The organism is Klebsiella sp. 64, assembly GCF_018223915.1.
In the GTDB taxonomy this organism is placed as follows: domain Bacteria; phylum Pseudomonadota; class Gammaproteobacteria; order Enterobacterales; family Enterobacteriaceae; genus Klebsiella; species Klebsiella pneumoniae.
On sequence record NZ_JAGRQZ010000014.1, the window covers coordinates 111,763 to 168,393 of the forward strand.

The window sequence follows — 56,631 nt, forward strand, 5'->3', positions numbered from 1 at the left end:
GTTCTTCCAGTTCGAGAATTTTCGCCGCTTCTTCCACCTGGCTGTCGATTTGCGCCTTCGGCAGCTTGCTCAGCTTCAGGCCAAAGGCGAGGTTTTCGCGCACCGTCATATGCGGATAGAGGGCGTAGTTCTGGAACACCATCGCGATGCCACGGGATTTAGGCGCCAGGTTGTTGACGATTTTGTCCCCAATCCGCACCTCGCCGCCGCTGATGGTCTCCAGACCCGCCAGCATGCGCAGGGTGGTCGATTTGGCGCAGCCGGAGGGGCCGACGATCACCATAAATTCGCCATCGGCAATCTTCAGGTCGATACCATGCACCGCTTTAAACCCGTTGGAGTAGACTTTTTCCAGTTTGTTGAAAATCACTTCAGCCATGATATTTCCCTCTTAACCTTTGATTCCGCTGCTGGTCACGCCCTGCACGAAGTAGCGTTGAGCCAGGAAGAAGACAATGATGGACGGCAGAATGGAGATGCTCGCCATTGCCAGAATTTCGTTCCACGGCGCGCCTTCCGTAACGTCGATAGACATTTTTAGCGCCAGCGCGATGGGATACTTATCGACGCTGTAGACGTAGATCAGCGGACCGATAAAGTCGTTCATCGACCACATAAACTGGAACAGCGCCACCGAGATAATGGCCGGCTTGAGGATCGGCACCACCACATACCACAGCACCTGGATGGAGTTGCAGCCGTCGATCTGCGCCGCCTCTTCCATATCGCGCGGCACGCCGCGCAGAAACTGGATCAGCATGAAGACGAAGAATCCCTGGGTGGCGAAGGCCAGCGGCAGGTACAGCGGCAGATAGCTGTTCAGCATCCCCATTTCGCGGAACATCAGGTACTGCGGGATCAGCAGGACGGTGCTCGGCAGCAACATGGTGGTGATAAGCGTTGCGAACCAGAACTTCTTCCACGGGATCTCAAAGCGTGCGAAGCCGTACGCCACGATGGTGGAGGAAATGATCGTTAACACCACTTTCGGGATCACATACTTAAAGGTGTTCAGCATATAGTGGCCGAAATGGTATTCGGTGCCGGTCTTCCAGCCGTTGATAAACCCGTCCCAGGTGGCGTGGGCAGGCCACAGCCCGAGGGTGGTGAAGATCTCATGGTTCGGCTTGAACGAGGCGGAGAACATCCACGCCAGCGGGTAGAGCATCAGCAGGCCGACGAATATCAGCACGACGTAGCGCACCACCCGGCTCACCTTTTCCCGGCGCAGCGTACGGGCGACCTCACGATCGGCGTCGCTCATCACCGGCGCCATCTGTTGAATATCAGCCATTTTTGCCTCCCTTATCGGCGGAGTAGAAGACCCAGTATTTCGATGACTTAAAGGCGATCGACGCAAAGACCGCCACGACGAGGAACAGCACCCACGCCAGCGCGGCGCCATAGCCCATGTCGAAGTACTTAAAGGCGGTATCGTAGATATAGAGTGAGAAGAGGTAGGTGTAATAGGTCGGACCGCCGCCGGTTATCACGTACGGGCCGGTAAACTCCTGGAACGCCTGGGTGGTCTGCATAATAAAGTTGAAGAAAATCACCGGGGTGATCAGCGGCACGGTGACCTTCATGAACATCTGCCACTTTGAGGCGCCGTCAATCATTGCCGCCTCATACTGCGACTGCGGAACGTTCTGCAGCGCGGCGAGGAAGATGACCATCGCGGAGCCAAACTGCCAGACGCGCAGCAGGGTGACCGACATCAGCGCCAGGGAGGGTTCCCCCAGCCAGTTGATGGCATCAATGCCAAAGACGGCGAGAAAACTGTTCAGCAGGCCGTCAATGGCGAACAGGGCGCGCCACAGCACGGCAATCGCCACCGAGCTGCCAAGGATCGACGGAATGTAGTAGGCGGTGCGGAAAAAGCCGATGCCGCGCAGTTTGAAATTGAGCACAAAAGCAATGCCGAGGGCGAAAGCCAGTTTTAAGGGGATGGTTAAAAAGACGTAGGCAAAGGTCACCCCCATCGATTTCCAGAACAGGCTATCCTCGGTCAACATATAGCGATAGTTTTCGATGCCGTTAAATACCGGCGGGCTCATCAAGTCGTACTCGGTAAAACTGAGAAAGAAAGATGAAACAAAGGGAAAAGCGGTAAAGACGATCAGCCCGATGATATAGGGCGATATCCATGCCAATCCCAGCAGCTTGTTTTCATTCATACATACCTACCTGGCTTACGAGTTGTAATACGGATCCGGTGACGCCGCGCTGTCGGCCTTTTACGCCTGACAACGCAAAAATGTCTGAACGCTTCCTCTGCTTAACATGTCCTTGTTAATTAATGGGTTATTCTTTAACTGGTCTAGCAGGTAAGGGCTGACAGCCCTTTTTTTATGCTGAACTGTTTTTTATAAAACACCGTTTTAATTTCATTTTATTGCGATTTGTTTCTGCGTCATGCAGATCAGGATGGAAATGTGATCAAAGTCGAAACGATGTTTCAAAAAGGTGAGGTGGTAAGCATTTTGGCCGTAAAGGGCGCCTGAAAGAAATGAAAAATTAGGCTTAACTGAGCGGGAAATATAATTACCAGGATAATGATTGTGGCCGCATCTTTTTATTGAAGGGCGCCGGGCAGTAACCGGGGACGGCGAACGCCCCCGTTATGGATTAGCCTTCAAGAAAATCTTCGCGAATGGGAGTAAAGGTATCGAGCAGCGTGCCGGGCTGCAGGCAGACGCAGCCGTGCATAATCCCCGGCCGCTTATACAACGTATCGCCGGCGCTGACGACGCGCGTCTCCTCGCCGATGGTGAACTCGAACTCGCCGGAAAGCACATAGGTGAGCTGTTCGTGAGGATGGTTATGCATCGGGCCGACGGCGCGGGCGGCAAAATTCACCTCCACGGCCATCATTTTGCCGTCGTGGGCCAGAATGCGGCGGGTTACGCCATTGCCGAGGTCTTCAAGGGTGGTGTCTTTATGAAAAATAAACATCGGGCGATCCTGTTGTTAAAGTGAAACATTGTTTCATTTAACTTATCCCACTCTTCATGAAAAAGAAATACGCGGCCAGAGAAGTGGAAAGTTGATCACAAGTTTGCTTCACTGGCAGAAACGACATAAGGAGCAGAAGATGAAAACCATTGGCCTGTTAGGCGGCATGAGCTGGGAGTCCACGATCCCCTATTATCGGTTGATCAATGAGGGCGTTAAGGCGCGACTGGGCGGCCTGCACTCTGCCAGCCTGGTGCTGCACAGCGTCGATTTTCACGACATCGAAGCCTGCCAGTCCGCCGGCGACTGGGATCGCGCCGGAGAGATCCTTGCTGAGGCCGCGGTCGGGCTGCAGCAGGCGGGGGCCGAAGGCATTGTCCTGTGCACCAACACCATGCATAAAGTCGCAGATGCCATCGCCGCCCGCTGCCAGGTTCCCTTCCTGCATATTGCCGATGCCACCGGACGGGCGATTGCCGCCAAAGGTCAGCGCCGGGTCGCGCTGCTGGGCACCCGCTATACCATGGAGCAGACCTTTTACCGCGGTCGTCTGCAGGAGCAGTTTGCCATCGAGACGCTGATCCCTGAGGCTGACGATCGGGCGCAGATCAATCAGATCATCTTCGACGAACTTTGTCTCGGCACCTTCAGCGAGGCGTCGCGGGATTATTATCTGCAGACGATCGCCGCCCTGGCGGAGCAGGGGGCGGAAGGGGTTATTTTCGGCTGTACGGAGATTGGCCTGCTGGTGCCTGCCGAGCTCAGCCCGCTGCCGGTCTTTGACACCGCGGCGATCCACGCGGAAGACGCGGTCAACTTTATGCTCTCTGCAGGACCGACGCCAGCGGCGTGAGGATCTGCGGCAGACTCTGCTGCAGGTGGGCAACAAAGGCGTCGACCAGCGCCGAGCGCGGGCGGTGGAGGGGGCGGATCAGGCTGACGGTAAACGGCACCTCGACGCTGAAGCGGCGCACCACTACGCCGCTATCGGCATAGTCCAGGGCGGTTAACGGATTCACCACCGAGATCCCGGCGCCGGCGCGCACCATGGCGCAGATCGAGGCCGCGCTGTGGGTTTCGACCACCATCCGCCGTTTAACCTGATGCTCAAGGAACAGGGCGTCGAGCAGCTGGCGATAGCTGTCGGTGCGCGACAGGCTGATATAGTTTTCGCCCTGAAAATCGGCGGGGGTCAGTGTCGCCTGCGCCGCCAGCGGATGGCCGGCGGGCAGCACGCAGACTTCATTCAGCGTCAGCAGCGGGGTGCGTTCGGTGCCCGCGGGGGTATGCAGGGTCTCCGTCAGGCCAAGGTCATGGCGCTGGGCGGAGAGCCACTCCTCCAGCAGCGGCGACTCCTGGGGGACGATCTGCAGGCTGACCTCCGGGTAGCGAGCGAGAAACGGCGGCAACAGCAGCGGCAGAAAGGACTGGGAAAACACCGGCAGACAGGCGATCGACAGCTCGCCCTGGCGGAACTCGCGCAGGCTCTCGGCGGCGCTGACGATACGGTCCAGGCCATACCAGGAGCGCTGAACCTCCTCAAACAAACGCAGGCCCTGCACCGTCGGCTGCAGGCGACCGCGGGTCCGCTCAAACAGCTGCAGGCCGAGCACCTTCTCAAAGCGCGCCAGCTCGCGGCTGACCGTGGGTTGCGAGGTGTGCAGCATCCTCGCCGCTTCGGTCAGGTTGCCGGTGGTCATCACCGCGTGAAAGATTTCGATATGACGCAAATTGACGGCTGGCATGCGGTCTCCGTGAGGCTCGGCTGGAACCATATCATTTTTGCATAGAGTCGCGATAAAACGATATTTTTTATTCGTCTGTCACTGTGGCGTAATCAGAAAAAACAGCGACCAACACACGCACTGCACCGGAGTTCTTATGCCACACTCGCTTTACGCCACCGATACTGACCTGACCGCGGACAACCTGCTGCGCCTGCCGGCGGAATTTGGCTGCCCGGTCTGGGTCTATGATGCGCAGATTATTCGCCGCCAGATAGCCCAGCTCAGCCAGTTCGACGTTGTGCGTTTTGCGCAAAAAGCCTGCTCAAACATTCATATTCTGCGTCTGATGCGTGAGCAGGGGGTGAAGGTGGACTCGGTGTCGCTGGGGGAGATCGAGCGGGCGCTGGCGGCAGGCTACGATCCGCAGCAGAATCCCGAGGATATCGTCTTCACCGCCGATCTGATCGACGATGCCACCCTCGATCGGGTGAAGGCGTTACAGATCCCGGTGAACGCCGGCTCGATCGACATGCTGAGCCAGCTGGGCGAGGTGTCGCCGGGCCATCGCGTCTGGCTGCGCGTCAACCCGGGCTTTGGCCACGGCCACAGCCAGAAAACCAATACCGGCGGTGAGAATAGCAAGCATGGCATCTGGTACAGCCACCTGCCGGCGGCGCTGGAAGTGATGCGTCGCTATCAGCTGCAGCTGGTCGGGATCCATATGCATATCGGCTCTGGCGTTGACTATGGTCACCTGGAGCAGGTGTGCGGCGCGATGGTGCGCCAGGTCGTCGACTTTGGCCAGGATCTGCAGGCCATCTCCGCCGGCGGCGGTCTGTCGATTCCTTACCGCGAAGGTGAAGAGGCCATCGACACCGCCCACTATTATGGCCTGTGGAACCGCGCCCGGGAGCAGATCGCGGCCCATCTGGGGCACCCGGTGAAACTGGAGATTGAGCCAGGACGCTTCCTGGTGGCCGAGTCCGGCGTGCTGGTGTCGCAGGTGCGCAGCGTGAAAGAGATGGGCAGCCGTCACTTCGTGCTGATTGACGCCGGCTTTAACGACCTGATGCGCCCGGCAATGTACGGTAGCTATCACCATATCACCGCTCTGGCGGGGGATGGCCGGGATCTCAGCGCCGCGCCGCAGGTCGAAACCGTGGTGGCCGGGCCGCTGTGCGAATCCGGGGATGTCTTTACCCAGCAGGAGGGGGGCAAAGTCGAGACCCGCCTGCTGCCGGCGGTGGCGCCTGGGGATTATCTGGTGCTCCATGACACCGGCGCCTACGGGGCTTCGATGTCGTCCAACTATAACAGCCGTCCGCTGCTGCCGGAGGTGCTGTTTGATGGCGGTAAGGCGCGGCTGATCCGCCGTCGCCAGACCATCCAGGAGCTGCTGGCCTTAGAGCTTATTTAAAAAAAGGTCCCGTCGTCACCGACTCGCGAAGCACCAGCGTGCCGGTAAACGGCGGGATCGTTTCTATCGGCTGCTGATTGGCAAGCTTGATCGCCTGGTCGATAGCCGTAGTGATCATGTTGTCGATCGGCAGATAAACCGTCGACAGCCCCGGCTCCAGCCATTTCGCGCTTGGCGCATCGTCGAAGCCAAACAGCGACACATCCTGTGGAATACGCAGCCCCGCCTGATGCAGCGCCTTTGACGCCCCCAGCGCCATATCATCGTTACAGGAAAACAGCGCGCTGAAGCGGGCTTTCTCGTCCAGCAGTTCCCGGCACAGTTCGTAGCCGCGAGTCATCGTCGAGTCCCCATACTTCACCCGGCTCGGATCCCACTCAATACCATGTTTTATCAGCGCGTTGCGGTAGCCCTGCAGGCGAGCCTGGCCGGTAGGGGTATGCATCGGGACGGTGATGCAGGCGATATCGCGGTGGCCCTGGGTAATCAGATACTCCACGGCCTGGAAGGCGGCTTCCTGCTGTTCGAAGAACACGCAGCGTTCGCGGGCCTGCGCCACATCGCGGTTAATCACCACCAGCGGCATGGCGATCGAGTTAATCAGCGACATGATCGCCTTCTCGCTCATGTGCCGGGTATAGAGGATGATCGCATCGCACTGCCGGTCGGCGAGCATCTGCACCGCTTCCTCTTCGCGCTCCGGCGTATCATGGCCGTCGGTGACGATAAGCTGCTTTCCCCAGGCTTCGGTCTGGCGTGACGCCTGCTGCAGCAGACGGCCAAAGTAAAAGCCGTCAAAGGTGGAGACGACCAGCCCGATACTATTGCTGGTCTGATTGGCCAGCGAGCGGGCAAGGAAATTGGGCCGGTAGCCCAGCTCTTCCATCGCTTTAAAGACCTGTTGGCGGGTGCTCTCTTTCACCTGACCTGTGCCGTTCAACACGCGGGAAACCGTCGCTTTCGAGACGCCTGCGCGAATTGAGACATCCAGCATTGTAGCCATTCATCGATTCCTGATTTCACGTGGTAAAGCGCAGTTTATCACAGACCGAAAAGGGACATATCGACGGGGCGGGGCGGAAAAACCATCGCGATCACGCTTTTGGCAGGAACTGACGAGCCGACAGACTCTGGTATGCCAATGTCGATTTTATCGGATATTTGGGATACCACTGTGCGCGTTGCGAGCGCTGTCACAGAACTATTTTTGCCTGGCGACTATGTTTTGGTATGCCAAAAGTCTCTGGCTGTTCACCTGGCCACAATAAGCCCTTTACTCTGAGGTACTCTTTTATGGCATTACAGGACAAACTGATCGACGCGCTGGGGCGTTTCGCGACGACATTCAACAGCTATCGCTACATTATGGCGATCAAATCGGCGTTTATTACCCTGATGCCGGTGATCATCGTCGGGGCCTTTTCGGTGCTGATCTCCAATATGGTGCTGGATCCGAAGAATGGGCTCGCCAGCTTTTCCTCGCTCTCCTTTCTTGCGGCGCTGAAGCCGATCACCAGCGCGCTTAACTACGCTACGCTCAACTTCCTCAATATCGGCGCCGTGTTTCTGATCGGTATTGAGCTGGGGCGGATCAACGGCATCAAAAGCCTGTTTCCCGGCCTGTTGGCGGTGATCTGCTTTATCTGCGTCACGCCGACCACGGTGGAGATGATGGTCGATGGCCAGATGCACGTGGTGAAAGATGTCCTGCTGCGCCAGTTTTCCGATACCCGCAGTCTGTTCCTTGGGATGTTCATCGCCATTCTGTCAGTGGAGATTTACTGCTGGCTGGAGGGGCGCAAGGGACTGAAGATCAAAATGCCGGATACTGTGCCGCCGAACGTCTCTGCCTCTTTTTCCGCGCTGATCCCGGCGATCATCACCACCACCGCGATCGCCACCTTTGGTTTTCTCTTTCACCAGCTGACGGGAATGTATCTCTACGATGCGGTCTACCAGGTGGTGCAGCAGCCGCTGGAGCGGGTGGTGCAGAGCCTGCCGGGGATCCTGCTGCTGATGTTCGTCGCCCAGCTGTTCTGGGTGATCGGCATTCACGGCAACCAGATGATCAAGCCGATCCGCGAGCCGCTGCTGCTGGGAGCGATCACTGTCAATATGAGCGCTTTTGAGCAGGGGAAAGAGGTACCGAACATCATCACGATGCCCTTCTGGGATGTCTACATGAGCATCGGCGGCTCGGGGCTGACCATCGGCCTGCTGATTGCGGTGATGATCGCCACCAGGCGCAAAGAGATGAAAGAGATCGCCAAGCTGTCGATAGGCCCGGGGCTGTTCAATATTAACGAGCCGGTGATCTTCGGGATGCCGATCATGCTCAACCCGATCCTCGCCATCCCGTTTATCATCACCCCGCTGGTGACCGGCAGCATCGGCTATTTCGCCACCCTGACCGGCTTCGCCGGCAAGGCGGTGGTGATGGTGCCCTGGACCACACCGCCGCTGATCAACGCCTGGCTCTCCACCGCCGGCTCGATGGGGGCGGTGGTGACCCAGCTTATCTGCATCGTCGTCGCAGTGCTTATCTATCTGCCTTTCGTCAAAATCGCCTCCCGCCGTGCCGATGCCGCGCAGCGTCAGGTAGACAATCAACAAACCGCCAACCCTGTCTGAGGAGCCTATGACTACCGTACGGATGACCATTCCCGATGATTTTATCCTTGGCGCGGCGGCTTCCGCCTGGCAGACCGAAGGCTGGAGCGGGAAAAAACCAGGGCAGGACTCCTGGCCCGATCTCTGGTACAAAAACGATCGCCACGTCTGGCATAACGGCTATGGCCCGGCGGTGGCCACCGATTTTATCAACCGCTTTCAGGAAGATGTGCAGCTGATGAAGCTGGCCGGGCTGACCCACTACCGCACCTCAATCAACTGGTCGCGCTTTCTGACCGACTATGAAAACGTCACGGTGGATGAGGAGTATGCGGCCTATTATGACCAGCTGTTCGATGCGCTGCTGGCCAACGGCATCACGCCGATGATCTGCCTTGAGCATTATGAATTGCCCGGCTATCTGCTGGAAAAGTATGGCGGCTGGGGGTCGAAAACGGTGGTTGAGCTGTTTGTGCGCTACGCGGAGAAGGTGTTTGCCCGCTACCACCCGAAGGTAACGCGCTGGTTTACCTTTAATGAGCCAATTGTGGTGCAGACCCGGGTCTATCTGGATGCTCTGCGCTGGCCCTATGAGCAGAACACCAGCACCTGGATGCAGTGGAACTATCATAAGGTGCTGGCGACCGCCAGCGTCGTGAAGCGGTTTCGCGAGCTCGGCTATCCCGGGACCGTCGGCTGCATCCTCAATCCGGAGGTGACCTACCCACGCTCACGCGCCCCCCATGACCTGCGCGCGGCGGAGATCTACGATCTGTTCTACAACCGCATGTTCCTCGACCCGCTGGTGCACGGCGTCTGGCCGCCGGAGCTTCTCGCGCTGCTTGAGCAGCATCAGGTGACGTGGGAGACCAGCGAAGAGGATCTGGCGGTTATCCGCGAGCACACCGTCGATGAGCTGGGGATTAATCTTTACTACCCGCACCGGGTCAAAGCCCCGTCGCGGGCCTGGCATCCGCACACCCCGTTCCATCCGGCCTGGTATTATGAGCCGTTTGAGCTGCCCGGCCGGCGGATGAACGCCTCCCGCGGCTGGGAAATCTACCCGCAAATCATCTTTGATATGGCGATGCGGATAAAAAATGACTATCGCAACATCCCGTGGTTCGTGGCGGAGAGCGGGATGGGGGTGGAAAACGAAGGCCAGTTCCGTAACCGCGAAGGCGTCATCGATGACAGCTACCGCATTCGTTTTATCAGCGAACATCTGTGGCACACCCTGCGCGCCCGCGAGGCAGGGGCCAACTGCCAGGGCTATATGCTGTGGGCGTTTACCGACAACGTATCGCCGATGAACGCCTTTAAAAACCGCTACGGGCTTATCGAAATCGATCTGCAAAACCATCGCGCCCGGCGACCCAAAGCCTCGGCGCACTGGTTTCGTCAACTGGGCGAACGGCGTGAACTGGTGCTGGATATCGATGATGAATACCGCTAGCCGGGGGCAATATTTGCTAAGATAGCGGCGTATTTGACTCGCAGGCATGTAACGCACAGGTGATTTTGTGGAAAAAGCGATAGTTCCGCCGGAAAAGAAGCCCTATCAGGAGATTGGTGATGACCTGCGCGCCCAGATCGCGCAGGGGCGCTACCCGGTTGGGTCGCGTTTGCCGCCGGAACGCCATATTGCCGAAACCTATGGCGTCAGCCGGACCATCGTGCGCGAAGCGCTGCTGATGCTGGAGCTGCAGGGGACGGTGGATATTCGTCAGGGATCCGGGGTGTATGTCATGCGCATTCCCCACGAGAACGACAGCGAAGAGGAGCAGCTGCTCAGCAGCGACGTCGGCCCGTTTGAAATTCTCCAGGCGCGCCAGCTGCTGGAGAGCAACATCGCCGCCTTTGCCGCGAAAATGGCCACCCGCGCCGATATCGACAATCTGAAGCGGATTATTGAACAGGAGCAGCGGGCAATCGCTCTCAACGACACCGCGCAGGATAACGCTCGTCTGTTCCATCTGGTGCTCGCCGGGGCGACGCAGAACCAGATGCTGTTGGCGACGGTAGAGCGGATCTGGCTGCAGATGGACAGCAGCCCGCTGTGGCAGCAGTTCAATGTGCATATTGCCAGCCGCGCCTGGCGGCTGAAATGGCTCGGCGACCGGCAGACCCTGCTCGCCGCGCTGCGGCGTCGCGATGTGATGGGCGCCTGGCAGGCGATGTGGCAGCATCTGGAAAACGTCAAAAACAGCCTGCTGGAGCTGTCCGATGAGGACGCCCCCGACTTTGACGGCTATCTGTTCGACTCAGTGCCGATTTTTCAGGGGAAGCTGGTATGACGATCCTGCCGCTGTACGCTGCGCCGCAGTTCGCCCCGCAGGTGACCGACTGGCTGTGGCAGGCCTTTGGCGGCGAGACGCTGCCGCGGCAATTCTTCGCCAGCATCGTGCAGCATAGCCAGACGGCGGAGGCGCTGCCGTTGACCTTTATTGCCGTGGAAGGCGAGCAGTTGCTCGGCACGATTGGCCTCTGGCGCTGCGATTTGATCAGCCGCCAGGATCTGTTTCCCTGGCTGGCGGCGCTGTTCGTCGCGCCCGCCGCCCGCGGTCAGGGGCTGGCCGGAAAACTGCAGCGGCATGTGATCGATTATGCCCGCCTCGCGGGCTTTCGGGAGCTCTATCTCTACTCCGCCTGCCGGGATTTCTATGAACGCTTCGGCTGGCGCTACATCGGCGAGGGGCTGGATTACCCGGCCACCGCCGTGCACCTCTATCGCTATGACTTATCGCCTTCCTGCGGGGCGACCACCGAGTGACGACGGACCAGCGTCGGGCTGAACAGATGGGTGATCTCCGGCGCCGGCCGCTGCTCCGCCAGGGCTAAAGCCAGCTCGGCCGCCTGGGTCGCCATCGTGACGATCGGATAGCGGACGGTAGTCAACCGCGGGCGGACATAGCGCGAAATCAGGACATCGTCGAAGCCAATCAGCGAAATCTCCCGCGGAACGTCGATGCCGTTGTCATTCAGCACCCCCATCGCGCCGGCGGCCATCGAGTCGTTATAGCAGGCGACGGCGCTAAAGTGGCGGCCGCGGCCAAGCAGTTCGGTCATCGCCTGTTCGCCGCCGCTTTCATCCGGCTCGGCAAACGTGACCAGCCGGTCGTTGCACGGCAGGCCGCTCTCCTCCAGCGCCGCGTAGTACCCCTGCAGCCGATCTTCCGCATCGGAGATATCATGGTTTGAGCACAGATAGCCGATACGCGTGTGCCCCTGCTGGATCAAATGGCGGGTCGCCAGCCAGGCGCCGTAGCGGTCGTCCAGCGCGACGCAGCGGGTTTCATATCCGGGCAGGATGCGGTTGATCAGCACCATGCCGGGGATCTGCTTCATTAACCCCGCCAGTTCCTCATCGGGGATCATTTTGGCGTGCACCACCAGCGCCGCGCAGCGATGGCGGATCAGCTGCTCTATCGCCTGGCGCTCCTTCTGCACGTTGTGGTAGCCATTGCCAATCAGCAAAAAATTGCCGGTGCGGTAGGCCACCTGTTCGACGGCTTTGACCATCGCGCCGAAGAAGGGGTCGGAGACATCGCCCACCACCAGGCCGACGGTTTCCGTTGACTGCTGGGCCAGCGCCCGGGCGTTCGCGTTGGGGTGATAGTTCAGGGTTTCCATCGCCGCGCCCACGGACTGACGCGAAGCTTCGCTGGCTTTGGGAGAGTTGTTGATGACGCGGGAGACGGTAGCGACGGAGACTCCTGCGAGTCGGGCTACATCCTTAATAGTCGCCATACCATGCCTTTTCTAGGGTAAGCGTTTACATACTGCTATGTTACGGGAAAGAGCGGCAGATTCAAGGCGCGGCGGCGAAGGAATGGCGCAAATGTGATTCAGCGCGGGCTTATCGGTGACCTGTTTACATTGACGCGATCGGTAATTGAAACCGGCGCAGGGAAATACAAACCTTTGCTTACACTTTGCGATGCGCTGTTGCGAATGTTCGCTGGTTTGTTCGCGGATCCGGTTGATATTCTGGCTATCCCAGAGGTATTGATAGGTGGAGTCAACGTCACGTTGACCACTTTACTTACACCAGCCTGCGCAGATGCGCAGGTTTTTTTTTGCCCGCTATCGGCGTTGTTACAGATAGCGAAAATCGTAATACCTCGTTGCACTTAGGCTCACTCCCTTGCGTTTTCCCGCTGGCCCGTTACGGCCAAAAAACGTGACAATCGAGATCCCAGAGGTATTGATAGGTGAGTTTCTCAGGTACGCTCTTCGTACTGAACGTCTTACACCGACCTGCGCGGATGCGCAGGTTTTTTTTATTCCGAAAATCCCCCGCTGCACTGCTTTCCCATGCCTTCTCGTGTAACCTGCTTTGACTCATCAACCGGTCACATGGAGTTGTTATGCTTTTGGGATTTTTCAGACTGCTGTTCAAGGGGTTATACCGGGTCAGACTGACCGGCGACACGCAGGCTTTATACCAGCAAAAGGTCTTAATCACCCCGAACCACGTCTCTTTCCTCGACGGCATTCTGCTGGCGCTGTTTTTGCCGGTCCGACCGGTTTTTGCGGTCTATACCTCAATCAGCCAGCGCTGGTTTATGCGCGCGCTGACGCCGATTATCGATTTTGTGCCGCTGGACCCGACCAAGCCGATGTCGATCAAACATCTGGTGCGCCTGATTGAGCAGGGGCGGCCGGTGGTTATTTTCCCGGAAGGGCGAATTTCGGTCAGCGGCTCGCTGATGAAAATTTATGACGGCGCCGCCTTTGTCGCCGCCAAATCGCAGGCGACCATTGTGCCGCTGCGTATTGAAGGCGCCGAACTGACGCCCTTCAGCCGGCTGAAGGGGCTGGTGAAACGTCGCCTGTTCCCGCGTATTCAGCTGCATCTCCTGCCGCCCACCCATCTGCCGATGCCCGAGGCGCCGCGCGCCCGCGACCGGCGGAAGATCGCCGGGGAGATGCTGCACCAGATCATGATGGAAGCCCGGATGGCGGTGCGCCCGCGGGAAACCCTGTATGAGTCGCTGCTGGCGGCGCAGGACCGCTTCGGCGCGCGCAAACCCTGCGTGGAGGATATCAACTTCCAGCCGGATACCTATCGCAAGCTGCTGACCAAAACCCTGTTTGTCGCCCGCATTCTGGAAAAATACAGCCAGCCGGGCGAGAAGATCGGCCTGATGCTGCCTAACGCCGGCATCAGCGCGGCGGTGATTTTCGGCGCTATCGCCCGCGGGCGTATTCCGGCGATGATGAACTATACCGCCGGGGTGAAAGGGCTCAGCAGCGCGATAGCCGCCGCGGAGCTCAACACCATTTTCACCTCGCGCACCTTCCTCGATAAAGGCAAACTCTGGCACCTGCCGGAGCAGCTGACCCAGGTGCGCTGGGTATTCCTGGAAGATCTTAAAGGCGATATCACCCTCGCTGACAAACTGTGGATTTTTGCTCATCTGCTGGCGCCGCGTCTGGCGCAGGTTAAGCAGCAGCCGGAAGACGCGGCGATGATCCTCTTCACCTCCGGTTCCGAGGGCAATCCGAAAGGGGTGGTGCACAGCCATAAGAGTCTGCTGTCCAACGTCGAGCAGATCAAAACTATCGCCGACTTTACCGCCAATGACCGCTTTATGTCGGCGCTGCCGCTGTTCCACTCTTTTGGCCTCACCGTCGGCCTGCTGACGCCGCTGCTTACCGGGGCGGAAGTGTTTCTCTATCCCAGCCCGCTGCACTATCGCGTGGTGCCGGAGCTGGTCTACGATCGCAACTGTACGGTGCTGTTCGGCACTTCGACCTTCCTCGCCAACTATGCCCGTTTCGCCAATCCGTACGATTTTTACCGCCTGCGCTACGTGGTCGCCGGGGCGGAGAAGCTGCAGGAGAGCACCAAACAGCTGTGGCAGGATAAATTCGGCCTGCGCATTCTCGAAGGCTATGGCGTGACCGAGTGCGCGCCGGTGGTCTCGATTAACGTGCCGATGGCGGCGAAGGTCGGCACCGTGGGCCGCATCCTGCCGGGGATGGACGCCCGCCTGCTGGCGATGCCAGGCATTGATCAAGGGGGGCGGCTGCAGCTGAAAGGGCCGAACATCATGAAAGGCTACCTGCGGGTGGAAAACCCCGGCGTGCTGGAAGCGCCTGCGGCGGAAAACCAGCACGGCGAGATGGAAGCGGGCTGGTATGACACCGGGGATATCGTTACCTTCGACGAGCAGGGCTATGTCCGCATTCAGGGCCGCGCGAAGCGCTTCGCCAAAATCGCCGGCGAGATGATCTCCCTCGAGATGGTGGAGCAGGTGGCCCTCGGCGCGTCGCCGGACAAAATGCACGCCACGGCGATTAAACAGGACGCCAGCAAAGGCGAGGCGCTGGTGCTGTTTACCACCGATAATGAACTGACTCGTGAAGCCCTGCTGCGCTACGCCCGCCAGCACGGCGTACCGGAGCTGGCGGTGCCGCGAGATATACGCTGGCTGAAACAGCTACCGGTGCTCGGCAGCGGCAAGCCAGACTATGTCACCCTGAAAAATATGGTCGACGAGGCGGAAACAACCCATGAGTGAGTCAGTACATACTAACCCTTCGCTGTACTCGAAAGGGATGCTGGCGGTGATCTGCGCCCAGTTCCTGTCGGCCTTCGGCGACAATGCGCTTCTCTTCGCCACCCTGGCGCTGATGAAGCAGCTCTATTATCCGGAGTGGAGCCAGCCGGTCCTGCAGATGTTGTTTGTGGGCGCTTACATCCTCTTTGCCCCCTTTGTCGGTCAGTTCGCCGATAGCTTTGCCAAAGGCCGGGTGATGATGGTGGCCAACGGCCTGAAACTGCTCGGCGCCGGCTGCATCTGCTTCGGCGTCAATCCGTTTATCGGCTATACGCTGGTGGGGATTGGCGCCGCCGCCTATTCGCCGGCCAAGTATGGCATTCTCGGCGAACTCACCACCGGCGATAAGTTAGTGAAGGCTAACGGACTGATGGAGTCCTCGACCATCGCGGCGATCCTGCTGGGCTCCATGGCCGGCGGGATCCTCGCCGACTGGCACGTGCTGGCGGCGCTGATCGTCTGCGCGCTGGTCTACGGCGGGGCGGTAGTGGCTAACCTGTGGATACCCAGGCTGCCGGCAGCGCGTCCGGGGCAGTCGTGGCGTTTTAAGCCAATGACGCACAGCTTCTTCAGCGCCTGCCGGACGCTGTGGCGCAACGGCGAAACCCGCTTTTCGCTGATGGGCACCAGCCTGTTCTGGGGCGCTGGCGTGACCCTGCGTTTCCTGCTGGTGATCTGGGTGCCGGTGGCGCTGGGCATTACCAGCAACGCCATGCCCACCTATCTTAATGCGATGGTGGCGGTGGGGATTGTGCTGGGTGCCGGGGCGGCGGCGAAGCTGGTGACCCTGGAGACGGTGTCGCGCTGTATGCCGGCCGGGATTTTGATCGGTATCGCGGTGATAGCCTTTGCGGTGCAGCAGTCGCTGCTGCCGGCGTTCGGTCTGCTGCTGCTGCTCGGGGTGTTCGGCGGGTTCTTTATCGTACCGCTGAACGCGCTGCTGCAGGAGCGTGGGAAACATTCGGTCGGGGCAGGTAACGCCATTGCGGTACAGAACCTCGGTGAGAACGTGGCGATGCTGCTGATGCTGGGGCTCTATTCCCTGGCGGTGAGCGTGGGCGTTCCACCGGTCGCCGTGGGGATAGGCTTTGGCGCGGTATTCGCCGTGGCCATTGCCGCGCTGTGGGTCTGGGGGCGGCGTAAATAACCTCCCGGCTTGCGCTGCGCTTGACTGGGCGAGGGGGTCGCCAATATCTGCTCTTCAGTAGCCCGGGTAAGGCGTATAAGCCTTACCCGGGGCTTTGCTTTCTTACGGCGCCGGGTAGGTATAAACCTGATGCACCGCCTCAATCTCCGCTAATACCTCTTCGCTCAGCTCAAGCTGCAAACTTTCCACGTTGGCCTGCAGCTGCGTCATGGTCGTCGCCCCCAGCAGGGTGCTGGCGACAAACGGCTGCCGACGCACAAAGGCCAGCGCCATTTGCGCCGGATCGAGGCCGTGGCGTTTGGCGATATCCACATAGGCCGCTACCGCTTTCTGCGACTGCTCGCTGCTGTAGCGCGTAAAGCGGCTGAACAGCGTATTGCGCGCCCCTGCCGGCTTCGCACCGTTGAGATACTTGCCGGTCAGTGTGCCGAAAGCCAGACAAGAGTAGGCCAGCAGCTCCACGCCTTCGAACTGACTCACTTCCGCGAGGCCGACTTCAAAGCTGCGGTTCAGCAGGCTGTAAGGATTCTGAATAGTCACGATCCGCGGGAGGTCGTGCTTATCCGCCAGGTGCAGATAACGCATCACGCCGAAGGCGGTTTCGTTCGACACGCCGATGTAGCGGATCTTCCCGGCGCGCTGGAACTCGGTCAGCGCTTCGAGGGTATCCAGCAGCGTCACGGCGGGCGCGGCGTCGGCCCAGGTATAGCCCAGCTTGCCAAAGCAGTTGGTTGGCCGCTGCGGCCAGTGAACCTGATATAAATCGAGATAATCGGTCTGCAGCCGCTTCAGGCTGGCGTGCAGCGCCTCGCGGATATTTTTGCGGTCCAGGACGTGATTGGGCCGAATGCTGCTGTCGTTATTGCGCGCGGGCCCGCTGACTTTCGAGGCGAGCACCAGCTTTTCGCGATTGCCGCGTTTCGCCAGCCAGTTGCCGACGTAGGTTTCAGTCAGCCCCTGGGTTTCCGGGCGCGGCGGGACCGGGTACATTTCAGCGACATCGATCAGGTTGATGCCGTTGGCAACCGCGTAATCGAGCTGCTGGTGGGCATCGGCCTCGCTATTCTGTTCGCCAAAAGTCATGGTTCCCAGCCCGAGGGTGCTGATTTCAAGAGAACTGTGTGGGATACGGTGATACTGCATAGCCAGCTTCCTTTTTATTTATAAGGTCAGGCATTCCCCGACAAAGGAGTATCAACATGGCAGAGGGTGAGAAAAAGAGGAAGTAAAAAATCAAAAAAGCCGGGTGACGAGGAGGGGCGGTGGGTGAAACCCGCGGCGTCCTGGTATATCCCGACTCTTCTCAAAAGACTGGTGGTCGGTAAGCGCAGCGTCAACAGAAGCTGGGGCCGACAGGGAAAGATTAACGCTTAATGATTTGCGAAACGTCGTCACGATTGATCTGCATTTTATTACCCTGCTGATCTTCGTAACTGATTAAACCGGTATCGTCATCCACGGTAGGTTTACCGTCGGTCAGGATCATTCGCCCATCTTTGGTCGCCATGACGTAATCGCTGCTGCAACCGGAAACCGAGAACGCCAGTCCTACGGCGGAAATCAATACTGCCCATTTCTTCATCGTCAACACCTCTTCAGTAGCTGCACCCCATACCCGTCTATTAATAGCCTGATTTGTGAGACATAAAAAGCAGTAAAGTCTGAAAAAGGGTTGCAGCCTGTGACCAGGCTGCAATTTTGTGGTTTACAGCGGGTTTTTCTTATTACGCAGCAGGTTAAGGCTCTCCACCGCGATAGAGAAGAACATGGCGAAATAGATGTATCCCTTCGGCACATGGACGTCGAAGCTTTCCAGCATCAGGGTAAAGCCGACGAGGATCAGAAACGACAGCGCCAGCATTTTCACCGAAGGATGACGGTCAACAAAATCGCCGATGGGTCGCGCGGCGAACATCATCACCCCCACCGCGATCACCACTGCCGCCATCATGATGAACAGATGATCCGACAGGCCGACGGCGGTGATCACTGAATCGAGGCTAAAGATGATATCCAGCAGCATGATCTGCACGATGGCGCCGAGGAAGGAGTGGACGTTGGTCTTCAGCCCCTCCTCTTCACCTTCGATAGATTCATGGATCTCTTTACTGGCTTTCCAGATAAGGAATAGCCCGCCGAGCAGCAAGATCAGATCGCGAAACGAGATCTCCTGACCGAAAACGGTAAAGAGCGGGTTGGTAAGCTTAACGACCCAGGCGATTGAGGCCAGCAGCGCCAGACGCATGACCATCGCGCCCATCAAACCGATCCGGCGCGCATGGGCGCGCTGGGCGGTGGGGAGCTTAGCCACGACCAGAGAGAGGAAAATAATATTGTCGATCCCGAGCACGATCTCCAGCAGCGTCAATGTGCCCAGCGCCAGCCAGGCGTTAGGATCGGTTATCCATGCAAATAACATTGTTCAAAGTCCTGCAAAATAGAAAGCAGCAATTATATGCAACCCCCAACGCAGAACAAAAAATTAATCGTGTTGTAACAAGAAATGGCGGGCAAGCAGAGCGGCGGTAAAATTCTTTTTCAGATAGAAACCGCGCGGCAGCGTGAGGATTGTCTCCCCGCGGGCGCCGATGGCTTCGGTCAGCGCCTTGCTGTTGGCGGCTTTCGGTCTTAACTGCAGCACCTCGCCGTGGCGGGCGGTAATGCGCTCGACCTCACCGAGAACAATGAGATCCATCAGCTCTTCCCAGTCCATGCGCAGCTGGCGCTCCTCGTCTTCGTCCGGGCTCCACAGCAGCGGTGCGCCGACGCGCCGCGCCGCCAGCGGGATGGTGCGTTCACCCTCCACCGGGATCCACAGGACGCGCTGCAGCTTATGCCGTACATGGCTGCTCTCCCAGGTGACGCCGCTATTGCCGGTTAACGGGGCGACGCAGACGAAGGTGGTCTCCAGCGGGCGTCCCCGGCTGTCGATGGGGATCGTTTTGAGCTCGACCCCCAGCGCGGCGAAATCCTGCTCGGGTTTACTGCCTGCGCTGGCGCCCAGCCACAGCTCCAGCAGAATGCCCGTCCAGCCTTTATCGCGCTTCAGATCGCGCGGAATGGGGATCCCCGCCAGCGCCGCCAGCTCGCCCAGCGAATAGCCGGCCAGCTGGCGGGCCTGGGCCAGCAGCTGCTCCTGACTTTGCGGCGGTGAGGCGAGCGGAGCGATAGCGGGCATAGGGTAATACCTTTGGTTAAAAAGTGAGCGCTAATTTTGCGCGTTGTGGATAGAGTTTACCGTTTTCTGAGTAACTATACCAATCTCATGATTTATATGGCTTTTTAAACTCATCATACGGCTTATGAAAACGGTGTAAACGGGTTTTCCAGAACTGGTCACTGACAATAAACAGGATCTTACACCATGTTATCCACAGAAAAGTGGGATAACTGGGGAAAAGACTCACTACTGGTTCGATTTACAGCCTTGACGTGCGACGAAAATCGAATTTTTAGAGAAAATCTGCCGGTGGCCTGCGCGTAATCTGTGGATAAAATCGACATTGCTCGATCTTTCATCAGTCGGCGGATCGCATGTGTGATGATCGTCACGTTATGCTGTAATGTGTGAAAGGAATATATTCTAACTTTATGAATATGATACTATTATTTTCAGATGCTAGCGATGCGATGTTCGGATTACTCTGGGTTTTCCCGGGTTAATTCCGTACTTCTTCACAACTCTATCCACAGAAAAAGTGAATAAAATCGGCTGTCACGCGCTTTCATTGTTTATAACTCTGGCAATTACTGTGAGTTATTCAAATGTTATCCGTTCTCAGTGTGCGAACAGAGTGGTTTACCGTTTCCGGCGAGTGTGAAACAATCATTCACATTGAAGCTTATCTTGAGGTAGTCCGGTGATTGATGACGATGGCTACCGCCCAAATGTCGGTATTGTAATCTGTAATCGTCAGGGCCAGGTGATGTGGGCCCGGCGCTATGGTCAGCACTCGTGGCAGTTCCCGCAAGGGGGCATTAATCCAGGAGAATCCGCAGAGCAGGCGATGTATCGGGAATTGTTTGAAGAGGTCGGGTTAAGCCGTAAAGATGTGCGGATCCTGGCCTCAACCCGTAACTGGCTGCGTTACAAGTTGCCTAAACGTTTGGTGCGTTGGGACACAAAGCCGGTTTGTATCGGCCAGAAACAAAAGTGGTTTCTTTTGCAGTTGATCGGCAATGATGCGGACATCAATATGCAAACCAGCAGTACACCTGAATTTGATGGTTGGCGCTGGGTGAGTTACTGGTACCCGGTTCGCCAGGTGGTGTCGTTTAAGCGCGACGTCTACCGCCGGGTGATGAAAGAGTTCGCCAGCGTGACCATGTCGCTGGCGGAGAGCGCACCTAAGCCGCAAAACGCGCCTGCTTATCGACGTAAAAGAGGTTAAGCCACGCACATTATGCTCACTCGGTTGCGAGAAATAGTCGAGAAGGTCGCGAGCGCGCCGCGTTTAAACGAGGCGCTGGATATTCTGGTGACGGATGTCTGCCAGGCGATGGAGACGGAAGTCTGCTCGGTTTACCTGGCTGACAATGACCGACGCTGCTATTACCTGATGGCCACCCGCGGGTTAAAAAAACCTCGCGGGCGCACCGTTGCGCTGGCGTTCGATGAAGGCCTGGTGGGGCTGGTTGGCCGCCTGGCGGAACCCATCAACCTCGCCGATGCGCAAAAACACCCCAGCTTCAAATATATCCCCGCCGTCAAAGAGGACCGCTTCCGCGCCTTCCTTGGCGTGCCGATCATTCAGCGCCGCCAGCTGCTGGGCGTGCTGGTGGTCCAGCAGCGCGAGCTGCGTCAGTTTGATGAAAGCGAAGAGTCTTTCCTCGTCACCCTCGCCACCCAGATGGCGGCGATCCTCTCCCAGTCCCAGCTGAACGCCCTGTTCGGCCAGTATCGTCAAACGCGCATTCGCGCTCTGCCGGCCTCTTCCGGGGTGGCGATCGCCGAGGGCTGGATGGACGTCAGCCTGCCGCTGATGGAGCAGGTGTATGAAGCCTCGACGCTGGACACCGCCTCGGAACGCGAACGCCTGACCGGTGCGCTGGAAGAGGCGGCCAACGAGTTTCGTCGCTACAGCAAACGCTACGCCGCCGGGGCGCAAAAAGAGACGGCGGCGATCTTCGATCTCTACTCGCACCTGCTCTCTGACGCCCGCCTGCGTCGCGAGCTGTTTGCCGAAGTTGACAAAGGCGCCGTCGCCGAGTGGGCCGTCAAAAAGATCATTGAGAAGTTCGCCGAACAGTTTGCCGCGCTGAGCGACGGCTATTTGAAAGAGCGGGCCGGCGATCTGCGTACCCTGGGCCAGCGTCTGCTGTTCCATCTCGACGACAGTATTCAGGGGCCCAACACCTGGCCGGCGCGCATTATCCTCGTGGCGGACGAGCTGTCGGCCACCACCCTCGCCGAAGTGCCGCAGGATCGCCTGGCCGGCGTGGTGGTGCGCGATGGCGCCGCCAACTCCCATGCCGCTATTATGGTGCGGGCCCTCGGCATCCCAACGGTGATGGGCGCCGATATTCAGCCCTCGCTGCTGCATGGCCATACGCTGATTGTCGATGGCTATCGCGGTGAACTGCTGGTGGATCCTGAACCTGTCCTGTTGCAGGAGTATCAGCGCCTTATCAGCGAAGAGAACGAACTCAGCCGCCTGGCGGAGGACGATCTCCAGCGCGCGTCGGAGCTGAAAAGCGGCGAGCGGGTGAAAGTCATGCTCAACGCCGGCTTAAGCCCGGAGCACGAAGAGAAGCTCGGCAGCTTTGTTGACGGCATTGGCCTCTACCGCACCGAAATTCCCTTTATGCTGCAGAGCGGCTTCCCCTCAGAAGAGGAGCAGGTCGCCCAGTATCAGGGCATGCTGCAGATGTTTAACAGCAAACCGGTGACCCTGCGTACCCTGGACATCGGCGCGGATAAACAACTGCCGTATATGCCGATCAGCGAAGAGAACCCGTGCCTCGGCTGGCGCGGGATCCGCATCACCCTCGATCAGCCGGAGATCTTTTTGATCCAGGTGCGGGCGATGCTGCGCGCCAACGCCGCCACCGGCAACCTCAGCATTTTGCTGCCGATGGTGACCAGTCTGGAGGAGGTGGATGAGGCCCGTCGGCTGATCGATCGCGCCAGCCGGGAAGTGGAAGAGATGATCGGCTACGCCATCCCGCGTCCGCGCCTGGGGGTGATGCTGGAGGTCCCGTCGATGGTCTTTATGCTGCCGCAGCTGGCCAGCCGGATCGATTTTATCTCGGTAGGGACGAACGACCTGACCCAGTACCTGCTGGCCGTCGACCGCAACAATACCCGGGTCGCCAGCATGTATGACAGCCTGCATCCTGCGGTATTGCGTGCGCTGGCGATGATCGCCCATGACGCGGAGCGCTTTGGCATCGATCTGCGCCTGTGCGGCGAGATGGCGGGCGACCCGATGTGCGTGACGATCCTTATCGGCCTCGGTTACCGCCATCTGTCGATGAACGGCCGCTCGGTGGCGAGGGTGAAGTATCTGCTGCGCCGCATTGATATCGAAGAGGCGCAGGAGCTGTCGCGTCGCAGCCTCGATGCGCAGATGACCGCCGAGGTGCGCCATCAGGTGGCGGCCTTTATGGAGCGTCGCGGTCTCGGCGGCCTGATCCGCGGCGGGCGGTAGCGCCAGCCCGGGTGAGGCGTAAGCCGTAACCCGGGGATCCTCTGCTCGCACCCTCCGGCAAAGTAGGGTACCGCCGGGAAAACGGCATTCTGTTAGCATCCGTATACATATCTTTTACACGTTCGGCGCGGATCGCTCTTGTGGCTTATGCTATGATTCGCCTCCTTCGGCGTGCCCGTTTTGTTCGGGTATGGATCATCACCGCTGTCCACTTTCGGCGGAATAACAAGTCTTTATGGTGACAGATGAATAGTGGCTACCTGCATTTTCCGGAGTTCGATCCGGTCATTTTTTCTCTAGGCCCGGTCTCCCTCCACTGGTACGGTTTGATGTACCTGGTGGGCTTTGTCTTTGCGATGTGGCTGGCCACCCGTCGGGCGAATCGTCCGGGCAGCGGCTGGACGAAAAATGAAGTGGAAAACCTGCTCTACGCGGGCTTCCTCGGCGTCTTCCTGGGCGGTCGTATCGGCTACGTGCTGTTTTACAACCTGCCGGTATTTCTTGCCGATCCGCTGTATCTGTTCCGCGTCTGGGACGGCGGCATGTCGTTCCACGGCGGCCTGATCGGCGTGATCCTGGTGATGATTATCTTCGCCAGACGCACCAAACGCACCTTCTTCCAGGTCTCCGATTTTATCGCGCCGCTGATCCCGTTTGGTCTTGGCGCCGGGCGTCTGGGCAACTTTATCAACGGCGAGCTGTGGGGCCGCGTAGACCCGAGCTTCCACTACACGATGATTTTCCCGGGCTCCCGTGCCGAAGACCTGGCGCTGCTGCCGACGCATCCGGAATGGCAATCGCTGTTCGATACCTACGGCGCGCTGCCGCGTCACGCGTCGCAGCTGTACGAGCTGGCGCTGGAAGGCGTGGTACTGTTCCTGATCCTCAACCTGTTTATCCGTAAACCGCGCCCGACCGGCTCCGTTTCCGGTCTGTTCCTGATTGGCTACGGCCTGTTCCGCATCATCGTGGAATTCTTCCGCCAGCCCGACGCCCAGTTCACCGGCGGCTGGGTGCAGTACATCAGTATGGGGCAGATTCTTTCGATCCCGATGGTGCTTGCGGGTATCATTATGATGGTTTGGGCTTACCGCCACCGTCCGCAGCAACAGAATTCTTGAGGAACCATGAAACAGTATCTTGATTTGATGCAGAAAGTGCTCACCGAGGGCACGCCAAAAAATGACCGCACCGGCACTGGCACGATCTCCATTTTCGGCCATCAGATGCGTTTTAACCTGCAGGAAGGCTTCCCGCTGGTGACCACCAAGCGCTGTCATTTACGCTCCATCATCCATGAACTGCTGTGGTTCCTGCAGGGCGACACCAACATCGCCTATCTGCACGAGAACAACGTCACCATCTGGGACGAGTGGGCGGATGAGAATGGCGACCTGGGGCCGGTCTACGGCAAACAGTGGCGTTCCTGGCCTGCGCCGGACGGCCGCCATATCGACCAGATCAGCACGGTGATGAACCAGCTGAAAAACGACCCGGACTCCCGCCGGATCATCGTCTCGGCATGGAACGTCGGCGAGCTGGATAAAATGGCGCTGGCGCCGTGCCACGCCTTCTTCCAGTTCTACGTCGCCGACGGCAAGCTCTCCTGCCAGCTGTATCAGCGTTCCTGCGATGTGTTCCTCGGCCTGCCGTTCAATATCGCCAGCTACGCGCTGCTGGTGCATATGGTGGCGCAGCAGTGCGATCTGCAGGTCGGTGATTTCGTCTGGACCGGCGGAGACACCCATCTGTACAGCAACCATCTTGAGCAGACCAACCTGCAGCTAAGCCGCGAACCGCGTCCGCTGCCGAAGCTGGTCATCAAACGCAAGCCGGCGTCGATCTTCGACTACCGCTTTGAAGACTTCGAGATTGAAGGTTACGATCCGCACCCGGGCATTAAAGCGCCGGTGGCGATTTAACCCCCCAGCAGAGATGACTAACCGGCGCCCGATGGCGCCGGTTTTTTTATGCCCTTCGCACCACCCGATGGGAGCGCTTTCCGTTACCACCGGGAGAAGGTTGTTTTCACCTGCCCCCCAGGCCACAGGTGGTTGCGGTGGGCGAAGTTGGGTAGACGTTCGCAAAAAAATGTTCTTCTGTCGAGTATGCAAAGCTTTTTTGCGTATCTGGCCGGGAAAGCTATTTTCCGTCGTCGCGCCAGGGCCAATCGCCGCGGCATACTCGACGCCATGAACAGAGAACATGGCTACACCCTGATGGAAACCCTGGTAACGCTGACACTGATGATGATCCTCAGCGTCGGCGGCCTGTACGGCTGGCAGCGCTGGCAGCAGCAGCAACGACTGTGGCAAACCGCCGTCCAGGTGCGGGATTTTCTGCTCTTTCTGCGCGATGACGCCAACGCCTACAACCGGGACCGCGTGCTTCGCGTCGGCCAGGACGAAGTGGGCTGGTGCCTGAGCGCGGAGGGGGAGGGGCCTGACTGCGCCTCGGGGACATCCTTCACGCTGCGCCCGCGCTGGCCGGGGATCACGCTGGCTGGCGTTACGCCTGGTCTGGGGTTTTATGGTCTGCGCAGCACCGCCTGGGCGGGGAATCTGCGGCTGCAGAGCGCGGCCGGCAGCTGGAGCATTGTGATCTCACACTGGGGGCGGATTCGTTTATGCCGCAGCGACAGCGCAGGAGGGTGTCAGTGAGCCGCCGCGGATTTTCCCTGGCGGAGGCGCTTATCGCCATGGCCATCGGCTCGCTGCTGCTGACGGGGGCCTGCCGCTTTCTGCCTGCCCTGCAGCGTCATATTCTGCGCCAGGGCGAACAGCTGGCCCTGGAGAACGAGCTGTGGCAGCGCGTGCATGCCGTGGGAAAACATCTGCAGCGCGCCGGGTACTGCCGGGGAGCGTGCGGCGGAGCCGGGCTGGAGCTAGCCGCTGGCGGCGAGTGTCTGATTGTGCGCTGGGATGCGAACAGCAACGGGAGATGGGAAACCTCCCCCGCGGCAGCGGCGGAGAGCACCGGCTTTCGCCTGCACGACGGCGCGCTGGAGACCCTGCGCGGGGCCAGCGACTGCCGCGGCGGCGGATGGGAGAAAATCACCAACCCGGCCGCCATCGTGGTGACGCGCTTCTCGGTACAACGTCAGGTCACCCCGGGCTTCGCGCCGGAGCTGAGCGTGACGCTGGCGGCGCGCTCCGCGCAACAGACGGGCCTGACGAGCGAGGTTGAGCAGCGGGTGACGGGGTATAACCTGTGATCCGCCAGCGTGGAATGTCGTCGCTGCTGATGGTGCTCCTGTTGCTGACCCTCGGCAGCCTGTTACTCGAGGGGCTTAACCTGAAGCAGCGGGCGCTGCTGGCGCAAACCGCCAGCGAAACGCAAGCGATCCGCGATACGGCGATAGCCCATTCCGCGCTGCAGTGGGGAAAACAGCAGGTCTGGTCGGCGCAGGTGGCGCTGGCCTGCCGGGAGCAGGCGCCGCAGGGCTGGCGCGCCTGTCTGCGTATCTTCGGCGACGGTTCACTGGTGCTCAGCAGCGCCAGCGGCGAGGTGCAGGTCTGGCAGTCCGGCGAGGTGCGCGGCGGGCAGGTGCGTTTTTCCGCCCACGGCTGGAGCGATTTTTGCCCGCTCAGGGAGGCGAGCTTATGTCAAATGCCCTGAAGCGTCAGCGGGGGTTTAGCCTGCCGGAGACCGTGCTGGCGATGGCGCTGATGGTGCTGACGGTCACCGCGCTGGGCGGCTATCAGCGCGGAATGGCGCAAGGAATTGTCCAGTTGAACCAGACCCGTCAACTGTGGCGCGACGCGTGGCGCTATAGCCAGCTCTCCGCGCCGCCGTCGCCGGCACGCGGGCAGGTAAGCCGTATGCAGACATCGAGGCAAAGATGTGTCAGCATCACGGTAACGATCAGTAGACCCGTTGCAAAGCGGGTGCAGATGACCCGGCTGCATTGCCCGGTCAGCCAGTAGTCAGGAGCAATTATGTTAAGGGTATACCACTCAAACCGGCTGGATGTTCTCGAGGCGTTGATGGAGTTTATCGTCGAGCGCCAGCGGCTGGATGACCCTTTTCAGGCCGAAATGGTGCTGGTGCAGAGTACCGGCATGGCGCAGTGGCTGCAGATGACCCTGGCCGCGCGCTTCGGGATTGCCGCCAATATCGAGTTCCCGCTGCCGGCGAGCTTTATCTGGGATATGTTCGTGCGCGTCCTGAAAGATATTCCGGGCGAAAGCGCCTTCAGCAAGCAGAGCATGAGCTGGAAGCTGATGACCCTCCTGCCGCAGCACCTGGAGGAAGACGATTTTATCCTGCTGCGCCAGTATCTGAGTGATGACGGCGACAAGCGCAAGCTGTTTCAGCTGGCCGCCCGGGTGGCGGACCTCTATGACCAGTACCTCGTCTATCGCCCGGAGTGGCTGATGCGCTGGGAGGCCGGCCAGCGGGTGGAAGGTCTCGGCGATGCCCAGCAGTGGCAGGCGCCGCTGTGGCAGGCGCTGGTGAGCTACACCGCCGAGCTGGGGCAGCCGCAGTGGCACCGCGCCAATCTCTACCAGCGCTTTATCAGTACCCTGGAAAAAGCGGACGAACCGCCCGCCGGGCTGCCGTCGCGCGTCTTCATCTGCGGGATTTCCGCGCTGCCGCCGGTCTATCTTCAGGCGCTGCAGGCGCTGGGTAAGCATGTCGATGTCTATGTCTTGTTTACCAACCCCTGCCGCTACTACTGGGGAGACATTAAGGATCCGGCGTTTCTGGCGAAGCTGCTGTCGCGTCAGCGGCGCCATCACCGCGAGGCGCGCGCGCTACCTCTGTTTCGCGACACCGAGCAGGCGCCGGGGTTGTTTAATGACGCCGGGGAACAGGATGTCGGCAACCCGTTGCTCGCCTCCTGGGGGAAACTGGGGCGCGACTATATCTACCTGCTGGCGGGGCTGGAGCGCTATGAGGAGCTGGACGCTTTTGTCGACATCGCCCCCGATAACCTGTTGCATAACCTGCAATCGGATATCCTTGAACTACGCAACGCGGCGGTGGCCGGGCAGAGCGCAGAGGCATTCGCCCACAGTCGCGACAAACGTCCGCTTGCGCTGGATGACCGCAGTCTGAGCATTCACGTCTGCCACAGTCCGCAGCGCGAAGTGGAGGTTCTGCACGATAGGCTACTGGCGATGCTGGAGGCGGATCCGACGCTCACGCCGCGGGATATCATCGTCATGGTGGCGGATATCGACAGCTACAGCCCCTATATACAGGCGGTGTTTGGCGCCGCCAGCGGCGATCGCTGGCTGCCGTGGGCGATCTCCGACCGTCGCGCCCGAGAGTCGCACCCGGTGCTGCAGGCGTTTATCACGCTGCTCTCGCTGCCGGACAGCCGCTTCGCCAGTGAAGATGTGCTGGCGCTGCTGGACGTCCCGGTGCTGGCGGCGCGCTTTAATATCACGGAAGAAGGGCTGCGCTATCTGCGCCAGTGGGTGAACGAGTCCGGCGTCCGCTGGGGAATGGATGACGACAACGTCCGTGAGCTGGACCTGCCGGCGACCGGGCAGCATACCTGGCGGTTCGGCCTCACCCGCATGCTGTTGGGCTACGCGATGGACAGCCGCGAGGGAGAATGGCAGTCGGTGCTGCCGTATGACGAATCCAGCGGTTTGATCGCCGAGCTGGTGGGCAACCTCGCGTCGCTGCTGATGCAGCTTAATCTGTGGCGACGCGGCCTGACCCAGCAGCGGCCGCTGGCGGAGTGGCTGCCGGTCTGTCGCGATCTGCTGAATGACTTTTTCCTGCCGGACAGTGAGACCGAAGCGGCGCTGGCGCTGATTGAGCAGCAGTGGCTGGCGGTTATTGATAGCGGTCTGGAGGCGCAGTATGGCGAGCAGGTGCCGCTGACGCTGCTGCGCGATGAGCTGGCCCAGCGCCTCGATCAGCAGCGGATCAGCCAGCGCTTTCTTGCCGGCCCGGTCAATATCTGTACCCTGATGCCGATGCGTTCGATCCCCTTTAAGGTGGTGTGCCTGCTGGGGATGAATGACGGGGTTTATCCGCGCACGCTACCGCCGCTGGGCTTTGATTTAATGAGCCAGAAGCCGCAGCGCGGCGACCGCAGCCGGCGCGATGATGACCGCTATCTGTTCCTCGAAGCGCTGATGTCCGCCGAGCAGACGCTGTATATCAGCTATATCGGCCGTTCGATCCAGGACAACAGCGAGCGTTTTCCTTCGGTGCTGGTGCAGGAGCTGGTGGATTATATCGGCCAGAGCCACTGTCTCGCCGGTGACGAAGAGCTTGACTGCGACGCCAGCGAAGCGCGGGTTAAAGCCCACATCACCCATCTGCATACGCGCATGCCGTTCGACGTAGCCAATTTCCAGGAAGACGAGAACAAGAGCTACGCTCGTGAATGGCTGGCGGCCGCCGGCCAGCAGGGAGAGGCGCATAGCGATTTTATACAGCCGCTCACCGCGCCGCCGATTGACAGCCTGCCGTTCGATCAGCTCCTGCGCTTCTGGCAGCACCCGGTACGCGCGTTCTTTCAGCAGCGTTTGCGGGTCAATTTCCGCGCGGAAGAGGACGATATTCCAGACGACGAGCCGTTCACTCTTGAAGGGCTGAGCCGTTATCAACTGAATCAGCAACTGCTCAATACGCTTATTGAGGAGCAGGACGTCTCGGCTATGTTCCGCCGCTTTCGCGCCGCCGGCGAGCTGCCGTATGGCGCCTTTGGCGAGCTGGTCTGGGAGACGCAGCGCCTGGAGATGCAGGCGCTGGCCGAGCGGGTGATGGCCGAGCGCCAGCAGGCGCAGAGCATGGAGATCGATCTGCAGTGCGGCGGCGTGAACCTGACCGGCTGGCTGCAGCAGGTGCAGCCGGACGGTCTGCTGCGCTGGCGGCCTTCGCTGCTGAGCGTCTCCCAGGGGATGCAACTTTGGCTGGAACACCTTGTCTACTGCGCCAGCGGCGGCACCGGCGAGAGCCGGCTGTTTGTGCGGAAAGAGGGAGAGTGGCGTTTTCCGGCGCTGGCGCCCGCCGAGGCGCAGGCGTACCTTAACGAGCTGGTGGATGGCTATTTGCTGGGGATGTCGCAGCCGCTGCTGCTGCTGCCGGAAAGCGGTGGCGCCTGGCTGAAAGCCTGTTACGACGCCGAAAAGGATGTCATCTTAATGGACGAAGAGACGCTGCAGAAAGCGCGGAGCAAATTCCTGCAGACCTACGAAGGGAACATGGTGGTCAGCGGGGAGGGCGCCGATATCTGGTATCAACGCCTGTGGCGTTCGCTGGAGCCGGCGCATTACGAAGAAATCATTGCCCAGACGCAGCGTTATCTGTTACCGCTATATCGTTACCATCGGTCCACACAAATTTAAATAGTATAAAAATTGCGCACTGAATGGCGGTTCATTTAATATGCGCAACGTATCACGGACTGATGGACATAAAAGGCTGCACGCTGTGCAGCGCAAGTTTGTTAATGATGAGGTTCGTGAATGCCCCGCAGTTTATGGTTCAAGGTTTTTGTTGTGCTGGCCGCCCTCTGGGCGCCGTTTAGTCAGGCCGACACCGGATGGCAGCCGATTCAGGAGACGATCCGCAAAAGCGAAAAAGATACGCGTCAGTATCAGGCGATCCGCCTTGATAACGACATGGTCGTGCTGCTGGTTTCCGATCCGCAGGCGGTGAAATCGCTGTCGGCGCTGGTGGTGCCGGTGGGATCCCTGCAGGATCCGGCAGATCATCAGGGGCTGGCGCATTTTCTGGAACATATGACGCTGATGGGGTCGCAAAAATATCCCCAGCCTGACAGCCTTGCAGAGTTTCTTAAGCTGCACGGCGGCAGTCATAACGCCAGTACCGCGCCCTACCGCACCGCGTTTTATCTTGAAGTGGAAAATGATGCGCTGGACGGGGCCGTAGATCGCCTGGCCGACGCCATCGCCGCGCCGCTGCTGGATAAAAAATATGCCGACCGCGAACGTAACGCGGTCAACGCCGAGCTGACGATGGCCCGGACGCGAGACGGGATGCGCATGGCCCAGGTCAGCGCGGAGACCATCAACCCGGCTCACCCGGCGGCCCACTTCTCCGGTGGCAACCTCGAGACGCTCAGCGATAAGCCCGGCAGCCCGGTGCTTGATGCGCTGCACACCTTCCGCGATAGCTGGTACTCCGCCAATCTGATGAAAGCGGTGATCTACAGCAACAAGCCGTTGCCGGCGCTGGCGCGCATGGCTGCGGACACCTTTGGCCGCGTGCCGAATCGTCAGATCAGCAGGCCGGAAATTACCGTCCCGGTGGTCACGGATGCGCAAAAAGGCATCATTATTCACTATGTGCCGGCGATGCCGCGTAAAGTGCTGCGCGTCGAGTTTCGCATCGACAACAACAGCGATCGCTTCCGCAGCAAAACCGATGAGCTGGTCACCTATCTTATCGGCAACCGCAGCCCGGGCACGCTCTCTGACTGGTTGCAAAAACAGGGCCTGGCGGAAGGTATCCGCGCCGATTCCGATCCGGTGGTAAACGGCAACAGCGGCGTACTGGCGATCTCAGCCACCCTCACCGACAAAGGCCTGGCGCACCGCGATGAAGTGACGGCGGCCATTTTCAGCTACCTCGACCTCCTGCGTACTCAGGGCATCGACAAACGCTATTTCGACGAACTGGCGCATGTGCTGGCGCTCGATTTCCGCTATCCGTCGATCAACCGCGACATGGACTACGTGGAATGGCTGGCGGACACCATGATCCGGGTGCCGGTCGAGCATGCGCTGGACGTGGTGAATATTGCCGACCAGTACGACCCGCAGGCGATCAAAGACCGGCTGGCGATGATGACCCCGCAGAACGCCCGCATCTGGTATATCAGCCCCCAGGAGCCGCATAACAAGACGGCCTACTTTGTCGATGCGCCGTATCAGGTGGATAAGATTAGCGAGCAGACGTTCGCTGACTGGCAGCACAAATCGCAGGCCATCCAGCTGCAGCTGCCGGCGCTCAACCCCTATATTCCGGATGACTTCACCCTTATCAAAAGCGATAAAGCCTGGCCGCATCCGCAGCTGATCCTTGATGAACCGACGCTGCGGGTGGTGTATGCCCCGAGCCAGTATTTTGCCAGCGAGCCGAAGGCGGACATCTCCCTGGTGCTGCGTAATCCCCAGGCGATGGACAGCGCTCGCCGGCAGGTGATGTTTGCCCTCAACGATTATCTCGCCGGCATCGCCCTCGACCAGCTCAGTAACCAGGCGGCGGTCGGCGGCATTTCGTTCTCTACCGGCGCTAATAACGGATTAATGGTCAATGCCAACGGCTATACCCAGCATCTTCCGGCGCTGTTCAGCGATCTGCTGCAGGGATACTTCAGCTATACGCCGACTGAGGAGCAGCTGGAGCAGGCCAAATCCTGGTATGCGCAGATGATGGATTCCGCCGAGAAAGGCAAAGCCTACGATCAGGCGATAATGCCGATCCAGATGGTCTCGCAGGTGCCGTACTTCCAGCGCGAAGTGCGCCGGGCGCTGCTGCCCTCCATTACCCTTAAAGAGGTGCTCGACTACCGCGCCAACCTGAAAACCAGGGGGCGTCCTGAACTGATGGTGATCGGCAATATGACCGCCGATGCCGCCACGACCCTGGCCCGCCAGATCCAGCAGCAGCTGGGCGCCGACGGCAACGAATGGTGCCGTAATAAAGACGTGGTGGTGAACCGGCAGCAGCTGGCGATCTTCAACAAAGCGGGCAATAGCACCGACTCCGCGCTGGCCGCGGTGTTTGCGCCGCCCAACGTGGATGAGTTCAGCAGCACCGCCGCCAGCACCCTGCTGGGGCAGATCATTCAGCCGTGGTTCTACAACCAGCTGCGTACTGAAGAGCAGCTCGGCTACGCGGTCTTTGCCTTCCCGATGAACGTGGGGCGCCAGTGGGGCATGGGCTTCCTGCTGCAGAGTAGCGATAAGCAGCCGGCCTTCCTCTGGCAGCGGTTCCAGGCCTTCTTCCCCACCGCGGAGGCGAAGCTGCGGGCGATGAAGCCGGAAGAGTTTGCTCAGCTCCAGCAGGCGGTGATAAGCCAGATGCTGCAGGCGCCGCAGACGCTGGGCGATGAAGCCTCGAAACTGAGCAAAGATTTCGATCGCGGTAATATGCGTTTCGATTCACGTGATAAAGTAGTGGCTCAGATTAAACTGCTGACGCCGCAAAAACTTGCCGACTTCTTCCATCAGACGGTGGTGGATCCGCAGGGCATGACGATCTTGTCCCAGATTTCCGGTAGCCAGAATGGCAAAGCGGACTATGCCCAGCCGAAAGGCGGCAAAGTGTGGGAAAACGTCAGCGCATTGCAGCAATCCTTACCCCTGATGCGAGAGAATGAATGACCGACACCGCTGAGTCTTTGGATCCCCTGCGCTTGCCCCTGATCGGCGAGCGCCTGATAGAAGCCTCTGCGGGCACCGGAAAAACCTTTACCATCGCCGCGCTGTATCTGCGGCTGCTGTTGGGGCTGGGCGGTGAGGCCGCCTATCCCCGCGCCATCAGCGTTGAAGAACTGCTGGTGGTGACCTTTACCGAGGCGGCGACCGAAGAGCTGCGCGGCCGTATCCGCAGCAACATCCACGAACTGCGCATCGCCTGCCTGCGCGGCGAATCCGACAATCCGCTCTACAGCGCGTTGTTGGCGGAGATCGCCGATAAAGACGACGCCGCGAAGACGCTGCTGCTGGCTGAACGGCAGATGGACGAGGCGGCGGTATTCACCATCCACGGCTTTTGCCAACGGATGCTGAGCCTTAACGCCTTCGAGTCGGGCATGCTGTTCGAGCAACAGCTGATCGAGGATGAATCCCGCCTGCGCTATCAGGCCTGCGCCGATTTCTGGCGCCGCCACTGCTATCCCCTGACCCGCGATATCGCGGCGGTGATCCACGACGTCTGGAAAGGGCCGCGCGATCTGCTGAAGTCCCTTGACCGCTGGCTGCAGGGCGAAGCGCCGCAGCTTAAGTCGCCGCCAGCCCCTAACGAGACGCTGGCCGAACGCCATCAGCAGATCATCGCCCGCATTGACTCGCTCAAGCAGCAGTGGCGCGAGCAGGTGGGCGAGATCGAAGGCGTGCTGGAAAATTCCGGCCTTGACCGGCGGAAGTTTAATCGCGGCAACCAGGGCAAGTGGATGGAGAAAGTGAACGCCTGGGCGCAGGAAGAGACGTTAAGCTACCAGCTGCCTGACGCGCTGGAGAAATTTGCCCAGTCGTTTCTGCTCGAGCGCACCAAAGCCGGTGGCGAACCGCCGGTGCATCCCCTGTTTAGCGCCGTAGAGTCGTTGCTGGCCTCCTCGCTGACGCTCACCGATCTGGTGCTGGCGAGAGCGATGGTCGAGATCCGCGATGCGGTCGCCCGCGAAAAGCGCCGCCGCGGCGAGCTGGGGTTTGACGATATGCTCAGCCGGCTTGACGAGGCGCTGCGCGGCGACAGCGGCGAGACGCTGGCCAGCGCCATTCGCCAGCGTTTTCCGGTGGCGATGATCGATGAATTTCAGGACACCGACCCTCAGCAGTACCGGATTTTTCGCCGCATCTGGCGCCGGCAGCCGGAGACGGCTCTGCTGCTGATCGGCGATCCGAAGCAGGCCATCTACGCCTTTCGCGGCGCCGATATCTTTACCTATATGAAAGCGCGCGGCGACGTTGCCGCGCACTACACCCTCGATACCAACTGGCGCTCCTCGCCGGGCATGGTGGGCAGCGTCAATCGGCTGTTCAGCCTCAGCGATAACCCCTTCATGTTCCACGAGATCCCGTTCCTGCCGGTGAAGGCGGCGGCGAAGAACAAGGGGCTGCGCTTTACCGTTGACGCGGCGGACGTACCGGCGATGAACGTCTGGCTGATGCCCGGCGACACTGTCGGGTCTGGCGATTATCAGACCTTTATGGCGCAGCTCTGCGCCACGCAGATCCGCGACTGGCTGAGCGCCGGTCAGCGGGGGCGCGCGCTGCTGTGGCGCGGGGAAACCTCGCGCCCGGTACAGGCTTCGGATATTACCGTGCTGGTGCGCAACCGGCTGGAGGCGGCGCAGGTGCGTGAAGCGCTGCAGACGCTGGGCATTCCCTCGGTCTACCTCTCTAACCGCGACAGCGTTTTTGAGACGCTTGAGGCCCAGGAGCTGCTCTGGCTATTGCAGGCGGTGCTGGCCCCGGAGCGGGAAAATACCCTGCGCAGCGCGCTGGCGACGTCGATGTTTGGCCTGACCGCGCTGGATATTGAAAACCTGAACCAGGACGAGCAGGCGTGGGACGCGCTGGTGGAAGAGTTCAGCGAATACCGCCAGATTTGGCGGCAGCGCGGAGTGATGCCGATGCTGCGGGCGCTGATGACGGCCCGGCATATCGCCGAGAACCTGCTGGCGACCCGCGGCGGCGAGCGGCGTTTAACCGACATTCTGCACATCAGCGAACTGCTGCAGGAGGCGGCCAGCCAGCTGGAAAGCGAGCATGCCCTGGTGCGCTGGCTGGCGCAGCATATCGCCGAGCCGGACAGCAACGCCGCCAGCCAGCAGATGCGTCTCGAAAGCGATAAGCACCTGGTGCAAATTGTCACCATTCACAAGTCAAAAGGGCTGGAATACCCCCTGGTCTGGCTGCCGTTTATCGCCCGGTTTCGTAAACAGGACCAGGCGTTTTACCACGATCGCGAGACGTTCGCGGCGGTGCTGGATTTGGGCCAGGATGAGGCCAGCCTCGAGCTGGCGGAGGCGGAACGACTGGCGGAAGATCTGCGCCTGCTGTACGTGGCCCTGACCCGCGCGGTCTGGCACTGCAGCCTCGGCGTGGCGCCGCTCAGCAGCCGGAAATCCGGCAACAGCGATTTCCACCTCAGCGCGCTGGGGCGGCTGCTGCAGGCGGGCGAAGCCATGGACGCCGCTGGGCTGGCTGCGCGGCTGGCGGACTTCTGTCATGGCGATATTGCATTACAGATTCCGGGCGAACTGGATCTCACCCCGTGGCAGGCGCCCGCGGCGACCATCCCGCGATTGTCGGCGCGCGAGCTGCAGCGCCGCATCGCCGACGACTGGCGGGTGACCAGTTACTCCGGACTGCAGCAGCATGGTTTCAGCGGCGGGCAGGATTTGCTGCCGCGTCTGGATGTTGATGCCGCCGGCGTCGGCGAAGTCGTGGAAGAGCCGCAGCTGACTCCGCACCAGTTCCCGCGCGGCGCCGCGCCGGGGACCTTCCTGCACAGCCTGTTTGAGGAGCTGGACTTCACCCAGCCGGTGCCGGAAGGGTGGATGGCGGAGAAGCTGCAGCTGAGCGGGTTTGACGCGCAGTGGGCGCCGGTGCTGACCGACTGGCTGGGGGGCGTGCTGAAGACCCGCCTGCCGGGGCCGGATATCGCGCTCAATCAGCTTGCGGCGCGGGATAAACAGGTGGAGATGGCATTTTACCTGCCCATCGCCCAGCTGCTGACGGCGGAGCGCCTTGACGCGCTTATCCGCCAGTACGATCCCCTCTCTGCCGACACGCCGCCGCTGGATTTCCGCCAGGTGCGCGGCATGCTGAAGGGCTTTATCGATCTGGTCTTCCGTCACGAAGGCCGTTATTACCTGCTGGATTACAAATCCAACTGGCTGGGGGAAGATCGCGAGGCCTACACCCGGCCGGCGATGGAGCAGGCGATGCGTGCCCACCGCTACGATCTACAGTATCAGCTGTATAGCCTGGCGCTGCACCGCTATCTGCGCCACCGGCTGGCCGATTATGACTATGACCGCCACTTCGGCGGCGTGATTTATCTTTTCCTGCGCGGCATGGACGGGCAGGAGGGGGGGCAGGGGATCTTCACCACCCGGCCGGTGCGACCGCTGATTGACGGTCTGGATCAGCTTTTTGCCGGAGAAACTCAGGAGGAGGCCTCATGACTTTCGAACAACTACTGCTGGCGGCGGTGGAGCAGCGTCTGCTGCGGCCGCTGGACGTCCAGTTTGCCCTGATGGTGGCGCAAAACGACCCGCCGGCGGTCAAGCTGGCGGCGGCCTTGCTGAGCCGGGATGCCGGCGAGGGGCACGTCTGTCTGCCGCTCTCGCGGTTGAGCGGCGACGAGGCGCTGAGCGGTAAAGCCGGGGAGATCCGCGATCGGCTGCTGGCCGAAGCCGGCGCGCCGGAGGACTGGCCCGCACTGCTGCTCGCTTCGTCGGCGGTGAGCTGCGGCGATGCTCCGGCGCCGATGATTTTGTGCGGCGACCGGCTCTATCTCAACCGGATGTGGCGCAACGAGCTGACCGTCGCCCGCTTCTTCAATGAAGCCAACCGGGTGCTGGAGATGGATGAGGCCCGGCTGGCGTCAACCCTGAATGCCCTGTTCCCTGCCACCGGCGAAACCGACTGGCAAAAAGTGGCCGCGGCGGTGGCGCTGACCCGCCGCATCTCAGTGATCTCCGGCGGTCCCGGGACCGGGAAGACCACCACCGTGGCGAAGCTTCTGGCGGCGCTGATCCAGATCGAAGACAGCCCGCGCTGTCGTATTCGCCTGGCGGCGCCAACCGGGAAAGCGGCGGCGCGTCTGACCGAATCGCTGGGCGCGGCGCTGAGAAAATTGCCGCTGACCGACGCGCAGAAAGCGTTGATTCCCACCGAGGCCAGCACGCTGCATCGTCTGCTGGGCGCCCAGCCAGGCAGCCAGCGGATGCGCTATCACGCCGGCAACCCGCTGCATCTGGACGTGCTGGTGGTGGATGAAGCCTCGATGATCGACCTGCCGATGATGTCGCGGCTTATCGACGCGCTGCCGGCCCACGGGCGGGTGATTTTCCTCGGCGATCGCGACCAGCTGGCCTCCGTAGAAGCGGGGGCGGTGCTGGGGGATATCTGCGCCTGGGCGAGTTCGGGCTATACCGCCGCGCGGGCGCAGGAGCTGACCCGGCTGACCGGTTCGCCGGTGCCGGCGGGCGAGGGGGCTATCGCGGGCGCGCTGAGAGACAGTTTGTGCCTGCTGCAAAAGAGCTATCGCTTCGGCAGTCACTCCGGCATCGGGAGCCTGGCGCGGGCGGTGAACGCTGGCGCGCGCGCGGAGGTGAAGGCCACGCTGCGCCAGCCGTTTGACGATATCGCGCTTCATCCCCTCAGCACGACCGAAGAGTACGAAGCCATGCTCGGCGCGGCTCAGCAGGGCTATGAGCGCTACCTGCAGCTGCGCCGCGAGCGGGCCGAACCGCAGGCCATGCTGGCCGCTTTCAGCGAATTCCAGCTGCTGTGCGCGCTGCGCGAGGGGCCGTACGGCGTGAGCGGCGTCAATGAGCGGCTGGAGCAGCGGCTCAACCGCCAGCGGGCGATCGCCCTGCCGCGCCACTCTCGCTGGTATGATGGCCGACCGATCATGATATCGCGCAACGACAGCGCGCTGGGGCTGTTTAACGGCGATATCGGCATCGCCCTGGAGCGCAACGGCGAGCTGCGGGTGTGGTTCCTGATGCCCGACGGCGCCATCAAGTCGGTGCAGCCGAGCCGTCTGCCGGAGCATGATACCGCCTGGGCGATGACCGTGCATAAATCGCAGGGCTCGGAGTTCGAACACGCGGCGCTGATCCTGCCGGCGCGCAGCGTCCCGCTGGTGACCCGCGAACTGGTCTACACGGCGATCACCCGCGCGAAACGGCGGTTGTCGCTCTATGCCGACGAGCAGGTGCTCTCCCAGGCCATTGTGACGCGCACCGAACGGCGCAGCGGCCTGGCGGAGATTTTCGCCGGGCGCGAAGCCCCCTGAGACGCCGGGTCCGGGCGATGGAAAATGCTGCAGCCGTTGCCCGGGCTGGCGGAAAAATCAGTAACTGAAGAACAGAGGGATAAGCCAGAGCGCCGAGATCGAGTTCATGGTGAAAAAGCGGACTGCTGCGCCGCCGGTCAGCGGTGGGGTGGAACAGCGGGCACAAAAAATCACCAGCGAGGAGATGAGAAGATTCATGCCGGACGTCAGGGCCAGCAGAAATAATATCGCGATGGCGGCGCCGAGCGCGGCATAGCCATGCTGATGATGGCGCTGGTTATCCCAGAGGAGCAGTATCATCAGCAACCACGGATAGAGGGCGACCGCGGTGGTGATGAGATTAATATGTCTGACCAGCCAGTTCGGTTTGGGTTCCATTCTTTAAGCGATCCTTACAGGGCGGGTGGCGGCCGCGGCGCCAGTCGACGTCCTGTCGACAGCCAATAGCATATCGGTGAGCCAGCGAGAAAGAAATGGCCTGCGCGGAAACCAGGAATTTCGCCCGCGTGCGTACGCCAGGCTGGCGGGAAGAGGGGTGGGAGACCGGCCGGGGATAAAGCGATAAGCGTCGCGCTATCCCGGGCCGTTAGATAGAGAGGAGAAGGGCTTAAGCGAGGTCGGCCATCAGCACCTTCGACCGGCGCTGATAGTTATACATCTGCTTTTTACTCTCCGGCAGCAGGTCGATATCCACCGGCGTGAAGCCGCGCTCCTGGAACCAGTGGATGCTGCGGGTGGTTAACACGAACAGCTTGCTCAGTCCCATCTGCCTGGCCTGAGCGGCAATACGCTCCAGCAGCACCTCTCCCCGCGACGAGCTCCGGTAATCCGGATGCACCGCCACGCAGGCCATTTCGCCGATCTTCTCTTCCGGGAAAGGATAGAGGGCGGCGCAGGCGATGGTGGTGTTATCGCGCTGAATAATGGTGAATTTGTCGATCTCCATCTCCAGCTGTTCGCGGGAACGGCGTACCAGAATGCCCTGCTGCTCGAGCGGGCTTATCAGCTCAAGAATACCGCCGATATCATTGATGGTCGCCCGACGGATCTGCTCCGCGCTCTCCATGACGATCTGGGTGCCGATGCCGTCGCGTGAAAACAGCTCCTGCAGCAGCGCGCCATTTTCCTGATAGCTGATCAGGTGGCAGCGCCGTACGCCGCTGCGGCAGGCCTTCACCGCCCCGCGCAGGAAGCGCACGGTGCCGGAGTTATAGTCTTCGTCTGCTTCCAGCTCTTCGACGCGGGCTTGCGCCTCATTAGGGAACAGTTCGGAGACAATTTCCCCGGCCTGGTTGTAAACCCCTTGCGACGAACAGAAGCCGATCATTTTCTCCGCCTTCAGCTTGATGGCCAGCTGGGTAGCGATCTCTTCCGAAGTCAGGTTAAAGCTCTCGCCGGTGACCGACACCGCGACCGGCCCCATCAGGACAATGGCGCCGCTGTCGAGCTGACGATGAATCGCCTCTTCGTCAATGCGGCGAATGCGTCCGCTGTGGCAATAATCGACGCCGTCATCGACGCCCAGCGGCTGGGCAATGATAAAGTTGCCGCTGACAACGTTGATATGGGCCCCCTGCAGCGGGGTGTTGTTGAGGCTCATCGACAGACGGGCGGTGATCTCCAGCTGCAGCATCCCCGCCGCCTGCTTAACCAGCTCCAGCGTTTTGGCGTCAGTCACTCGCGTCTGCTTGTGATAGACCGGCTCGTGATGGTGCTCGGCGAGGTTAGCGTCAATCTGCGGGCGGGCGCCATAGACCACCACCAGGCGAATGCCCAGGCTATGCAATAATCCTATGTCATTGACAATATTTGAGAAATTTTCATGCTCAATGGCTTCGCCGCCCAGCATGATGACAAACGTTTTTCCCCGATGGGCATTAATATAGGGAACAGAATGGCGGAATCCTTCTACCAGTTCAGTGCGACGTTCCTTCACCATGACAAACCCTCAATGCATGATTATTCGTAATTATTGTATTTTTATTCTGTTTTGCCGTTAAACGCAAGCCCCAATTTGAGGCTAAGCCGCGAAAAACATGTGACCCGGCGCAGGGTGTCAATGAATGTTTACCCTTTTATAGATGACAGGTTATATGCCTTTCGTTAAAGTTTCTGGTCAATCTGTTTGTTTTGGGTATAAATGCGTTTTTATTGCTTGGGAGTGGCATGTCGGGAAACAACTCTGGATTAAGCCGTCGCCGTTTATTGCAGGGGGCGGGCGCCATGTGGTTAATGAGCGTGAGCCCTGTTGGGCTGGCCGCCGCCGCGCGGGTGGTCGCTGTTCGCGTCTGGCCAGCATCGACCTACACCCGCGTCACGGTGGAATCGAATCATGTGCTGAAATACCGGCAGTTTGCCCTCAGTAATCCGGAACGGGTAGTGGTCGATCTGGAGGGGGTTAACCTGAACTCGGTACTGAAGGGCATGGGGGGCCAGATCCGCGCTGACGATCCCTTTATTAAGTCCGCCCGGGTGGGCCAGTTTGATCCGCAAACCGTGCGCATGGTCTTCGAACTCAAGCAGAACGTTAAGCCGCAGCTGTTTGCCCTCGCGCCGGTGGCCGGCTTTAAAGAGCGTCTGGTGATGGATCTCTACCCCGCCAACGCTACCGATGTTCAGGATCCGCTGCTGGCGCTGCTCGAGGATTACAACAAAGGCGATCTGGAGCGGCAGGTGCCGCCGGCGCAAAGCGGGCCGCAGCCGGGCAAAGCCGGGCGCGACCGGCCGATTGTCATCATGCTCGATCCCGGACACGGCGGCGAAGACTCCGGCGCCGTGGGAAAGTATCGCACCCGCGAAAAAGACGTGGTGCTGCAGATTGCCCGTCGCCTGCGGGCGCTGATCGACAAAGAAGGCAATATGAAGGCCTATATGACCCGCAACGAAGACGTGTTCATCCCGTTGAAAGTGCGTGTCGCCAAGGCGCAGAAGCAGCGCGCCGACCTGTTCGTGTCGATTCACGCCGATGCCTTTACCAGCCGCCAGCCCAGCGGCTCTTCGGTGTTTGCCCTCTCCACCAAGGGGGCCACCAGTACCGCGGCAAAATATCTCGCCCAGACGCAGAACGCCTCGGATCTGATCGGTGGGGTCAGCAAGAGCGGCGACCGCTATGTCGACCACACCATGTTCGATATGGTGCAGTCCCTCACCATCGCCGACAGCCTCAAATTCGGAAAGGCAGTGCTGGAGAAAATGGGCAATATCAATAATTTGCACAAGAATCGGGTAGAGCAGGCGGGCTTTGCGGTACTGAAGGCGCCTGATATCCCCTCCATTCTGGTGGAGACGGCGTTTATCAGTAACGTGGAAGAAGAGCGGAAACTGAAAACGGCCAAATTCCAGCAGGAGGTGGCCGAGTCGATCCTCGCCGGGATTAAAGCCTACTTCGCCGACGGCGCGACGCTGGCCCGCCGCGGATAACCACACAGGAAAGGGACATGGCCTTACTGAAAAGCGCCCATGGCGGCAATATCCGCGAGGCCGCCGCCCTACTGGGCATAGCCCCCGGCGAGCTGCTGGATTTTAGCGCCAACATCAATCCGCTGGGGATGCCTGCCTCGCTCAGGCAGGCGATCGTTGACAACCCAGGCTGCGCCGAACGCTACCCTGACGTCGAGTATCAACAGCTGCATCAGGTGCTGGCTGCCCACCATCAGTTGCCGGCGGCGCATATCCTCGCCGGCAACGGCGAAACTGAATCGATCTTCACCCTCGTCCACGGCCTTAAGCCGCGGCGGGCGATGATCGTCATTCCCGGTTTTGCGGAGTACCGGCGGGCGCTGCAGACGGTGGACTGCGAGGTGGTGGAGTATGCCCTGCGGGAGCGCGATGGCTGGCAGCTGACCGACGCGATCCTCGATGCCCTGACTCCGGCGCTGGACTGCCTGTTTCTCTGCACCCCGAACAACCCCACCGGCCTGCTGCCGGAGCGGGGCCTGCTGGAAGCCATTGCGCAGCGCTGCCGGGCGCTGAACATCAGCCTGATCCTCGATGAGGCCTTCCTCGACTTTATCCCCGACCAGCCGGGGTTTATTCCTCTGCTGGCGCAGCATCCGCACGTCTGGGTTTTGCGATCGCTGACCAAATTTTATGCCATTCCGGGGCTGCGTCTCGGCTACCTGCTGAACGCTGATGCCCAGGCGGTGGCCCGACTGCGCGCGCGACAAATGCCGTGGTCCATCAACGCCTATGCCGCCCTGGCCGGGGAAATTATTCTCCAGGATCGGGCGTATCAGCGGGCCACCTGGCAGTGGCTGCAGGAGGAGGGAGCGCGTTTCTATGCGCAGCTGCAGGAGATGGCCGGGCTGACCGTGTGGCCCGGGCGTGCTAACTACCTGTTCTTGCGCTGCGACAGAGCCGATTTTGACCTGCAATATGCCCTGCTGCGCCAGCATGTGCTGATCCGCAGCTGCGCCAACTACCCGGGGCTGGATAGCCGCTATTTCCGGGTGGCGATCCGCAGCGCCGAGGAAAACGACCAGCTGCTGGCGGCGTTGCGCCGGGTGCTGGCCTGAGGCCTACTGCAGGATGACGCCCCCGGGCACCATTGCCAACAGATGCTGCTGCGGCCAGTGGGCGGCGATATCGCTCTCTGCCAGCCGCCATTGCAGAAATTCGACGTCATGCCGACGGCGGTCCAGTAGCAGGCCGACGACGCTGCCGCTGTGCGCCACGTTGAGACCATAGAGCCCTGCGCTTTCCACCAGGTCCAGCAGCGCGTCAAACCCCGGCTTAGGCAACAGCTGCTGGCTGGCAATGGCGCTGATGGTCGCTGCTTCGCCCAGCAGCTGCGGGTTGCCGCAGTGGCAGGCCTGCTGTACTTTCTCCCACGCCAGCTGCAGCCGGGAGGCGTTTGCCAACAGGCCCGGCTCGCGCGGCAGCTGGTGATAGTCGGTGGTGCGCAGCGTCAGCGGGCTCTCCAGCACTAACAGGTCGAGCGCCGGCGGAGGGGGACAGGCGATTTGCGTGGCGGCGGTATTATGGTCGAACAGCGTCAGCTGGCGAAACAGGGTGCTGTCGGTAGGCTCCAGCGCGACGCACAGGCGCGCCAGCGTCGGCTCATCCAGTAGATGGCCCAGATGATGGGCGGTGGCGACGGCGGTGGCAGCGATATCGGCGGTGCTGCTGGCCATCCCTTTGGCCACCGGGATCGTTGAGTGCAGGGTGATGCGGATCTGCTGGCTCAGCGCTGGGGGGTAGCCCCAGTGGGCCAGCAGCTGGTCGACCATCGCCCGCGACAGCGGCCGCTCGTCTTTTCGCGGTACCCCGGTCTCGACCTCGACGGTGCTGTACCAGTCCACCGGACAGGAGACCAGCTTTTCGCTGCCGAGGATCCAGCCCTGGATAAGTTCTCCGCACGAGGCGGGACATTGTGCAACAGCCACGTTTTCACCTTTCCGCTTACCTTCGCCAGAGCGCATAGTGGCATGGCGACCCGCCGGTTACCATGATTCTCCGCAAGAGGAGGCGCGTCGTTTATGCCGACACCGCCAGCTCGCGCGCCTGCGGCAATGCAAGACGCATGACGTCGCGGGCAATCATTAGCTCTTCATTGGTGTTGATCACCGCCACTTTGACCAGCGCATTATCCGCCTGAATAAAGGTCGCGCTCCGGTGGTTTTTCTCGTCGTCCAGCGCGAGGCCGAGAAAATGCAAATTGCGGCAGATCGTCGCCCGCGCCCGGGCGGAATTCTCGCCTATGCCGCCGGTAAAGATCAGCGCGTCCAGACCTCCCATCTGCATGATATAGCTGCCGATAGTCGCGCGAATGCGTTCGGCAAACAGCGACAGCGCCAGAGCCGCCCGTTCGTTGCCGGCGTCAGCTGCCTGTTCGACGTCGCGGTAATCAGATGACACACCGGAGACGCCCAGCAGCCCGGATTCATTATTCAGCAGCTGGTTGAGCTGCTGGGCGGATTTCCCTTCTTTCTCCACCAGCCAGGGAAGTATCGACGGGTCGATATCGCCGCTGCGGGTGCCCATCATCACCCCGGACTGCGGGGTAAAGCCCATTGAGGTATTCACCGATTGCCCGCCTTTGATGGCGCAGACGCTACAGCCATTGCCCAGATGGCAGCTTACTACCCGCAGGGCGCTCAGCGGTACGCCCAGCTTTTCCGCCAGCGCGCTGCTGACATAGTGATGGCTGGTACCGTGAAAACCGTAGCGGCGAATGCCCAGCTCGGCGTAATAGCGCCAGGGGAGGGGATAGAGCCAGGCCTCCGGCGCCAGGGTCTGGTGAAAGGCGGTATCAAAAACCGCCACCGCCGGTACCGCGGGTAACAGCTGGCGAAAGAGACGTATGCCCAGCGCATTGACCGGGTTATGCAACGGCGCCAGCTCCGCCAGGCGCTCGATCTCCCGCAGGGTATCGTCGCAGACCAGCGCGGCGTCTTTGAAGCGTTCGCCGCCGTGGGCGACGCGGTGGCCAACGCCGTCGATCTCCTGCAGGCTGCTCAGGATCCCGCGGCCGGTCAGCGCCTCCAGCAGCAGGGTCACTGCCTCATGGTGATCGGCGATGGGCAGCGTCTCCTGCCATTTCTGTGCCGACGTTTTCAGCGTGAAGCGGGCCTCGGGCAGGCCGATACGTTCGATCAACCCCTGACAGAGCAACGCCCCCTGCGGCATGTTAAGCAGCTGAAACTTCAGGGATGAGCTGCCGGCGTTAATCGCCATGATTTTATAGGTCATTGATATTCCTCTGCATTCAGGCAGGCGAACAGGTCATCAAGCCCGTCGCCGGTTAACGCGCTGGTGATAAAGATATGTCCGGCGCCCGCCGCCTCGAGCCATGTCCGGACCTGTTGCAGACGGGGCGGGGCGGCCAAATCGGCTTTGGTGATCACCCCGATGACCGGGCGGTTCATCGGGGCGGTAAACCCCGGAGAAAAAGGTGACCAGGGCGCATCGGCATTTAGTACCAGCGCGATGACATCGGCCTCGCAGGCGCTGGTGAGCAGTGCACTGTACAGGCAGCGGTTTTCCAGATATTCCCCGGGGGTATCGATGGCGGCCGGCGTCCAGACGATGGCCTGGGTTTTCTGATAGCGCAGGGTTTCGCCACGCAATACCTGGGTCAGCGAGGTTTTGCCGCACTGGCTGGGTCCGATTAGCATCAGGCGTTTCATGGGCTCAGGTCCGGGTAATTGGGCAAGCGGTGAAGCGCATCAGCTCACCGAGGGTGCGGGTGACCTGCCTGAGCGCGTACTCCACGGCGGAGACATCGCCGGTCAACACCACCGCGCCGGTGAAGCGATCGAGAAAACCGATCTCCACCGCGCCGGACTTGGTAGCGATGTCGCAGGCGATAATCGATGCTTCACTGGGGGTAATGGTAAGAATGCCGATGGCGGAGACCGCGTCCGGCAGACCCAGCTTTTTGAACAGATCTTTGCCAGGATTGGCAATGAGATGCGCCAGAGTAACCTGTTTGCCCGGGACATACTCCTGGATCATGCGTTCGGTAGGGGTTTGCGGTTCCATTATCCCTCCATCAGCTGTTGCCACAGCGCATCGTGCGGTCGCGGGATCACTGCCCGGTGAACCAGTAATCCTTTCTCGCCTGCGCTGTCGCTGGCCACCGTGACGGCGTTGTCGACATCGGCGATATCACCCGCCACCACCATGTAGCATTTGCCGCCGATACCAAACGCCATATGGACCCGCACCAGGGTGACGTTGGCCGCTTTCACCGCGCGGTCGGCGGCGCTGATGCACGCCGCCACGCTCCAGGTTTCGACGATCCCCGCCGCCTGCCGCTGCCCGACCACGTTGAGACCGCTGATCGCCGGTAGTACGCTGGGGTGAATGTTGGCCAGCACCAGGCTGTCCACCAGCATCTCCCCAGCGCGCGCGGTGCCGGCGGCGATTGCCTGCTGCACGGCGCCGACGTCGCCGCCGAGCATCAGCAGGAATTTCCCGGGGCAAAGGGTTCTGCAGAGCAGGAGCTGTACGTTCGCGCTTTTCAGCATGACGTCACCCAGCTCCATCCCCCTGGCGATGCTGGTCAGTTCTAAAATTCCGATAGCCTGGGTCATGATTAACCTCTTACAAGCGTAATGGCCTGCTCCGTGATGGCGGAGACCTGGCCGTCAATACTGGCGTGCACCGGCGCGCCGAGGGCGTCGGCGGGGATATCCGCCAGTAGCTGGCCGCGCGTTACCCGCTCTCCCGGCGCGACGCAGGGCACGGCGCTGATGCCGATATGCTGGCGCAGGGGCAGGGTGACGCAGGCCACCTCCGGCTCCACCGCCGTCAGCGGCGCTTCCTGATACCAGGGATCAAGTCCCAGTTTGCTGATGAGCCGCTTGACCGGCACCAGGCGGTGCTTCGCCATCTCGTCCGCCGGACGCAGCGGTCCGTCGTAGCGCAGGTTTTTCGCCCTCAGCTCACGTTTCAGCAGACGGTTGATGCGCATGGGGGAAATACCCACCGGGCAGGCGACGCTCTCGCAAACGTTGCACTCCGAACAGGTCAGGGCGCTGAGCAGCAGCGACGGGGTGGCCGCCTGGCGATAGTTCACCGCCCGCACCAGCAGATGGGGGGAAAGCTCATGGCCGATCAGGTGCCGGGGGCATAAATCTGTGCATAAACGGCACTGTTCACAGACGGTGCGGGCGATGGCGAGCAGCGTTCGTTCATCCTGCCGCCGTCGCTGGATCAATGGATGGTTGCCCGGGAGCACCAGCAGGCCGCCGGTGGTTTTGGTGACCGGTGTCTCGAGGGAGGTAATAAGCGAGCCCATCATCGGACCGCCGTTGATAAACCCCGGATCGTCAACCGTCGCGCCGCCGGCCAGATCCAGCACCTCGCGCAGCGATATACCCAGTGGTACGGCCAGCGTCAGCGGACGGGCGACGGCGCCATTGACGGTCAACGTCCGGCGAGTTACCGGATAGCCCTGTTCCACGGCTCTGGCGATATTGAGCACCGTCTGCACGTTATTGACCACCACGCCGACGCTGACCGGCAGCGCGGCAGGTGGTACGCGGCGTCCCGTCGCCAGCCAGATAGTAAGCACCTCATCCCCGGCCGGATAGACGTCAGGCAGAATATGCAGCCGGGCCCATTCCGGGAGTCGTGGGGTTAATGCCGCAATCGCCGGAGCATATTTCGCCTTCAGGGCAATGATCCCTTCCCGGGCGCCAGTGGCGGTCATCGCGTAACCCAGGCCGCGAATCAGTCGGTCAGCCTGCTGAGCCATCAGCTGTTGGTCAACCTTCAGCATCGGTTCGCATTCGGCGGCGTTCACCAGCACGGTGTCCACCCGGGCCTGCAGTTTGATGTGGGTCGGAAAGCCTGCGCCACCGGCTCCTACGACGCCAGCGGCCCGAACGCGTTCGCGGATCTCCGCTGCATCAATGCTTGATAGTGGCACTATCGCTTCACTCATTGCAGGTTCTCCAGCAGTTGCGCGATGGCCGCGCCATCGACCGGACGCGGGTTGGTGCGCAGGGTGGCGTCGGCCAGCGCGGCCGGCACCATGGCGGGAATTCGCGATAAGAAAAGGGGATACTTTTCCTGCAGCGCGCCCTTGAGGGTGGGAATGGCGCACTGCTGTTTCAGCGTTTCCACCGCGGTAAGCAGCGCCTGGAAAGCCTCCTGTTCGCCAGCTGCGGGCGGGCAGAAGCGGCAGGCCCTGGCCAGGCGCGCATAGCGCTTAGCCGCTCGCGGCTCGCCGGCATTGAAGCGGATCACCGCGGTCAGCAGCAGCGCATTGGCCAGGCCATGGGGGAGGTGAAACTGGCCGCCAAGCTGATGGGCGATCGCATGATTGAGCCCAAGGCCAGCCTGGCTAAAGGCCATACCGGCGAGGGTTGATGCATTGTGCATTTTGCTGCGGGTCGCAATGCAGTCGCCCTGACGAATCGCAACGGGCAGGGCGCGAAACACCAGCCTGGCGGCCTTTTCCGCCAGCGCATCGGTAAAATCGGTGGCCTGCGGCGAGACCCATGCCTCCAGGGCGTGGGTCAGCGCGTCCAGCCCGGTATGGGCTGTGATGGTGGGCGGTACGCTAACCACCAGCGTCGGGTCGATGATCGCCATGTCGGGACAGAGCGCCTCATGGAACAGCGGGTACTTGATCCCTTTTTCCGGGTCGCTGATGACGCAGGCGCTGGTCACTTCCGAACCGGTACCGCTGGTGGTGGGGATCGCCACGCAGGTGTCAACAGGCAGACCGCCCTGCTGGCTGAACCAGACGATAGCCTTGGCGGCATCCATCGCCGAGCCGCCGCCGAAGCCGATCACCACCTGCGGACGCAGGGCCTGCATCTGCGCTATCCCTTTCGCCACGGTGTGAATAGTCGGATCCGGTGTAATATCGCTGAACACGCTGACGCGGTTGCTGGCGGGCAGCGCGGCGCGCAGTCGGTCAAGCAGCGGCGAGCGCGCCAGGAAGCCGTCGCAGACGATCCAGATGTGCTGATGGCTAAAGCGCTGCAGCGCGGCCAGGCTGCCCGGGCCGCTGTAGAGGCGCGTTTGCAGAGAAAAGGTATGCATGGCGCCCCCGGTTAGCGAATGGAAAAACCGTTGGTCAACACGCAGCGCCGCAGGCGGGCGAACGTCCGCGCGGAGGTGGTGCCTTCTCCGGTTGGCGTGGCGATGGTGAAGGTGGTAAACCCTTCGCCGCCGACGCCGATTCCCGCGTAAGACGGGCCATTTTTGACAAAAATGGAGGTCTGCAGGGTGCGTGCCGCCAGATTGAGCCGCGAGACATTCTGCGAGTGCATAATGGCGGTGTGGTGCAGACCCTCCTCAACGCGCAGGGCCAGCGCCAGGGCGCTGTCAAAGTCGGCGACCCTGACGATCGGCAGCACCGGCATCAGCTGCTCGCAGGTCACCCAGGGGTCGTTCGCCTCCACCTCGGCTATCAGCAGGCGAGGGGGGCGAGGCGGAACGGCGAGACCCGCCGCCGCCAGCAGCGCAGCCGGGCTTTTACCGACCAGTTTTTTATTCGCCGCGCCGTCGGGCAGGCAGACGGCACGCAGGGTATCGGCCTCCTGTCGGCTCAACAGCAGCGCGTCAAAATCCTGCATCTGCTGGATCAGGCGGTCAGCGACGGAGGCGACGACGATCAGGCTTTTTTCGGCGATACAGGGCAGGTTGTAATCGAAGGCGGCGCCGCTGATGATATCTTCGGCGGCTTTGACGAGATCGGCGGTTTCATCAACGATGCACGGCGGATTGCCGGCGCCAGCGCCGATCACTTTTTTACCGCTTTTCATGCCCATCGCCACAATGCCAGGGCCGCCGGTGATAGCCAGAACGGCAATCAGCGGGTGGGACATCATTTGCTGGGTGGCTTCAAAGGTCGGCTCGGCAACGGTCACCACCAGGTTACGGATCCCGCTGCAGCGGTAGGCGATCTCTTCGATCCTGGCGATAAGCTTCAACGAGACCTTTTTCGCGCCGGGATGGGGGCTGAAATAGACGCTGTTACCCGCCGCCAGCATGCTGATACTGTTGTTGATAATGGTTTCCGTTGGGTTGGTACTGGGCGCCACGGCGCCAATAACCCCGAACGGCGAGTACTCAAACAGCACCATCCCGCCATCGCCGGTGAGGGCGCTGGTAGTGAGATCCTCTATGCCCGGCGTGTTTTCAAGAGCGGCTTTATTTTTCAGATATTTATCTTCTTTGTTGCCCATGCCGGTTTCCGTGGCGCTCTCTTCCGCCAGCGTCGCCAGCTCGGGGGCCAGCGTCTCCCGCAGGGCGCTGATAATGGCGCTGCGGGTTTTTAGCGGACACTGCTGATAGCGGAGAAAAGCCTGATGAGCGGCGTCGATGGCGCAGCCGACATCGCAGAAAATGCCCTGCTCTTGCTGAGGGGCAGGGGGCGTCGGCGCGAGCTTTTCACTGAGGATGGTGCGGATAAGGGTTTCCAGTTCTGCTGTATTCATTGATGAGTTCTCACGTTAATGGCCGCCATGGCAGCCTGTGCAATAGCCATATCCTGCTCGACGCTGCCGCCGCTAATGCCGAGGCCGGCTATTAGCTGGCCATCGCGCCACAGCGGATATCCGCCGCCAAAGGTGACGACTTTGCCCTGCAGATGGCTCTCCAGACCGTACAGCGCAGCGCCTGGCTGTACGGTCGTCGCGAGCTCGTGGGTGGCGGTTTTCATGGCGACGGCGGTCCAGGCTTTTTTCGGCGCCAGCTCGCTGCTGACCAGCAGCGCATCGGGCATTCGCCAGGTCACGGTTTCGGTGCCGTGTGCGTCAACGATGCTGATCACCACCGGCACCTGCAGCTGGCGGGCGTGTTCAATGGCCTGACGGATGAGCTGATGCAGCTCGTGAAAGGAGAGCGACCCGGCCTGGGCTTTGGGCGCGTCGGGCGCAGGCGACCCGCTGGCGGCCAGATAGCGGGTCGCGATCTCCGTCACAAGGCGGCGCTGGTGAGCGGCATGATCCTCGCTGCGCGCCAGGGCATACAGGCAGTCAGATAAGCGGTTCAGATAACGCAGCAGTATCTGACGGATAGTAACCTCTGCCCCCAGCTCGACCAGCCGGCGCTCCGCCCGTCTGGCAACGGTGCGGGCCAGGTGCAGACGGCTGGCGGCTTCACAGCGTCCGGGCAATACAAACTGGTGCAGCGCCGGCACGCGGGCCATCTCGCGATCGATGGTCTGCTCCAGCAGGGCAATCTCTTCGCTGCTGATATAGCGCTTACCCGGTGATGGCTGTTCGCTGTCGCTGGCGAGCTCCGCGCTGAACCAAAAAATGTGCTGCTGCAGGGCTTCGAGCAGGGTGCGCTGTTCCTCTTCAGCGACGGCGCAGACGCACAGGCTCAGCATGGCGTTCAGTTCATCCAGGGTGCCGTAGGCTTCGACGCGCGGATGCGTCTTGCTGACCCGCTGGCCGGTAAAGAGTGATGTACTGCCGGCATCGCCGGTTCGGGTATAGATAGCCACAGGCGCCCCCTTAGCGTGAAAGTGAGTCAACAATGCCCACGACGGCAAGATCGATGGCCTCATTCGGGCCGCTGAAAACGTGGCGTGCGCTCGAGCCGCTGCAGAGCAGCACCAGCTCGCCGACGCCAGCGCCAACCGAATCTACCGCCACTTCATCGCCGCTCGTGGGGAGAATCGGACGATCGTCGTCCGCGCTTACCCGGCGCACCAGCAGCAGTTTTTTGCCGTTCAGAGAGGGCGATTTTTGCGTCGAGACGACGGCGCCGGTCACGCGTGCCAGATGCATAGTTCACTCCTGCTTAATCAATTGAACATGCCGCGCGACGGCCGCTTCGCGGGCGAGGGCGGTGATAATGGGACGGCGGCGCAGCACCAGATAGCCGCCACTGAAACGGGCTACGTCGGCATAGGTGAGCACCGACGCGGCGTGAAGCCTGACGGGCTGGCCAAGCGGATCGCTGAACGTCAGCGGCAAGCGGGCGAGTTTTTTTACCGCCAGCGCGGGGAGCTGGGCGGGAAGCAGCGTTAGCTGTACCCGAACGCCCCAGGCCATCGCCTCATGCAGTGCGCAACCGGCTGCCGCTAGCGCACGCTGGCCGGCAAGCTGCTCCAGCAGCGGTAAATCCACCTGCACGATGCGCAGCGAAGCGTGCTGGCACAGCAGGCTGCGGATATCCGCTTCGCCGAGCTGGGCCACGCTGAGCGTGGCCGTGCTGAGGGCGCGACGGCGCAGACGGGCGGCGACCTCTTCGACGATACGCTGCAGCATCGCGTGGTTCATGGCTTCGTCACCAGCGTTGCCCAGGCTTGCGCAGCGTCAGCGCCTGCCGCATTGGCTTCGTCAGTATCGATGTGCATCTCAAGACGCATATCCGGGGCAACGCGGACCGCCACGTTGTCGAAGATAAGCCGCCTGTCGCTGCCTTCGATCGCCACCGCGACGCTATCGCCATGGGAGACGCGCAGGATCAACGCATCAAGTGGCGACATATGAATATGTCGCTGGGCAACAATCGTCCCGCCGCTCAGCTCCAGTTCGGCAAAGGGGCTTATCAGGCGGATCCCCGGCGTGCCCTGCAGATTGCCGGACATGCGCAGCGGCGCGGCGATACCGAGGATCCGGGCGTCGGTGCGTGAGATTTCCACCTGGCTGGTCTGGCGCAAAGGGCCGAGCAGGCGCACGTTGTTTAATCGCCCTTTGGGGCCAACCAGGGTCACCGTCTGCTCTGCAGCATATTGTCCCGGCTGCAGCAGCGCTTTTTTCGGCTGGATGGGCTGCGCGGGAAAAAGCCTGGCATAGTCAGCCGCCGCTAAATGGATATGGCGACTGGAGATACCGATTGGAATGGGACGCTGGCGCATCTCATCCAGCACTTTGTTGACTGTCGAAGCCAGCTGTTGTTTATCCATTACGCGTCACCTCGTTTACCGGCGTGCAGGCACTGCGAGCGGGGATCGCCTTTTTGTCGTGGGCAGTGTGGGTCCAGGCACAGGTTGCAGGTCACCCGCTCCGTAGAGTGGGAGGGGGCGTCTGTGAGGGCCGTGTTCTCCTCCGTCACGGCGACGTCAGGCGCTGGTGAAGGCGCCTGGACGCGGGCCGGCAGCAGGCCTTCCCCGGGCCTGGCGATAACCTTCTGCGCTACCAGCCCCTGCTGCCGTTCGGCGAGTTCGGCCCCGGTCATCACCGCCGCCTGGACAGAGGCCACATCACCGGCGATCTTCACCACCATCCAGCCGGAACCGTTGGTCTTTTCCAGGGCGAGCAGCGTGATGGCGGCCGCTTTCGCCATAGCGTCGGCGCAGGTGATGGCCAGGGCCAGACCGCTGACCTCAAGTAATCCCAGTGATTGCTTCACGCGGTGCTCCTTTTTTGAGGGTCAGACGGATTTCGGCAGAATGGCCTCAACATCGCTATGCGGGCGCGGGATCACATGGCTGGACTTGACCTCGCCGACCACGCTGGCCGCCGCGCTGCCGGCGTCAACGGCGGCTTTGACCGCGCCGACGTCTCCGCGGACCATCACGGTAATCAGCCCGGAGCCAATTTTTTCGTAACCAATCAACTGCACGTTGGCAGATTTCACCATTGCATCAGCGGCTTCAATGGCGCCAACCAGGCCTTTCGTTTCAACCAGTCCTAGTGCGTTATTCATACTGCGTTCTCCTGTGGATTAAGCATGGCGATCCCGAAATGGGATCCCTTTGACGAGACGAGCCGCATTGTTGCCAGTGTTTCGCCGGGCCAGCCTGTTCTGGTGATACATCAGCGAAAACAGCGGAGTTGATGCGGGTAAATTTTTGTAGTGCACGATGAGCCGTTCCCGGTCGCAGGCGATGCCTACCTGCAGCGGCGAACGCTGCGCCGCCTGCCAGGCGTGATGAACAAGATCGCCGCCGGTCTGCGGCTGCAGAACAAAAGGAATGCCTTCCTCTTCAATGCCCAGCAGGACATCGCGCCACTGTTCGCTGCATTCGTCAGTGACGGCAATGACGATGGCGGGGGCGACTACGCTACTCTCCATGTGTGCCTCCTTTTTGCCAGGAAAGGAGTAATCCGCTGGCGACCGCATTGCGTGGGCCTTCACAGCCGCGGATGTTGCCGCGCCCGGCAACCAGCCGGTAGTGCGCCAGCGCGTCGGTGACCAGCTGGGGGATCTCGAAATCGAGGGACGAGCCGCCCACCAGCACCACGAACGGGATGTCGCGAATGTTGCCGGTAGGGCTCACCTGGCGTAACGCTCGCAGGGCGTTGGTGACAAAGACGCGTGATTTGGCGCTACGGCGAATGGCGCGCACTTTCTCCAGCGGCAGATCGCCGGGCAGAGGAACCAGTTCATCCGGTTTCACCACGCAGACGCGGGCAAATACCGCCGGTGGTAAGGCCGATGGAAAAAACTGGACGCTGCCGTCTTCATGACGCAGATGAAACAGGCTTTCGACTTTTGCCAGCGGATATTTTTTGATCTCTTCCGCCAGGTAGCGGTCCTCAAGCCCCAGCTCGCGGGCGATGATCATCGTGACCATATCGCCGGCGCCGGCCAGGTGAGTGGCGCTGATCTCTCCCTGCGCATTGATAATGGAGGCGTCGGTCGACCCGGCGCCCAGATCGAGGATCGCCAGCGGGCGCGTGGTGCCGGGAGTGGTGAGCGCCCCAAGAATGGCCGCCTCCGCTTCGGCGCCGCCCACCTGAACCGCAATCTGCAGTTTGTGCTCAATTTCACGGGCGATGAGGGCCATCTGCAGGCGATCCGACTTGACCATCGAGGCGATACCCACCGCCTGCTCCAGCGAGAACTCCCCCGCAAGACCGCCGGTCACGCTGACTGGCACCGCCGTATCAACGGCCAGCAGATCCTGAATGCGGATCTCCTGAGCTGGCTTATTGGTAAGCTCCGCCATGGTCTGGCGCACGTGCTCTAGCATGCCGCCGATATTGGTGCCCGCTTCTCCCGCGACGTTGTCCAGTTTGCCGCAGCCGTCAACCGCTTTCATGATGGCTTCCGCCCCGGCGGCCACATCAACCTGTACGCTGCGCCCCTGAGCGATGAGCAACAGATTACCTGCCGGAATAGCGCGGGCCTTGACGTCGCCGGAGGGGGTTTTCACCACCACGGCCGAGCGGTTGCCAATCAGCGCCCGCGCCATTGGCACGATATTTTTGGTCTCCTCGGCGTTGAGATCGAAAACGGTCGCAATACCGTAAGGGTTGGAGAGCGTTTCGATGATCTTACCGGGTAAAGCGACCTCGACGGCCGCCAGCATGCCAAGTGGAATCCGGTCGATATGCTGAACTTCGTCGATCACCGGTAGCGGTTGCTGTAGCCGGTTATTGACCAGCACGCCGTCATCCTGCTGCAAAATAATGCCGGTTATCTGATAGCCCGCTGCCGTTGCCGCATTGACCATCGCGGCGACATCGGCAAAGTCAAAGGCCGAGGAGACCACCAGAATATAGGGAGTGTCCGCGGAGCAGGACAGCAGCGCCTCTGGTGTGATGGTGATGCCGACCCCCAGTCCGACGCCGCCGGGTGTCTTCGGGTTATGGCCGATCATGGTGGACTCGGTGATGATGGTTTCCGTGATGGTTTCCATCGCCACATCGCCAATGACCGGCGTGGCTTCGTTAATGCGAATAAGCGAAATATCGCTGAGCTGAATGCCGGCCGCTTTTGCCGCCTGCGTTAGCGCCTCCTGGATACCGAACACATTTCGTAATGTGCCTTTTATACCCGTGGTTTCAGCCAACGCGCTGTGGCGAATGTTCAGCACACCTGCGTCATCGACCGTCGCCAGGGCGACTTCTGTCGAGGAGTTGCCAATATCAATGCCAGCGATATAGCGCATGCTTACCCCCTGTTAATCGTCGCCTTTCAGCTTCTTACGCTCGATGTACAGCCCGGCCGCTTCCCGAACAAAGGCGGCACAGAGTCGTGCCTGGTAGCGATGCTCGAGGTCATCAGCGATCGCCAGTAGCTCCGCCTGGGTGGAACGGTATGGGCGCAGGGCGTTGTAGATCTCAAGGATTCGGTCGTCGGGAACCGCGGTGAGCTCTGCGGCCCGCTCAAAGTTCATCGCCAGCCGATCGCGTCCGGCATCCTGGGCGATCGCCGCCTGCATACGCAGCGTTTCCGGAGTGATGCGCATGTCCTGCGCCGTAACGCGATCGCTTAATACGTTCTCCAGCGTCAGGTCATCGAGCGTTTTATTGGTAGCGGTTTTGACCCACTCCGGATGGCGGGTCGCTAACGGGTAGTCGCTAACTTTTGGCTGGCGAACGGTGTCGTTTGTCGGCGCGGCTGGCGCGGGCGTTACCCCGTCCTGTAGGCTGTTCATCCGGCTCAGCACGTCGCGTACCATGGATTCAATTGCGTCGGTATTCATCGGGATATCCTTTGTTAAAGCGCCACGCGCAGTTCCTGCGGGTTTTTGCCCGTCACCACGTATTTG

Annotated in this window: 54 protein-coding genes and 1 pseudogene (2 of these 55 cut by a window edge); 23 read left to right on the forward strand and 32 right to left on the reverse strand. The window is 60.8% G+C overall.

Going from position 1 to position 56,631, the window contains the following annotated elements; all coding sequences use genetic code 11:
- The 4 genes from KHQ23_RS11740 to KHQ23_RS11755 all read right to left on the reverse strand — a co-directional run.
- Positions 1–379, reverse strand: the beginning of a protein-coding gene (locus KHQ23_RS11740; RefSeq protein ID WP_032435018.1) for an ABC transporter ATP-binding protein. Its footprint begins 749 nt before the window's first position; the window shows 379 of its 1,128 coding nt (coding positions 1–379); its start codon is at positions 377–379; the stop codon falls past the left edge of the window.
- A 12-nt stretch (positions 380–391) separates the two neighbouring features.
- Positions 392–1,294, reverse strand: coding sequence for a carbohydrate ABC transporter permease (locus KHQ23_RS11745; RefSeq protein ID WP_002915996.1), 903 nt, complete (start codon positions 1,292–1,294; stop codon positions 392–394).
- Positions 1,287–2,177, reverse strand: a complete 891-nt coding sequence (locus KHQ23_RS11750; RefSeq protein WP_002915995.1) for a carbohydrate ABC transporter permease — start codon at positions 2,175–2,177, stop codon at positions 1,287–1,289. The genes KHQ23_RS11745 and KHQ23_RS11750 overlap by 8 nt, the downstream gene beginning before the upstream one ends.
- A 451-nt stretch (positions 2,178–2,628) precedes the next feature.
- On the reverse strand, positions 2,629–2,955 hold the full coding sequence (locus KHQ23_RS11755) for a cupin domain-containing protein (RefSeq protein WP_211776871.1): 327 nt from the start codon (positions 2,953–2,955) through the stop codon (positions 2,629–2,631).
- Between the two features lie 139 nt (positions 2,956–3,094).
- On the opposite strand from KHQ23_RS11755, the gene KHQ23_RS11760 reads away from it, so the two are divergent.
- Positions 3,095–3,808: an aspartate/glutamate racemase gene (locus KHQ23_RS11760; RefSeq protein WP_002915992.1), complete on the forward strand. Its 714-nt coding sequence runs from the start codon at positions 3,095–3,097 to the stop codon at positions 3,806–3,808.
- Here KHQ23_RS11760 and KHQ23_RS11765 read toward each other — a convergent pair.
- Positions 3,774–4,700: a LysR family transcriptional regulator gene (locus KHQ23_RS11765; protein WP_002915991.1), complete on the reverse strand. Its 927-nt coding sequence runs from the start codon at positions 4,698–4,700 to the stop codon at positions 3,774–3,776. The genes KHQ23_RS11760 and KHQ23_RS11765 overlap by 35 nt on opposite strands.
- Positions 4,701–4,836: 136 nt before the next feature.
- Between KHQ23_RS11765 and lysA the strand changes: the two genes are divergently transcribed.
- Positions 4,837–6,099, forward strand: coding sequence for a diaminopimelate decarboxylase (lysA, locus tag KHQ23_RS11770; protein ID WP_002915990.1), 1,263 nt, complete (start codon positions 4,837–4,839; stop codon positions 6,097–6,099).
- Here the strand turns inward: lysA and KHQ23_RS11775 are convergent.
- Positions 6,092–7,093, reverse strand: a complete 1,002-nt coding sequence (locus KHQ23_RS11775) for a LacI family DNA-binding transcriptional regulator (protein ID WP_004229436.1) — start codon at positions 7,091–7,093, stop codon at positions 6,092–6,094. The two genes, lysA and KHQ23_RS11775, sit on opposite strands and share 8 nt — an antisense overlap.
- Positions 7,094–7,392: 299 nt before the next feature.
- On the opposite strand from KHQ23_RS11775, the gene KHQ23_RS11780 reads away from it, so the two are divergent.
- The 4 genes from KHQ23_RS11780 to KHQ23_RS11795 all read left to right on the forward strand — a co-directional run bounded on the left by KHQ23_RS11780 (position 7,393) and on the right by KHQ23_RS11795 (position 11,482).
- A complete protein-coding gene (locus KHQ23_RS11780) occupies positions 7,393–8,730 on the forward strand; it encodes a PTS sugar transporter subunit IIC (protein ID WP_004174520.1) in 1,338 nt (445 codons plus the stop codon).
- A gap of 7 nt (positions 8,731–8,737) precedes the next feature.
- Complete coding sequence (locus KHQ23_RS11785; protein ID WP_004174521.1) at positions 8,738–10,165, forward strand: glycoside hydrolase family 1 protein; 1,428 nt, start codon at positions 8,738–8,740, stop codon at positions 10,163–10,165.
- Between the two features lie 67 nt (positions 10,166–10,232).
- Positions 10,233–11,006: a GntR family transcriptional regulator gene (locus tag KHQ23_RS11790; RefSeq protein ID WP_002915985.1), complete on the forward strand. Its 774-nt coding sequence runs from the start codon at positions 10,233–10,235 to the stop codon at positions 11,004–11,006.
- Positions 11,003–11,482 (forward strand): GNAT family N-acetyltransferase, encoded by a 480-nt coding sequence (locus tag KHQ23_RS11795; RefSeq protein WP_211776870.1) that lies wholly within the window; start codon positions 11,003–11,005, stop codon positions 11,480–11,482. The genes KHQ23_RS11790 and KHQ23_RS11795 overlap by 4 nt, the downstream gene beginning before the upstream one ends.
- Here the strand turns inward: KHQ23_RS11795 and galR are convergent.
- On the reverse strand, positions 11,443–12,459 hold the full coding sequence (galR, locus tag KHQ23_RS11800; protein ID WP_002915981.1) for an HTH-type transcriptional regulator GalR: 1,017 nt from the start codon (positions 12,457–12,459) through the stop codon (positions 11,443–11,445). The two genes, KHQ23_RS11795 and galR, sit on opposite strands and share 40 nt — an antisense overlap.
- A gap of 93 nt (positions 12,460–12,552) precedes the next feature.
- On the opposite strand from galR, the pseudogene KHQ23_RS11805 reads away from it, so the two are divergent.
- From KHQ23_RS11805 to lplT, 3 genes and pseudogenes are all read left to right on the forward strand, one after another.
- Positions 12,553–12,817: pseudogene (locus KHQ23_RS11805) on the forward strand (hypothetical protein).
- A 262-nt stretch (positions 12,818–13,079) separates the two neighbouring features.
- Positions 13,080–15,239: a bifunctional acyl-ACP--phospholipid O-acyltransferase/long-chain-fatty-acid--ACP ligase gene (gene aas, locus KHQ23_RS11810; RefSeq protein WP_002915977.1), complete on the forward strand. Its 2,160-nt coding sequence runs from the start codon at positions 13,080–13,082 to the stop codon at positions 15,237–15,239.
- Positions 15,232–16,425 (forward strand): lysophospholipid transporter LplT, encoded by a 1,194-nt coding sequence (gene lplT, locus KHQ23_RS11815; protein ID WP_002915976.1) that lies wholly within the window; start codon positions 15,232–15,234, stop codon positions 16,423–16,425. The genes aas and lplT overlap by 8 nt, the downstream gene beginning before the upstream one ends.
- Positions 16,426–16,527: 102 nt before the next feature.
- Here lplT and KHQ23_RS11820 read toward each other — a convergent pair whose 3' ends face one another.
- The 5 genes from KHQ23_RS11820 to KHQ23_RS11840 all read right to left on the reverse strand — a co-directional run bounded on the left by KHQ23_RS11820 (position 16,528) and on the right by KHQ23_RS11840 (position 19,832).
- Positions 16,528–17,568 (reverse strand): NADP(H)-dependent aldo-keto reductase, encoded by a 1,041-nt coding sequence (locus KHQ23_RS11820; protein WP_002915975.1) that lies wholly within the window; start codon positions 17,566–17,568, stop codon positions 16,528–16,530.
- 220 nt (positions 17,569–17,788) lie between these two features.
- The gene (locus KHQ23_RS11825) at positions 17,789–18,007 is read right to left on the reverse strand and encodes a YgdI/YgdR family lipoprotein (RefSeq protein WP_002915974.1); all 219 of its coding nucleotides are present in this window, start codon (positions 18,005–18,007) and stop codon (positions 17,789–17,791) included.
- Positions 18,008–18,130: 123 nt separating this feature from the next.
- On the reverse strand, positions 18,131–18,844 hold the full coding sequence (locus KHQ23_RS11830) for a TerC family protein (RefSeq protein ID WP_002915973.1): 714 nt from the start codon (positions 18,842–18,844) through the stop codon (positions 18,131–18,133).
- 63 nt (positions 18,845–18,907) lie between these two features.
- Positions 18,908–19,603 carry a DNA mismatch repair endonuclease MutH gene (mutH, locus tag KHQ23_RS11835; RefSeq protein ID WP_004143967.1) on the reverse strand — a complete coding sequence of 232 codons (696 nt, stop codon included), beginning with the start codon at positions 19,601–19,603 and terminating at the stop codon, positions 18,908–18,910.
- A gap of 85 nt (positions 19,604–19,688) precedes the next feature.
- The gene (locus tag KHQ23_RS11840) at positions 19,689–19,832 is read right to left on the reverse strand and encodes a hypothetical protein (protein WP_072277557.1); all 144 of its coding nucleotides are present in this window, start codon (positions 19,830–19,832) and stop codon (positions 19,689–19,691) included.
- A 453-nt stretch (positions 19,833–20,285) separates the two neighbouring features.
- On the opposite strand from KHQ23_RS11840, the gene rppH reads away from it, so the two are divergent.
- From rppH to recD, 12 genes are all read left to right on the forward strand, one after another.
- A complete protein-coding gene (rppH, locus tag KHQ23_RS11845) occupies positions 20,286–20,816 on the forward strand; it encodes an RNA pyrophosphohydrolase (protein ID WP_002915936.1) in 531 nt (176 codons plus the stop codon).
- A gap of 12 nt (positions 20,817–20,828) precedes the next feature.
- The gene (gene ptsP, locus KHQ23_RS11850; protein ID WP_002915935.1) at positions 20,829–23,075 is read left to right on the forward strand and encodes a phosphoenolpyruvate--protein phosphotransferase; all 2,247 of its coding nucleotides are present in this window, start codon (positions 20,829–20,831) and stop codon (positions 23,073–23,075) included.
- 245 nt (positions 23,076–23,320) lie between these two features.
- On the forward strand, positions 23,321–24,196 hold the full coding sequence (lgt, locus tag KHQ23_RS11855) for a prolipoprotein diacylglyceryl transferase (protein WP_002915934.1): 876 nt from the start codon (positions 23,321–23,323) through the stop codon (positions 24,194–24,196).
- 6 nt (positions 24,197–24,202) lie between these two features.
- On the forward strand, positions 24,203–24,997 hold the full coding sequence (thyA, locus tag KHQ23_RS11860) for a thymidylate synthase (RefSeq protein WP_002915933.1): 795 nt from the start codon (positions 24,203–24,205) through the stop codon (positions 24,995–24,997).
- 186 nt (positions 24,998–25,183) lie between these two features.
- Positions 25,184–25,735: a prepilin peptidase-dependent protein gene (locus KHQ23_RS11865; RefSeq protein WP_002915932.1), complete on the forward strand. Its 552-nt coding sequence runs from the start codon at positions 25,184–25,186 to the stop codon at positions 25,733–25,735.
- Entirely contained in the window at positions 25,732–26,289 is a 558-nt protein-coding gene (locus tag KHQ23_RS11870; RefSeq protein WP_211777050.1) for a prepilin peptidase-dependent protein, read from the forward strand. Before KHQ23_RS11865 ends, KHQ23_RS11870 begins: the two co-directional genes overlap by 4 nt.
- A complete protein-coding gene (locus tag KHQ23_RS11875; protein WP_032435014.1) occupies positions 26,286–26,693 on the forward strand; it encodes a DUF2509 family protein in 408 nt (135 codons plus the stop codon). Before KHQ23_RS11870 ends, KHQ23_RS11875 begins: the two co-directional genes overlap by 4 nt.
- Positions 26,678–27,001, forward strand: coding sequence for a prepilin-type N-terminal cleavage/methylation domain-containing protein (locus tag KHQ23_RS11880; RefSeq protein ID WP_002915888.1), 324 nt, complete (start codon positions 26,678–26,680; stop codon positions 26,999–27,001). The genes KHQ23_RS11875 and KHQ23_RS11880 overlap by 16 nt, the downstream gene beginning before the upstream one ends.
- A 12-nt stretch (positions 27,002–27,013) precedes the next feature.
- Positions 27,014–30,391: an exodeoxyribonuclease V subunit gamma gene (gene recC, locus KHQ23_RS11885; RefSeq protein WP_032435012.1), complete on the forward strand. Its 3,378-nt coding sequence runs from the start codon at positions 27,014–27,016 to the stop codon at positions 30,389–30,391.
- 120 nt (positions 30,392–30,511) lie between these two features.
- Positions 30,512–33,397: a pitrilysin gene (ptrA, locus tag KHQ23_RS11890; protein ID WP_004181181.1), complete on the forward strand. Its 2,886-nt coding sequence runs from the start codon at positions 30,512–30,514 to the stop codon at positions 33,395–33,397.
- On the forward strand, positions 33,394–36,930 hold the full coding sequence (gene recB / locus KHQ23_RS11895) for an exodeoxyribonuclease V subunit beta (RefSeq protein ID WP_004151968.1): 3,537 nt from the start codon (positions 33,394–33,396) through the stop codon (positions 36,928–36,930). Before ptrA ends, recB begins: the two co-directional genes overlap by 4 nt.
- A complete protein-coding gene (gene recD / locus KHQ23_RS11900; RefSeq protein ID WP_004149617.1) occupies positions 36,927–38,771 on the forward strand; it encodes an exodeoxyribonuclease V subunit alpha in 1,845 nt (614 codons plus the stop codon). The genes recB and recD overlap by 4 nt, the downstream gene beginning before the upstream one ends.
- 57 nt (positions 38,772–38,828) lie before the next feature.
- Here the strand turns inward: recD and KHQ23_RS11905 are convergent, their stop codons facing one another.
- The gene (locus KHQ23_RS11905) at positions 38,829–39,149 is read right to left on the reverse strand and encodes a hypothetical protein (RefSeq protein ID WP_021465743.1); all 321 of its coding nucleotides are present in this window, start codon (positions 39,147–39,149) and stop codon (positions 38,829–38,831) included.
- Between the two features lie 229 nt (positions 39,150–39,378).
- Positions 39,379–40,710, reverse strand: a complete 1,332-nt coding sequence (argA, locus tag KHQ23_RS11910) for an amino-acid N-acetyltransferase (RefSeq protein WP_004149616.1) — start codon at positions 40,708–40,710, stop codon at positions 39,379–39,381.
- Between the two features lie 227 nt (positions 40,711–40,937).
- Here argA and amiC point away from each other — a divergent pair, with 227 nt between their 5' ends.
- Both amiC and cobD read left to right on the forward strand, forming a co-directional pair.
- Positions 40,938–42,191 (forward strand): N-acetylmuramoyl-L-alanine amidase AmiC, encoded by a 1,254-nt coding sequence (amiC, locus tag KHQ23_RS11915; protein ID WP_004174538.1) that lies wholly within the window; start codon positions 40,938–40,940, stop codon positions 42,189–42,191.
- Positions 42,192–42,208: 17 nt separating this feature from the next.
- Positions 42,209–43,285, forward strand: a complete 1,077-nt coding sequence (gene cobD, locus KHQ23_RS11920; RefSeq protein ID WP_032435009.1) for a threonine-phosphate decarboxylase CobD — start codon at positions 42,209–42,211, stop codon at positions 43,283–43,285.
- 3 nt (positions 43,286–43,288) lie between these two features.
- Here the strand turns inward: cobD and KHQ23_RS11925 are convergent, their stop codons facing one another.
- The 18 genes from KHQ23_RS11925 to pduD all read right to left on the reverse strand — a co-directional run.
- Positions 43,289–44,155 carry an L-threonine kinase gene (locus KHQ23_RS11925; protein WP_020317261.1) on the reverse strand — a complete coding sequence of 289 codons (867 nt, stop codon included), beginning with the start codon at positions 44,153–44,155 and terminating at the stop codon, positions 43,289–43,291.
- A 91-nt stretch (positions 44,156–44,246) separates the two neighbouring features.
- On the reverse strand, positions 44,247–45,461 hold the full coding sequence (locus KHQ23_RS11930) for an acetate/propionate family kinase (RefSeq protein ID WP_009308564.1): 1,215 nt from the start codon (positions 45,459–45,461) through the stop codon (positions 44,247–44,249).
- Positions 45,458–45,898 (reverse strand): propanediol utilization protein PduV, encoded by a 441-nt coding sequence (gene pduV, locus KHQ23_RS11935; protein WP_004185483.1) that lies wholly within the window; start codon positions 45,896–45,898, stop codon positions 45,458–45,460. The genes KHQ23_RS11930 and pduV overlap by 4 nt, the downstream gene beginning before the upstream one ends.
- 4 nt (positions 45,899–45,902) lie before the next feature.
- Positions 45,903–46,253 (reverse strand): propanediol utilization microcompartment protein PduU, encoded by a 351-nt coding sequence (gene pduU, locus KHQ23_RS11940; protein ID WP_002915850.1) that lies wholly within the window; start codon positions 46,251–46,253, stop codon positions 45,903–45,905.
- A complete protein-coding gene (gene pduT / locus KHQ23_RS11945; RefSeq protein WP_004151971.1) occupies positions 46,253–46,807 on the reverse strand; it encodes a propanediol utilization microcompartment protein PduT in 555 nt (184 codons plus the stop codon). Before pduT ends, pduU begins: the two co-directional genes overlap by 1 nt.
- Before the next feature lie 2 nt (positions 46,808–46,809).
- Positions 46,810–48,162: a 4Fe-4S dicluster domain-containing protein gene (locus tag KHQ23_RS11950; RefSeq protein ID WP_009308563.1), complete on the reverse strand. Its 1,353-nt coding sequence runs from the start codon at positions 48,160–48,162 to the stop codon at positions 46,810–46,812.
- On the reverse strand, positions 48,159–49,271 hold the full coding sequence (gene pduQ / locus KHQ23_RS11955; RefSeq protein ID WP_004149612.1) for a 1-propanol dehydrogenase PduQ: 1,113 nt from the start codon (positions 49,269–49,271) through the stop codon (positions 48,159–48,161). Before pduQ ends, KHQ23_RS11950 begins: the two co-directional genes overlap by 4 nt.
- A gap of 11 nt (positions 49,272–49,282) precedes the next feature.
- Positions 49,283–50,671 carry a CoA-acylating propionaldehyde dehydrogenase PduP gene (gene pduP / locus KHQ23_RS11960; RefSeq protein ID WP_016946081.1) on the reverse strand — a complete coding sequence of 463 codons (1,389 nt, stop codon included), beginning with the start codon at positions 50,669–50,671 and terminating at the stop codon, positions 49,283–49,285.
- Positions 50,668–51,684: a two-domain cob(I)yrinic acid a,c-diamide adenosyltransferase PduO gene (gene pduO / locus KHQ23_RS11965; RefSeq protein ID WP_029602196.1), complete on the reverse strand. Its 1,017-nt coding sequence runs from the start codon at positions 51,682–51,684 to the stop codon at positions 50,668–50,670. Before pduO ends, pduP begins: the two co-directional genes overlap by 4 nt.
- 10 nt (positions 51,685–51,694) lie before the next feature.
- Entirely contained in the window at positions 51,695–51,970 is a 276-nt protein-coding gene (locus KHQ23_RS11970) for a EutN/CcmL family microcompartment protein (RefSeq protein ID WP_002915814.1), read from the reverse strand.
- Between the two features lie 3 nt (positions 51,971–51,973).
- Positions 51,974–52,465 (reverse strand): microcompartment protein PduM, encoded by a 492-nt coding sequence (gene pduM, locus KHQ23_RS11975; RefSeq protein ID WP_019704763.1) that lies wholly within the window; start codon positions 52,463–52,465, stop codon positions 51,974–51,976.
- Positions 52,462–53,094: a phosphate propanoyltransferase gene (locus tag KHQ23_RS11980; RefSeq protein ID WP_002915810.1), complete on the reverse strand. Its 633-nt coding sequence runs from the start codon at positions 53,092–53,094 to the stop codon at positions 52,462–52,464. Before KHQ23_RS11980 ends, pduM begins: the two co-directional genes overlap by 4 nt.
- The gene (locus KHQ23_RS11985; protein WP_002915808.1) at positions 53,094–53,540 is read right to left on the reverse strand and encodes a BMC domain-containing protein; all 447 of its coding nucleotides are present in this window, start codon (positions 53,538–53,540) and stop codon (positions 53,094–53,096) included. The genes KHQ23_RS11980 and KHQ23_RS11985 overlap by 1 nt, the downstream gene beginning before the upstream one ends.
- 21 nt (positions 53,541–53,561) lie before the next feature.
- Positions 53,562–53,837, reverse strand: coding sequence for a propanediol utilization microcompartment protein PduJ (gene pduJ, locus KHQ23_RS11990; RefSeq protein WP_002915806.1), 276 nt, complete (start codon positions 53,835–53,837; stop codon positions 53,562–53,564).
- Positions 53,838–53,855: 18 nt separating this feature from the next.
- A complete protein-coding gene (locus KHQ23_RS11995; RefSeq protein ID WP_004900279.1) occupies positions 53,856–54,206 on the reverse strand; it encodes a glycerol dehydratase reactivase beta/small subunit family protein in 351 nt (116 codons plus the stop codon).
- Entirely contained in the window at positions 54,196–56,028 is a 1,833-nt protein-coding gene (locus KHQ23_RS12000) for a diol dehydratase reactivase subunit alpha (RefSeq protein WP_009485657.1), read from the reverse strand. The genes KHQ23_RS11995 and KHQ23_RS12000 overlap by 11 nt, the downstream gene beginning before the upstream one ends.
- Positions 56,029–56,040: 12 nt before the next feature.
- Positions 56,041–56,565, reverse strand: coding sequence for a propanediol dehydratase small subunit PduE (pduE, locus tag KHQ23_RS12005; RefSeq protein ID WP_020804181.1), 525 nt, complete (start codon positions 56,563–56,565; stop codon positions 56,041–56,043).
- Positions 56,566–56,579: 14 nt separating this feature from the next.
- Positions 56,580–56,631 carry the end of a propanediol dehydratase medium subunit PduD gene (gene pduD, locus KHQ23_RS12010; protein WP_021312848.1) on the reverse strand. 638 nt of this gene lie beyond the right edge of the window, so the window shows 52 of its 690 coding nt (coding positions 639–690); the start codon falls outside the window, past its right edge; it ends in the stop codon at positions 56,580–56,582.

Excerpts from the sequence above, each read along its gene's own strand:
- lplT (WP_002915976.1), top strand. The coding sequence starts at position 15,232 with ATGAGTGAGTCAGTACATACTAACCCTTCGCTGTACTCGAAAGGGATG.
- KHQ23_RS11750 (WP_002915995.1), bottom strand. The coding sequence starts at position 2,177 with ATGAATGAAAACAAGCTGCTGGGATTGGCATGGATATCGCCCTATATC.
- KHQ23_RS11830 (WP_002915973.1), bottom strand. The coding sequence starts at position 18,844 with ATGTTATTTGCATGGATAACCGATCCTAACGCCTGGCTGGCGCTGGGC.
- KHQ23_RS11905 (WP_021465743.1), bottom strand. The coding sequence starts at position 39,149 with ATGGAACCCAAACCGAACTGGCTGGTCAGACATATTAATCTCATCACC.
- KHQ23_RS11785 (WP_004174521.1), top strand. The coding sequence starts at position 8,738 with ATGACTACCGTACGGATGACCATTCCCGATGATTTTATCCTTGGCGCG.
- KHQ23_RS11795 (WP_211776870.1), top strand. The coding sequence starts at position 11,003 with ATGACGATCCTGCCGCTGTACGCTGCGCCGCAGTTCGCCCCGCAGGTG.
- pduP (WP_016946081.1), bottom strand. The coding sequence starts at position 50,671 with ATGAATACAGCAGAACTGGAAACCCTTATCCGCACCATCCTCAGTGAA.
- argA (WP_004149616.1), bottom strand. The coding sequence starts at position 40,710 with ATGGTGAAGGAACGTCGCACTGAACTGGTAGAAGGATTCCGCCATTCT.
- aas (WP_002915977.1), top strand. The coding sequence starts at position 13,080 with ATGCTTTTGGGATTTTTCAGACTGCTGTTCAAGGGGTTATACCGGGTC.
- KHQ23_RS11760 (WP_002915992.1), top strand. The coding sequence starts at position 3,095 with ATGAAAACCATTGGCCTGTTAGGCGGCATGAGCTGGGAGTCCACGATC.
- KHQ23_RS11950 (WP_009308563.1), bottom strand. The coding sequence starts at position 48,162 with ATGAGTGAAGCGATAGTGCCACTATCAAGCATTGATGCAGCGGAGATC.
- KHQ23_RS11765 (WP_002915991.1), bottom strand. The coding sequence starts at position 4,700 with ATGCCAGCCGTCAATTTGCGTCATATCGAAATCTTTCACGCGGTGATG.
- lgt (WP_002915934.1), top strand. The coding sequence starts at position 23,321 with ATGAATAGTGGCTACCTGCATTTTCCGGAGTTCGATCCGGTCATTTTT.
- thyA (WP_002915933.1), top strand. The coding sequence starts at position 24,203 with ATGAAACAGTATCTTGATTTGATGCAGAAAGTGCTCACCGAGGGCACG.
- pduM (WP_019704763.1), bottom strand. The coding sequence starts at position 52,465 with ATGAACCACGCGATGCTGCAGCGTATCGTCGAAGAGGTCGCCGCCCGT.
- KHQ23_RS11775 (WP_004229436.1), bottom strand. The coding sequence starts at position 7,093 with ATGCTGGATGTCTCAATTCGCGCAGGCGTCTCGAAAGCGACGGTTTCC.
- KHQ23_RS11930 (WP_009308564.1), bottom strand. The coding sequence starts at position 45,461 with ATGACCTATAAAATCATGGCGATTAACGCCGGCAGCTCATCCCTGAAG.
- KHQ23_RS11970 (WP_002915814.1), bottom strand. The coding sequence starts at position 51,970 with ATGCATCTGGCACGCGTGACCGGCGCCGTCGTCTCGACGCAAAAATCG.
- cobD (WP_032435009.1), top strand. The coding sequence starts at position 42,209 with ATGGCCTTACTGAAAAGCGCCCATGGCGGCAATATCCGCGAGGCCGCC.
- pduV (WP_004185483.1), bottom strand. The coding sequence starts at position 45,898 with ATGAAACGCCTGATGCTAATCGGACCCAGCCAGTGCGGCAAAACCTCG.
- ptsP (WP_002915935.1), top strand. The coding sequence starts at position 20,829 with ATGCTCACTCGGTTGCGAGAAATAGTCGAGAAGGTCGCGAGCGCGCCG.
- KHQ23_RS11820 (WP_002915975.1), bottom strand. The coding sequence starts at position 17,568 with ATGCAGTATCACCGTATCCCACACAGTTCTCTTGAAATCAGCACCCTC.
- lysA (WP_002915990.1), top strand. The coding sequence starts at position 4,837 with ATGCCACACTCGCTTTACGCCACCGATACTGACCTGACCGCGGACAAC.
- recC (WP_032435012.1), top strand. The coding sequence starts at position 27,014 with ATGTTAAGGGTATACCACTCAAACCGGCTGGATGTTCTCGAGGCGTTG.
- pduJ (WP_002915806.1), bottom strand. The coding sequence starts at position 53,837 with ATGAATAACGCACTAGGACTGGTTGAAACGAAAGGCCTGGTTGGCGCC.
- amiC (WP_004174538.1), top strand. The coding sequence starts at position 40,938 with ATGTCGGGAAACAACTCTGGATTAAGCCGTCGCCGTTTATTGCAGGGG.
- KHQ23_RS11880 (WP_002915888.1), top strand. The coding sequence starts at position 26,678 with ATGTCAAATGCCCTGAAGCGTCAGCGGGGGTTTAGCCTGCCGGAGACC.
- pduU (WP_002915850.1), bottom strand. The coding sequence starts at position 46,253 with ATGGAACCGCAAACCCCTACCGAACGCATGATCCAGGAGTATGTCCCG.
- mutH (WP_004143967.1), bottom strand. The coding sequence starts at position 19,603 with ATGCCCGCTATCGCTCCGCTCGCCTCACCGCCGCAAAGTCAGGAGCAG.
- KHQ23_RS11780 (WP_004174520.1), top strand. The coding sequence starts at position 7,393 with ATGGCATTACAGGACAAACTGATCGACGCGCTGGGGCGTTTCGCGACG.
- KHQ23_RS11865 (WP_002915932.1), top strand. The coding sequence starts at position 25,184 with ATGCAAAGCTTTTTTGCGTATCTGGCCGGGAAAGCTATTTTCCGTCGT.
- KHQ23_RS11745 (WP_002915996.1), bottom strand. The coding sequence starts at position 1,294 with ATGGCTGATATTCAACAGATGGCGCCGGTGATGAGCGACGCCGATCGT.
- ptrA (WP_004181181.1), top strand. The coding sequence starts at position 30,512 with ATGCCCCGCAGTTTATGGTTCAAGGTTTTTGTTGTGCTGGCCGCCCTC.
- KHQ23_RS11980 (WP_002915810.1), bottom strand. The coding sequence starts at position 53,094 with ATGGATAAACAACAGCTGGCTTCGACAGTCAACAAAGTGCTGGATGAG.
- pduQ (WP_004149612.1), bottom strand. The coding sequence starts at position 49,271 with ATGCATACCTTTTCTCTGCAAACGCGCCTCTACAGCGGCCCGGGCAGC.
- galR (WP_002915981.1), bottom strand. The coding sequence starts at position 12,459 with ATGGCGACTATTAAGGATGTAGCCCGACTCGCAGGAGTCTCCGTCGCT.
- KHQ23_RS11755 (WP_211776871.1), bottom strand. The coding sequence starts at position 2,955 with ATGTTTATTTTTCATAAAGACACCACCCTTGAAGACCTCGGCAATGGC.
- pduT (WP_004151971.1), bottom strand. The coding sequence starts at position 46,807 with ATGACCCAGGCTATCGGAATTTTAGAACTGACCAGCATCGCCAGGGGG.
- KHQ23_RS11995 (WP_004900279.1), bottom strand. The coding sequence starts at position 54,206 with ATGGAGAGTAGCGTAGTCGCCCCCGCCATCGTCATTGCCGTCACTGAC.
- recD (WP_004149617.1), top strand. The coding sequence starts at position 36,927 with ATGACTTTCGAACAACTACTGCTGGCGGCGGTGGAGCAGCGTCTGCTG.
- KHQ23_RS11825 (WP_002915974.1), bottom strand. The coding sequence starts at position 18,007 with ATGAAGAAATGGGCAGTATTGATTTCCGCCGTAGGACTGGCGTTCTCG.
- KHQ23_RS12000 (WP_009485657.1), bottom strand. The coding sequence starts at position 56,028 with ATGCGCTATATCGCTGGCATTGATATTGGCAACTCCTCGACAGAAGTC.
- recB (WP_004151968.1), top strand. The coding sequence starts at position 33,394 with ATGACCGACACCGCTGAGTCTTTGGATCCCCTGCGCTTGCCCCTGATC.
- pduE (WP_020804181.1), bottom strand. The coding sequence starts at position 56,565 with ATGAATACCGACGCAATTGAATCCATGGTACGCGACGTGCTGAGCCGG.